Consider the following 55,294-nt stretch of genomic DNA (forward strand, 5'->3'; position numbering starts at 1 on the left):
CCGCTGCCCCAGGCCAGGCAGTGGCTGGACGCTTCATCCTTCCTCAGCCACGGCGAGCTGATGCAGAAGGCCTTCAACCTGGACCCCATCGATGGCGTCGAGCACATACCGTTGATCTATCAGGGGGCCGGCGACGACTTTCTTGGGCCGCGGGCCGACATTCCCTTGCCCAGCGAGGCCCACGGCATCGATTTCGAGGGCGAGTTCGCGGTGCTGGTCGACGACGTGCCCATGGGCTGCCCGCCGGACCGGGCCTTGCAGCATGTGCGTCTGGTGCTGCAACTCAACGACGTCAGCTTGCGTGCACTGGCGCCCAGGGAAATGAAGACCGGCTTCGGTTTTGTCCAGGCCAAGCCCGCCAGCAGCTTTGCTCCGGTGGCGGTTACCCCCGACGAACTCGGCGACGCCTGGCGCGACGGTCGTGTGCACCTGCCGCTGAACGTGGAGTGGAACGGCGAGTGGTTCGGCCACCCCCATGGCGGAGCCATGCATTTCGGGTTCCACCAACTGATCGCTCACGCGGCGCTGACCCGGCGCCTTAGCGCCGGCACCTTGATCGGCTCGGGTACCGTGTCCAACGCGGACCGTTCCGTAGGGTCGGCGTGCATCGCTGAGCGCCGTGCCATTGAAACCATCGCCCACGGTGCACCGCGCACGGCCTTCATGCGCTTCGGCGACCGCGTGCGGATGGAGGCACGGGATACCTCAGGCGAGGTGCTGTTCGGCGCCATCGAGCAGCGTGTGGTGCCGGGAGGTTGGCAATGCGCGTGATGGTCAGCGGGGCCAATGGCTTCGTCGGTCGCCAGCTGGTAGGGCGCCTGCTGGAGGCGGGGACGCTGCGCGGGCAGCGCATCCAGGCATTGCTGGTGCTGGACCAGCAACTGGACGGGTTGCCCGACGATGCGCGGCTACGGCGCCATTACGGCAGTGTGACCGACCCTGCCTTGTTGCGCCGGGCGCTGGCCGATGGTGTGGATGTGGTGTTCCACCTGGCCAGTCTGCCCGGGGGCGCCGCAGAGGCGCAGTACGAGCTGGGTTACCAGGTGAATCTGCAGGGCAGCCTGGAGCTGCTCGACCAGTTGCGCAATGCCCGGCAACCGCCAGTGCTGGTGTACGCCAGCAGCGTTGCGGTGTATGGCGGCGATCTGCCCCAGCGCATGGATGAAGACCAGCCGGCCTCGCCGCAACTGTCCTATGCGGCCCACAAACGCATGGTGGAAATCGCATTGCAGGACCTGGCGCGGCGCGGCGAGGTGGACGGCCGCGCGCTGCGCCTGCCCGGCATCGTCGCCCGCCCGCGCGAGCCGAACGGGCTGCGCTCGGCGTTCATGAGCGACTTGTTGCACGCCTATGCGGCCGGCGAACCCTATACCTGCCCGGTCTCGGCTCAAGCAAGCGCCTGGTGGATGTCGGCGCGCTGTTGCGTGGACAACCTGCTGCATGCCGCCGAACTGCAAGACCCGGGCTACGGGCGGATCTGGCAGTTGCCCGTGCTGCACTTGTCGATCGCCCAGGTGCTTGCCGGGCTGCAGGCCTGCCTTGGCGACGAGAACCATGCATGCATCAGCTTCGATCCCGAGCCACAGCTCGAAGCGCTGTTCGGTCGTTATCCACCCTTGCGCACAACCCAGGCCCGCAAGCTGGGCTTCTGCCATGACGGCTCAGTGCTTGGCTTGCTGCGCAACGCCCTTGATCTGCCACCGCGCCGCAGCATTGCGGCAACCCGTAAAGGAATGTGTGCATGAACGTGAACAAGCGTCGCTTGCTGGACCTTTCTGTAACCCTGGACAACAACCCCTACACCGACCCACCGCCTTTGCTGCCAAAGATCGACTACATGGACCACCAGCAGGGCTGGCCGGAAATGGCCGCGATGTTCCCTGGCCTGCGCAAGGAAGACCTGCCGGGCGATGAGTCGTGGGCAGCTGAACGGCTGCAGATCACCACCCACAGCGGTACGCACATGGATGCGCCCTGGCATTATGCGTCCACCACCAATGGCGGCGAGCGGGCGTTCGGCATCGATGAGCTGCCTTTGGAGTGGTGCCTGCAGCCGGGTGTGAAGCTGGATTTTCGCCACTTGCCGGACGGCCACGTGGTGACGGCGGCGCAGGTGGAGGCCGAACTGGCTCGCATCGGCCATCAACTGCAGCCGCTGGACATCGTGCTGGTCAATACCCGTGCAGGCAGCCTGTTTGGCCAGCCCGGCTACCTCGAAGCCGGGGTCGGCATGGGCCGTGAAGCGACGCTTTACCTGTTGGAGCGGGGCGTAAGGGTGGTCGGCACCGATGCCTGGAGCTGGGATGCACCGTTCAAGTACACCCGTGAACGTTTCAGCGCCACGGGCGATGCGTCGATCATCTGGGAAGGCCACAAGGCTGGCCGCGACATCGGGTATGGGCAGATGGAGAAACTGGCCAACCTGGAGCAGCTTCCGGCCTATGGCTTCATGGTCAGTTGCTTCCCCTACAAGATCCGCCAGGCATCCGCCGGGTTCGTTCGGGCAGTGGCCATCTTCGATTAGCAAGGCTGGCGGCCAGCCGCCGAGCTGGCCGCCCATCCCGGCACAACGATGGCGAGGTGAACTTTATCGGGCGTCCAGGCTTCCTCTGTTACAGCAGCCGTTGCCCCGGTGGGGCAGCCAGCGCTGCATCACGCCAAAGGTTGAGGAGGGGCAATGAAGACGCAAACCACGCTAGCGCCCGAAAAAGCAGGCCAGGCAAAAGGCCAAGGTGAAGTAGAACGGGACAACGATGCCCGTCGGCCAGACGGCTCAAGCGGTACGGCGCATGATTCCACCGCGCAACAAACCGCGCGAGGCAAGGGGCCGCACTCGTCCGAACACGCCGACACCGAGGATGACCTGGGCTTTGACCCGGACTCACCGGATCTGGACGACCCGCAGGTCGATCCCCAAGGGCCGGCCAAGCCGCCCAGGGATGTGGAGAAAAAGGCAACATGATCGAGGCCGTGAGCGCGGATGTGCTGGGTGATGCTCAGCGCACCCGCTCACGGCTTTGTACCGAAAGCTCCAGGGCTTTTTGCATGTCCAGCCGCGCAGAACGCCCCACGTCCCGGTCATGCAACTGAAAGTTGCGCTCGGAGGGCAGGATCGGTGCGGTGAGGTCTTCGGCGTCCTCTCGCTCGAAGTCGTGATTGCCGCCAATGGTCATGGCGCTGCGGCGCAGCAGCATGCGTAGCTGCTCGGGCTGCAGCTGCGGGTTGATCGACAGCATCGCGGCTACCAGGCCGGTGACCATCGGGGTGGCATAGGACGTGCCGCAATGCACCGCGCCGGGCTGGCCTGCCTGGCGGGTCGAGGCGTGGGCGCAGGCTGCGGCGGTGATGTCGACGCGCATGTCTACATTCGAGGTGCTGCGCTTGACGGCGTAGTTCGGTGACTCGACAGGGGCAGAAGCCTGCCCGCTACGTTGATGGCCGCCCACCACGAGCAATTGTTCGGTGATGAAGGAGGAGGGCAGGCGATACTCGTCGGTGCCCGAGAACGAGGCGCCGTTGCCGGCCGAGTTGACCACGACCACATCCGGATGGGCCTTGCGCAGCCAGAGAAAGAACTCCTCGAGCAGCTCTTCATAGCCGCCCATGGCAATCCCGGAGCGCAGCAGGGAATCCACCTCATCGCCTTGCACGTTGCGCGCACCGACGCGGTGAATGCCCCAGCTCCAGTTGAGTACGCGCACGCCGTCCTCGACCAGGTTCACCGATGCGGCGATGTTGGCGGTGATACCGGCATCGGAGTTGCGTTCGACAATCACCTCGAAACCACCTGCCGCCTTGTCCAGCCCCCGCAGGAAGCCGGTGTTGCCCCCGTCATCCCAGCCGGCGGCGAGAATGCCGGCGACGGTTGTGCCGTGGTTGTCCGGCTTGCTGGCATCCTGGGCATACACGCAAGTGCGGTGCCCCTCGCAGGCGCCCAGGTAGTCTGCGAAATCTGCGGTATCGAAGTCGACATTGCGTTCGATCACCCCGACCCGAACCGGAGTGGGCAGCACCGGCACCTGGCGGCCCGGGATGCGCCGCTGGTAGTAGTGCACCGCATCGAGGAAGCGGTTGGCAGCCCATTCGTCCGAGCCTTGCGCAGGCTTGCTGGCCCCCGGTGCCTCAGTGGGGGCGTGTTCTGCCTCTTCGGGCGCCGATTCCTCCACCACCACCGCGTCCACGCTGGTTTCACCGCCCAGCCGTAACACCAGCGCGTCACGCTGCACCAGGTCCTGGGCGGGCAGGCGCAACTGATACAGGTTCAGAGGAGCGATGCTGCCCACCACCTTGGCCCCGTATTTACGGGCCAAACGTTCGGCTTCCTGGCGGCCGTCGTGGTCCTCTTCTATCAGCACGCTGACGAGGTCGACATAGGTGGTCAGGCCATCCATGTTTCTGGCCACTTCCTTGGGCCCTGCGGCCAGCACATGGTTGTTGTGCAGGGTAAGCCAGGCGGCATTGCTGGCGCGCGGGCCGTCCTGCAACCACAGCGGCCCGCTTTGCACGGCCGTGCCGTCCAGTTGCAGGCGCAAGGTATCACCCTGGCGCTGGACACGCTCCGGGGCCACTGCTTTGCCGCTGAGCAGCAGTTGCGGTGTGGCCTGGCCAAGCCCCTGCACGCGCAGGCACCAGGTCTGCTGCTGGTTGTCCATCAAGTCGCCGCAGCGTTTGAGCTGTTGCAGGCGCAACGGCTGCTCGGCGAACGCAGCGGTACTGACAGCCAGCGCCAGGGCAAGGGCAATCCGTGAACGGCCCATGGCTTACTCCATGGCCTCGGCCACGCCCTGATCCTCACCCAGGAAGCCACCGCTCTGGTGCTGCCACAGCCTGGCATAGGTGCCGTTCCTGGCGAGCAGTTCGCTGTGGGTTCCCTGTTCTATGATGCGCCCCTCGTCCATGACGATAAGCCGGTCCATGGCGGCGATCGTCGACAGCCGGTGGGCGATGGCGATGACCGTCTTGCCCTCCATCATTTCATTGAGGCTTTCCTGGATGGCGACCTCGACTTCCGAATCCAGCGCGCTGGTGGCTTCATCGAGCAGCAGGATCGGGGCGTTCTTGAGCATGACCCGGGCGATGGCGATGCGTTGGCGCTGGCCGCCTGAAAGCTTGATGCCGCGTTCACCCACCAAGGTGTCATAGCCGCTGTGGCCTTGCCGGTCGCTGAGCTGCTCGATGAATCCGTCGGCCTGGGCGTTGGCTGCGGCGCGGCGGATCTGTTGCTCGGTCGCATCGGGGCGGCCGTAGGCGATGTTGTCGCGGATGGAACGGTGCAGCAGGGAGGTGTCCTGGGTGACCATGCCGATGGCGCTGCGCAGGCTGTCCTGGGTGACCTTGGCAATGTTCTGCCCATCGATGCGTATTTCGCCGCTGTCGACGTCGTAAAAACGCAGCAGCAGGTTGATCAGCGTGGACTTGCCCGCACCGGAACGGCCCACCAGGCCGACCTTTTCGCCTGGGCGAATGTGCAGCGTCAGGCCATCGAGCACCTGACGTTCGCCGTTGTAGTTGAAGCTGACATTGTCGAAGTCCACCGCACCGCCAGTGGTCTTGAGCACTCCGGCGTTCGGTGCATCCTGCACCTTCGGGCCGCGCGTGAGGGTTTCCATGCCATCCTGCACGGTGCCGATGTTCTCGAACAGCGAAGTCATCTGCCACATGATCCAGTGCGACATGCCGTTGACCCGCAGTGCCATGGCGGTAATCGCCGCAACGGCGCCCGTGCCCACTTCGCCCTGGTGCCAGAGCCACAGGGCATAGCCGCCAGCGCCAGCGATCAGGCCGACCACCAGCGCCTGGTTGACGATCTCGAACTGGCTGACCAGGCGCATCTGGCGAAAACCGGTGAGCTTGAAGTCTTCCATGGCCGCCCGCGCAAAGTGCGCTTCACGCTTGGAGTGCGAGAACAGCTTCACCGTAGTGATGTTGGTGTAGGCGTCCGACACTCGCCCGGTCATCGACGAACGCGCGTGGGCCTGCTCCTGCCCCACTTGCCCCAGGCGCGGCACGAAGTACAGCATGGCCAGCCCGAACAACGCGACCCAGGCAATGAAAGGCAGCATCAGCTTGAGGTCGAAGCCGCCGGCCAGGGCGATGATCGCGATGAAATACACGCCGATGCCCGGTGCGATCTCGATAATGGTGAACAACACCTCGCGCACCGCCAGGGCCGTCTGCATCACTTTGGTGGTGACCCGGCCGGAGAACTCGTCAGAGAAGAACGAAAGGCTCTGACGCAGCATCAGCCGGTGGAAGTCCCAACGCAGCCGCAGCGGCAGGTTGATCGCTAGTACCTGGTGCTGCACCATCGTGCGCAGCGCCACCAGGCCTATGCTGGTCAGCAATACGATGGCGATGCCCCACAACACCCGGGTTTCCTGCCCATCGGCAGCGCCGCCCGCCTGCCAGGCCGCCAGCAGGTCGACGACCTGCCCCAGGAAGGAAAACAGCCAGGCTTCATAGATCGACACCCCGGCACTGAGCAGCGCGAGCGCAAGCACATAGCCACGCGCGCCTCGCGTGCAGGCCCACAGGAAGCGCAGCAGGCCAACCGGGGGTGGTGGAGCCTCGTCGGGTGGGAAAGGGTCGAGCCGTCGTTCAAAGGCGCGCAGCATAAAGTCTCCGAATGGTTCAGGTATCGCTCACTTGCGACAGGGGCCTGGCCACGTGTTCAAGTGGCCGTTGTTCTGCCGCCACGCCCCACAGCGCCTGGGCCAGTGCCGCGATGATCATCAACGCTGCGCCGATCAGGTAGCCGTACAGGACATTCAGGCGCTCGCCGGTCTCGATCAGCGCGCCGAACAAGGTCGGGCCGATCAGGCCGCCAAGCCCTGTGCCGAATGCATAGAATACGGCAATGGCCAGCGCGCGGATTTCCAGCGGGAAGGTTTCTGCCACTGTGAGGTAGGCCGAACTGGCGGCTGCCGAGGCAAAAAAGAAAATCACCATCCAGGCAATGGTCTGCTCGGTCACATCGATCAGTTGCTGCTGAAACAGGTAACCGCTGATGGCCAGCAATACCCCGGAAAGCAGGTAGGTCGAGCTGATCATGATGCGCCGCCCGACCACGTCGAACAGCCGGCCTAGCAGCAACGGCCCGCAGAAATTGCCCAAGGCGAACGGCAGGATGTACCAGCCTACCTGGGCAGGCGGCACGTTGTAGAAGTCGGTCAGCACCAGTGCATAGGTGAAAAAGATCGCGTTGTAGAAAAAGGCCTGGGCGCTCAGCAGTGTCAGCCCGACCAGTGCCCGCCGCCGGTGCACCACGAAGAGGCTTTGGAACACCTCGCGCAGTGGCGTGTGATCGCGTGCGCGCAGGCGCAGGGCCGGGCTTTGCAGCGGGGGGATGGGGATGCCGCGCTGGTGGTAATGGCGCTCGATGGCGGCGACGATGCGCTCGGCCTCTTCCGGCTGATTGTGAATCATCAACCAGCGTGGGCTTTCCGGTATCCACAGGCGCATCAGCAGGATCAGCAAGCCGAGTGCCGCGCCAATGCCGAAACACAGCCGCCAGCCCAGTTCGCCGCCCAGCACCGCTGGGTCGAGCAAAACCACTGCGCCCACTGCACCCAACGCTGCACCGATCCAGAACGTACCGTTTATGGTCAGGTCGACCCAGCCGCGGTAGCGCGCCGGGGTGAATTCCTGGATGGTCGAATTGATGGCGGTGTACTCCCCGCCGATGCCGGCCCCGGTGAGCAAGCGAAACAGCAGAAAGCTCCACAGGTCCCAGGCGAACGCCGTGGCAGCCGTTGCGCCGATGTACAGCACCAGCGTGATGAAGAACAGCTTGCGCCGCCCCAGGCGGTCGGTTAGCCAGCCGAACAGCAATGCACCCAGTACGGCTCCGGCGATGTAGGCTGCGCCTGCCAGGCCGATCTGGATATTGGTCATTGCCAGCGTCGGGCTGGCCTTGAGGGCGCCCGACACCGAGCCGGCCAATGTCACCTCAAGGCCGTCGAGCAGCCAGGTGATGCCCAGCGCCATGACCAGCAAGGTGTGAAAACGCGTCCACGGCAGCCGGTCGAGGCGGGCCGGAATGTCGGTGCTGTAGAAGCGCTTCTGCGCAGAAGCGCCGGCTGGTTGCTGCAAGGCGTGGGTCGTCATGGCACGTCCTGTTGGCTGACGGGGCAGGGCTGTTGGGTCAGCGTCTTTCAGAAGAGCCCATAGGCGGATAAAAGTTTGATTCGTTTCGCTCGGGGCAGGCCATCAGCCCAGTTTGGCATGCCACGGTGAACATTCACGGCCCCACGCCCTCAAAATCACAGGGTCTCAAGGTTGTGCCTGCAGCCCGGAATTCCAACCACAGAGGAGTCAATGTCATGCCACGTGGAGACAAGGACAAATACACCGAAAAGCAAAAGCGCAAGGCTGAGCACATAGAAGAAAGCTATGAGCATAAGGGGGTCTCCAAGGATGAGGCCGAGGCTCGCGCATGGGCTACCGTCAACAAGCAGTCCGGAGGTGGCGAGAAAGCTGGGGGCTCAGGCAAGAAGACCACGCCCGGCGAAAAGAGCACCGCGCGTTCTGATTCCGCCAGGCGTGCGGCCAAAACCCGTCAGGGCCATGCCCGCGCATCAGGCTCGTCCCTGCAGACCCAGACCAAGGAAAGCCTGATGAAGGAGGCCCGCAGCAAGGACATCAAGGGCCGCTCCAGCATGACCAAGGCCCAATTGGTCGATGCCCTGCGCAGGCACGGTTGAAAACGGCCAGGGCCCAAGTGCCGCTCAGGCCTCCTTGAAGCCCCGCCCCTCGATGCCCTGGCCCAGGGCATCGGCCCCTTGCGGCAGCGCTGTGACCTTGATCGCCCGCACCGGTACCGCGAATTTTGCGCCGATTCTGGAGAACCGTTCGAGCAGGCGGAAGTTGATGGCCTGCTGGATGTCCATGTAGAGGTTGTAGCCTGGGTCCTTGACGATGTAGACGCATTCGAACTCCAGCGCCTCCTTGCCGAAACCGCGCAAGTGGGCGCGGTCGAAACGCGCCTGCTCTTGTGCCTTGATCGCTTCCTCGACAATGGCCGGGGCTTTTTTCACGGCCTCGGTCGGGGTGTCGTAAGACAGGCCGAACTCAAAGACGATGCGCCGCTCCTGCAGGCGCTTGTAGTTCTGGATGGTGCTGCTGATCATGCTGGCGTTGGCCATGACGATCTGCTCACCGCCCAAACTGCGGATGCGCGTGGTCTTCAGCCCGACCTGTTCGACGGTGCCGGCCAGTGCGCCGATGACGATGAAGTCGCCCACCTCGAACGGCTTGTCCACGGCAATCGCCAGCGAGGCGAACAGGTCGCCGAGGATGTTCTGCACGGCAAGCGCAACGGCAATGCCGCCCACGCCCAGGCTTGCGACGAAGGCGGTGATGTTCACGCCCAGGTTCGACAGCATGGCCAGCAGTACCACCGACCACAGCAGCACCCGTGCGCCCCACCCCGCCAGGGTGGCCAGGGCGCTGCCCTGATTCAGGCCCGCGGTGCTGTGCCGGGCGAAGTAACGGTTAAGGCCCAGGCCGATGGCGCGGTTGACCCACAAGCCGATCTGCAGCGCCGCCACCACGAACCAGAGGCTGCCCACCCGGCTCAGCCAGCGCTCGGGCAGGTCGAGCATGCTCAGGCCTACCAGAACAGAGGCAAGGAACAGCAGGAAGTTGCTGGTGCCGGACAGCACTTTGGCCATTACCTGGCTCAGTGCGCCGTCATGCTCGGACCAGCGTTGCACCCGCCTGAGCAAAAAACTGATGGCCGCCCGGGTGGCCAGGAAGGTCAGGGCGGCGACAGCCAGTGCCAGCAGCAGGTTGAGGATGGAAATACCGAACACGGTGGTGTCGGTGAAAAATTCGATGATGCGATCGTTCATGAGCGATTGGCCTCCTGGTTGCCCTTGAGTGAATTCGCACGTGCAGTTCATCGGACGCCGACAGGGCGTGAGAGGTCGATCGGATTTTGGGTTTTTCTCGGCCTTTGCATGCCTTGAGCGCTTCGACGCCCTTGAGAGCGAGCGCCGCGCGGGCGGCGCTCGCTCTCAAGGGCGTCTGCATATCACGACGAACCAGGCCTCACTGCGCCGCGTACATCACCGAATCCTGCTCCTGCTGCAACTGCCTGAAATTCCCTGCAATGGCCTCGATCAGCGCCGCGTCGCCAACCGGGTCCAACCCCGGGTAAGGCTTGCCGTTGTAATCGCCCTTGTGGGTAAGCACAGCCTCGACGCTTTCGCCATTGTCCTGGTAAAGCCGCTTGATGGTCTGCGCTTCCAGGTCCTTGCTGTCTTTGCAGCGCAACGCATAGTGAATGCCAAGTGCAGCCCCGAAAGCCAGGCCGGGGGTTTCGATGCCGTGCTTGTGGGCAAGGTCGATGCTGCTCAGGATGCGCTCGTTGCGCTGAAGCTTGCGCAGGGGGTCGCGCCCCACACGGGCACAAGGGTCTTTGAACGACGTTTTGCAGCGCTCCAGGAAGGTGCTGGCAAAATCGCGCACCGCCTCTGCCATGTCGGCATTCTCAGCCACCAGTGCTGGCGCGACTTCCTGGCCGATCAGGCGCTCGGCCAGTTCACTGACCCGGTCGTCGCCCATGGCCTGGCCAACCCAGTCATAGCCCAGCAGGCTTGCATACCAGGCAATGATGGCGTGAGGGCCGTTCCACAAGCGGTTCTTGATGACCTGGATCTGGGCGATGTCGGCGACCGTTTTCACCTGGCGCAGACGCTCCAGCAGGTCACTGCCGCGCTCCACATACAACGGCATGTCCGGCTCGCTGTTGAACAGGATCAGGTGCAGCTGGCTCATCGCGTTGCTGGACTGCGCGAAAGGCCGGAATCGACAGATCAGGCGCTCGTATTCAGGTACCGGCGCGGATGGTTTGCTGGCCGGTGCAGGCTCGTCGTCGAGGCTGTTCTGGAACATTTGCGACTTGATGCGCAACTGGCGGACCAACGCCTCGTTGCTGAGCTTGGACACGATGCGGCTGACCACCGTTTCAGCGAAATGGGTCTTTTGCAGGATCTGTTGAGTGATGTCCGGCGTGCACAGCAACTCCAGCTCCGCCTGCACGTGCAGGCGCACGAACGCGGCGCCACCGATCTTGTTCAGCACGATCAGGATGGTCAGGTCACGGCCCCGGCGCTCGAAGCGTCGCAGCAAGCCTTGGGCAATCACCTTGGCCTGTTTGCGGATGGCCTGCTCCGGCAGGCTCAGGCCGATGATTTCTGCCGCGTTGTACATGTCGATCACCGCCTCGGCATCGTCCATGTCGATCATGCGCACATTTTCGATGGTCTGGTCGAACGAGGTGGCGCCGTAACGCACGCTGTAACGGCCAAACGCAGAAACGGTCTCGCGCAGCATGCGCGAACGGGTGGCGGCGATGATTTCACATGGCCGGGTGTAGCCGTCCCAATGGGAAAACACCTGGGTCAGGTAACCGCCGCCGATGGCGCCGAACCCGTGAATGCCGACACGGAACTGGTTCAGTGACGCTGGAAAGGGCTCTTCAAGCTGCGGCATGCCCAGGTCAGGCACGCACTCGCTCAAGTCAGCCAGGAATTCATTCATGCTGCGGTAGGCTTTCAGCGCGCCCGCTTTGACTTCAGCGGCCGGCGGCTTGATGTCTTCGATCAGGATCGCCTGGCCTTCGGCGCGGATGGCCGAAAGCATGCCGTTTTCCGAGTCTTCGACCATGAAGCACTGGCTCGGCTCGCAATTGAGTGCGGTGGCGGCGCGCAGGAAGATTTCGGGGTGGGGTTTGCCTTGGCTGACTTCGTCGCCACACACGGTGATGTCGAAATACTTGAGCACATTGGCATTGATCAGGTACTCCTCGGCGATGGCGCGGCGGCTGGAGGTGGCGACCGCCATGGTCAGGCCAGACTTGCGTAGCCGCTCCAGCACTTCCAGCAAGCCGGCCTTGATCGGTACGCCGTGATTGCGCACGTACTCCAGCTCAAGCTCATCGGCGCGCTGGCGGATCTGGGCGTACGGGAAGCCGTCACCGTTGTGGGCCTTGGCGAGGGCCTCGGCCTTTTTCGCGCTCAGGCCCAGCGAGCCGATCAATGTTTGTTCGCTCAGCGCTTTGCCGGCAATTTCCAGCGACGCTTGTTTCAACGTCTTGAAGCGCAGGCGCTCGGTATCGAACATGGTGCCATCCATATCGAAGATGGCGCTGAAAATGCGTTTGCCCTGAAAAAAGATCATTCGGTATTGCCCCTTGGTGAATCGTGATTCATCTCGGCTTGCAGACGGGTACAAGCGAGCATTGCGAAAAAAACCGCTGCTTGAGCTGTCAGGTAGGGGGCATGCGATCGACAGGGCCGCGCACCGGCGCGACGTAGAAATAAGGGGGAACAGAGCGGGGAGTGCAGAGGATGTCTGCGAGCTTCGAGGCAGCTCGGGCGCCTTGTTTGACTTCACGCCCACTGGCTGCAGATCGGTTTGCAGACAGTGAGCGCAAATAGCGATGGATACGTGTGATTCCTGGCATGGGGTACTTCGCTTCCTTTGTTTGTAACTGGGATTCCTTTTTTACCCTTGCACGGATGCGCAGTGACATGCAACCGGCAAGGGCCCAGTAGGGAACCATGCACGGTTTGTTCTCTACCTGTTCAGCGCTGCTTGCTCCCTGAGCACCTGCATCTGCTGGCGATAATCCGCGGTGACCTGGCGCGCCTGTTCGGGGTTGTTCACGACCCTTGGCGTGATCAGCACGATCAACTCGGTACGGTCACGGCTTTTGGAGGTGCTGCCGAACAGCCAGCCCAGCCCGGGTATGCTCGACAGGCCCGGCACACGGGTATCGGATTGGCCGTTGTCCTGCTTGATCAGGCCCCCCAGCAGTACCGTCTGGCCGCTTTGCACTGCCACTTGGGTCGATACCGCACGGCTGGAAATGCGCGGGTTGGGCTGGGTGGTGGTGACGGCGCTGTCGTCGGCGTCGCTCACTTGCTGCTGGATGTCCATGTACACCAGGCCACCGGGGTTGATCCGTGGCACGACATCGAGAATGACACCTGTCTGCACGTATTCGACGCTGCTCAGGGTGGTGTCGGAGTCGCTGGTGTTGACGGTGGTCTGGCTGATCGGAATGTTGTCGCCGACCTGGATCTGCGCCTGCTGGTTGTTCAGCACCACCAGCGAGGGGGCCGAAAGCACCTGGGTCAGGCCGCGTGTTTCCAGCGCGCGCAGGGCCACCTGCAGGTTGCTGCTGACGAAGGAGTAGAACATCGAGGCGCTGCCCAGCGCGACGCCACCGGCACCGAGCGCACCCTGGCTGCCGCTTTCGTTGGCGACGGTGGTGCTGGACGAATTGCCGGCCAGGCGGCCCAGGTACCACTGCACGCCCAGGTCCAGATCGCCGGTGAGCTTGACTTCGAGGATGCGTGTTTCGATCTGCACCTGCAGCGGCGGGCTGTCCAGGCGCTTGATGGCCGATTCGATCTCTTTCCACTGGGCTGGCCGCGTGCGTACCAGCAGCTGGTTGCTGCTTTTCTGCGCGGTGATGCGCACCGACTCCTCAAGGCTCTTGGCCGAGCCGTCGCCCGGCTCGGCGCTGCTGGCCTGGGTTTGCTCAGTGTCCTCGTAGTCATCCTCCGATGGCGCCTGGCCGATACTGGCCCGGGTGCTCATGCCAGTGCCGCCCAGGCCTTGGGCCGACTGGCCGCCGGTGCCGTTGAGCGAGGTCAGGCTGGTGGTCTTGAGCCCTGGCGCGACGCTGGCCGCCTTGTCGTCGTTGATCTGCCCCGAGCCATAGATCTGGCGCAGATATCGGGCAAGGTCCGCCGCTTTCATGTTGCGCACGTCGTACACGAACAGCTGCGGTTCGTTGCCACCGCCTTCATCGATGGTGCGGATCCAGTCACCGACTTCCTGCAGATACTCCGGTTGCGCAGAGATGGCGACGATCGAGTTGGTGCGTTCGTTGGGCATGAACCTGACCATGTCCGACAGTGGCATGCCGCTGTCGGGCCCGAACAGCTTCTGCAGCTGCGGCATGAGCTCGGCCACCGAGGCGCGTTGCAGGCCGTAAACGCCAATCGACATGCCCTTGAGCCAGTCGACGTCGAAGGTGTCGATGGTGTCCTGGTAGTTGGCCAGTTCATCGGGGGTGCCTGCCAGGCTGATCACGTTGCGGGCCGGGTCGACCAACAGGAAGGCATTCTCACGTACGAAAGGCTTGAGCAGCTTCTGCATTTCGCTGGCGCCGATGTAGCGCAGCGGGTAGAGCCGGGCGGCGAGGCCCGTGGCAGGCTGGGCGACCGGCACCTGTGGCACCAGTTTGCCGGCGACGGCCTTGTCGGCCGGCAGGATCACATAGCGCTCGCCCTGGCGGATCATGGCGTTATCGGTCCACGACAGCAGCGTTTCCAGAATCGACAGTGCCTGCTGCTTGGTGACCGGCTTGGAGGTGGAGAAACTGACGCTGCCTTTGACACCTTGGCTGATGCTGTAGTTTTCATGCAGCAGGTCGCCCATGACGCTGTTGATCACCGCCTCGATGGGCTGGTCGGTGAAGTTGAACACGATATCGCCTTGCTCATCCTTCGCGGCGGGGGGCGTTGCCGAGGCCTTGCGGATGAAACGCTGGTTGCCGGTGATGATCTGCCGGCCAGGCGCGGTGCGCGGGGCCGTAGCAGCGGGCGGGGCAGCGGGCTCGAGGCTGGTGACCACAGGTGCTGGGGCGTCGGCGCCGTTGAAGGCTTGCTGCAGCAGCGCCGGGTCGGTGTGCAGGTCACGTTGCGTGGTGGCGCAACCGGCCAGGGCGACGGCGACACTCAGGCCGAGCAATGGCGCACGCAGAGTAGGGAATGGGTGGCGTGAAGGAGCTTGCATGGTCATGGGGTTTCAATACGCGGAAGAGTGATGGCGGAGGCCTTGGACGGCGGCGGCAGGCGCAGCAGTGGCATGCTCAGGGTGTGCTGTTGCCCGGCACGGGTGAAGGTTGCGCTCAGCGCGGTCAGCCGGGTGAGGGTCCAGCCGCTTGCCAGCGTGCTGCCCAGCGCAACCTTGCTGGCTGGTTTGCGGCCTTCGCGCAGGTAAGCCCAGCGCGACTGCCCGTCGAGCACCACGCCGGTCAGCGTCAGGTTGGCCAATGCAGGGCTGTGCTGGCCTTGCTGCTGTGGGTCGGGCTGACGGTCAACGCTGAAGATCGGGTGCGCCCAGGTGGCGGCACGCACTGGCTGGGCGAGCTCGGCCAGTGGCGCCGGTGGCTGGTGGGCGGGCGTTGCTGACGGCTTTTGCGCCGGCAGCCACTGCGGTGGGTTTGGCGCGACAAGCATCCAGGCGACCACGGCGAGGGCACTGACATTGGCAGCCAGCAGCACCAGATGAGCGGCACGCATCATGAGTCGCTTCCTTCTGCTGGCTGCGCGTGCAGGTAACCGCGTATCAGCAGGTGGACTTCCAGGCGCCCGGCAGGCCCCTTGGCTGGCGCCGCAGCACTGCGGCGTATGCTCAGCTGGTCGATGAACAGGCTGGGCTGGCCGTACTCCAGTGCATGCAGCAGGGCCGCCAGTGGTTCGATGGCGCAGGCCAGCGTCAGGCTGACCTTGACCGGGCGATAAGGCTCGGCCTGGCCCTGCTCGGCGGGGGCGATGGGCATGCGCTGGGTGATATCGCAGCCGGGGCCGACGTGCGCCTGCGCCTTCACCTGATCGACGGCACGCTGCATCAGGTCGGCGGCTACGGCGTTGGGGTCTTCGCCCGGCAGCAGGCTGTTGCGTTGGGCGGGGTCGTTGCGGCTGCGCTGCAACTGGGCCTGCAGTTCAGGTTGCTGAAGCATTAGGCTGGCATAGCGCCGTTGCTGCTCGCGCAACGTCTGGGCTTGCGCGTCCAGGCTGCGCAGGGGGGCGAGCAGCAGGCATTCGAACACCAGGTACCAGGCCAGCCAAAGCAACAGCGCGAGCACGCCCAAGGCGCAGAGCTTGCGTTCTCTGCTAGTGAGTGGGCGCATGCGGCACCTCCTGGCTGAGCTGGGCGGTGATGGAAAAGCGCTCGCGGCCCGTGGTTTTGTCGGCCTGGATGATGCCTTTGAACTGCGCGTGCTCAAGCGTGGTGCAGGTCTTTACCTGCGCCAGCAAGGCACTGGTGCGTTCGCTTTGGCCGGTGAACGTCACTTGCGTGCCATCGCTCACTTCCAGCTGCTCTATCCAGGTGTCGTCGCCCACGCAGGCGGTGAGGTCGGCCAGCAGCGCAGTGACGGTGGGGCGTTGTGCCTTGAGGCTGGCCAGGTAGGTCGAGGCGCCCAGCGTGGTGTCCAGGGCCTGGCGCAAGTGCTGCACCTGCTGGGCGGCCTCGCGTTGTGCCGCCACTTCGCGCTGCATGGCCAGAACCTCGCCCTGGCGGCGCTCCAGCCAGGCTGCGCCAAGCATTACGCAACAGGCTGCGCAGCCAAGCCACAGCCAGCGGCCCAGCTGGCCTGGGCGTGACCGCGTGCGGGCGCTTTCGGCCGGCAGCAAGTCGATCATCAGGCGTTCGCCCCGGGCGTCCAGTGCATCGATGCCGACCAGGTGCACACCCTGTTCGCCACAGGCAACCAGCAGGGTGTCGAGGGTACTGCGTGCGATGGCCACCAGTTCAACCTGGGCCTGTGGTGCGCGGCGCTGCGCCACGCGGGCGACAAAGTGGACCTGGTCGGCGGTATACGGCGTGTATCGATCGATTTCGTAGGCCAGCACCTGCATCAGGTTGCGCGTGGCGGCGACGGGCAGCTCGATGTGCTGCGTCAGCACGTGCGAGGCAGGCAGCAGCAGAACGGCAGGCTGGCCGTGCTCGCAATCGGCAGGCAAAGGCCATGGCAGCACCTGCGGCGTATTACCGTTGCCAAGGCGCGCGGCGATCGCCTGCGGGAGCATGCCCAGCAGCTCGGCCCGCCATGCGCTGAGCCAGTGCCGGGCACGGCTGGCCCGCCAGCGTGCCTGGTAAAGCTGCTGTTGGCTGCCCCAGCGTGCCGCACAGTGTTTTGCCAGGCGGATCAATCCTGCCACCTCAATACCCGGTAAGGCTTGCCACCGGCGTAGGCCGGCAGCAGCACGAAGGTTGCCTTCAGGCGTGACTGAAAGCCGCCGGGCAAGGTGGCCTGGCTGGTGACGGTGAGGATCGGCCCGCCATCCGGCGCGGGCCCGTGATAGTGGGGCAGGCCCAGCACACTGGCCAGTGTGGGTGATGCCAGGCTGGGGTCGGGCTGGGCATTGCCCGACCAGACGGTGATGAAGGGCAGGGCACGGTCATAGACGGCGTAGCTCATGCCGGGCAGTTCGCGAAATTCTTCGAGCATTCGCAGGGGTACCTGGTTGCGCCTCGTCCTTAAAGCCTGAGTGATGATTTTCGAGCGTTCGGCGGTGGCGCCACTGGCACGCAGCAGTTTTGCCAGGCTCGTTGAAGGTGTTGCGTTGAGGTCCAGCTTGCCCCGTTCGCTGACCACACTGATGTGCAGCGTGCTGCCTGCAAAGTGGGCCACGTGGACTTGACCATCGGCGAGCCAGCGCGCCTGGCCGTCGCGCAGCAGGTTGGCCACGGCCAGGTTGAAGCCTGCCTGGGCGGCGAGCCCGGCCTGGGTCTGGTTGCCTTGCCAGCGGGCCTGGCGCTGCTGCAGTTGGACCGATACCGCCAAACCGCCGAGCAGCACGCTCAGCAAACCGACGACCCAGAGCACCAGCAACAGGGCCGCACCGCGCTGGCGGCTCATGGCCGGCCACCGTCGCCGGACAGGTCAAGCAGCAGGTTGACCTGCAGCAGCGGCCAGGCCTGAGTGCCTTGCAGTTGCACCGCCACGCGTACTGCCTGGGGCAGCCGCTCGGGCCACGGCCACTGGGGCATCCAGCCGGTGGCCTTGCCCAGCGGGGAGTAGCCGCGGTAATTCAGGTGCAGCCCTTTGACCCCCTCCAGCAAACGCTGGGGCTCGCCCCAGGCCTGCAGGCGTTGGCCTTGCAGCCTGGCCAACTGGATCTGCAGACGCCCTTGACGCAGTTGCAGGCGCTGGCGGTAGATCCCCCCGCCTACAGAGCTTGGCAGCGGGGCGAAAAACACCACTGTGTCGTTTTGCCCTTCGAATGTTGCGGTGTGGGCGCCCTGGCCGGTCGCTGCGGTCAATGGCAACACCTGGCCCAGCGCCTGGCGCAGGAACCGCTGGGTTGCACGCAGTTCATCGAGCCGGGCGCTGTAGCGCTCGGCCTTTGCCACTGAGCGGTTGGCCGCCACCAGGGCGCTACCGACCAGCCCCAGCAGCAACCCCAGCAGGCTGATGACCACCAGGATCTCCAGCAGGGTAAAGCCTGCCTGGCGCTTCATGTTCCACTGCCTGGCGCGCGTGCGCGCAGGGTGCTGTAGCGCCAGGTGTGCCCGCTCTCGCTCAGGGTAAGGTCCAGCCGGTACAGGTCAAGGCGTGTGGGCACTGCCTGCTCCAGGGTGACGTCCAGCACCCAGTCGATGCCCTGCCAGCTCCCCCGTTGCTGGCCCACGGCAAGCGGGCCCAGGTCGAAGTCGTCCAGCAGCGAACGCGCCGCCGCGTTGTGGCGGTCACTGCGCTCTACCTGCGCCAGTGAGCGGCTGCTCTGGGCGAATGCGCCCAGCAGGATGCTCGAGGCCACCACCAGCAGGGCAATCGCTGCCAGCATCTCCAGCAGGGTGAAACCGCGCTGACGGTTCATGGCAACTCCCGCACTTGCACACTGCCGGTGAGCCAGCTGACGTCGATGCGCCAACGCGCCTGGCCGCGGCTGATCAGGATGTTGCCGCCGCTGGCCGCGCCATCGGGGTAGAACTCAAAGCCCGCCCCCAGGCCGCGGGCCGTCTGCAGGCGCACGGTGAAGTCTTCGGGCCAGCCCTGGGGCGTGCGCCCGGGTGCCTGCACCTGCCTGCGCTGCAGGTCGAAGCTCGCGCGCACCGGTTGCCCGCTGGCGATGGCCTGCACGCGGGCGCTACGCAGCGCCGACACCATGTTTGCCAATGCACTGCGCTCATGGGCCACCAGCATGCCCCGGCCAATGCCAACGGCCAGGATCGACGTGGCAACGCCGACCAGGACGATGACGATCAGCAGTTCGAACAGGGTAAAACCGCGTTCGCGGGGCGGGCGGGCTGCCATGGTTATTCCCAGTTGCCCACGTCGGCCTTGTAGCCTTCGCCACCGACCGCGCCATCCTGGCCGAGGAAGATCAGGTCGAAGCTGGCGTGGCTACCGGGGAAGTGGTAAGCGAAACCATGGCCAAAGGGGTCGACCAGGTCCGAGGGCTTGGCATACGGCCCGGCCCAGCGGCTGGCGTTGGCCGGCTTTTTTAGCAGTTGTTCAAGGGTTGCCGGCGGCGCCCCGACATCCAGGGCATAGCTTTCGACCTTCATGCTCAGGCTGGCCAACTGCGCCTTGCCGGCACCGTACTTGCCCTTGTCGACGTTACCGCCGACCTGGCGCACCACGATGGTCGCGACAATGCCCAGCAGCACGATCACGGCAAGCATTTCGAGCAGGGTGAAGCCCGCTTGGCGGGCGTTGAAGCGTTGCTTGGAGGGCATGGGCGGTTTCCTAGATATTGCTGGTAAGGCTCATCAGCGGCAGCATGATGGCGAGCATGATTGCCGCCACCATCACCGCCATGACGATGGTCAGGGTGGGCACCAGCGCCGCGAGCAGGCGGTCGATGGTGCGTTTGGCTTCAAGGTCATAGACATCAGCGACTTTGAGCAGCATCGCGCCGAGGGTGCCCGACTGCTCACCGACTTCGATCATCTGCAAGGCAAGCTCCGGCAGCAGGGCCTCTGCCGATAGCGCAAGGCTCAGGCTGCTGCCTTGCCTGACCTGGTCGGTGGTGCGCTCCACATGCTCGCGCAGGGCATGGTTGGCACTGACTTCGCGGCCGATCGCCAGTGAACCGAGCAGGGTGACGCTGTTGCTCAACAAGGTGCCCAAGGTGCGCGCCAGGCGTGCGGTTTCCAGGCGCTGCAGCAGCGGGCCGAACAGGCGGTTGCGCCACAGGCGCAGGTCCTGGGCGATGCGCCTGCGCGGGTCACGCCGCGCGGCCAGGCCAAGCCAGCTGGCGCCGAGCAGCGTCAGCAGGCAGGCCAGCCCCCAGGCATTGACGAACTCGCCCATGGCCAGCACGGCGCGGGTCACCAGCGGGATGGGCACGCCCAGGTCCTGGAAGATCGGTACGAATTGCGGCACCACATAGGCCAGCAGCAGCGCCAGCGAGCCGACCACACCGATCACCAGGAAAGCCGGGTAGATCAGCGCGTTGATCACTTCGCCACGCAGTTTGTGGCTTTGTTCCAGGTAGCCGGCAAGCTGGGCCAGGGTCACTTCGAGTACACCGCCGGCCTCGCCGGCCCGCACCAGGCTGGTGTAGAACGGTGAGAAACTGCCGGGGTGTTCTTCAAGCGCCTGGGACAGCGGCAAGCCGGCTTTGACCTGCTCGCGCACCCGCTCCAGCACGGCCTGGGCGGCGGGCCTGCGCACGTTCTTCAGTACGGTGCGCAGCGCCCGGTCCAGGGGTTGCCCGGCGCTGAGCAGGGTAGTGAGCTGCTGGGTGATGGTGATCAGTTCCACCGGCTGGAATACGCTGCGCGCCTTGCCCGAACGCAGCAGGCGGCTGCCCTGCCTGAGCTGCAGGATCAGCAGGCCGCGCCGTTGCAACTGGCGAGCGGCGTGGTCACGGTCACTGGCGTCCAGTTCGCCTTGCTGCTTGCGGCCTTCGCTGTCGAGCGCGGTATAGGAAAAGGTCGGCACCTCAATCACCACCCGTGACACGCAGCACTTCTTCAAGCGAGGTGACGCCGGCCAGGGCCTGGCGCAGGCCGTCCTCATAGAGGGTCACCAGCCCGTTGCGACGGGCGTGGGCCTCCAGTGTGGCGGCATCGGTCTGGCGCATGAGCATGCCGCGCAGGTCTTCGTCCATGACCAGCAGTTCGGTGATCGCGCTGCGCCCATGGTAACCGCCGCCCGGCGCCTGCTCGTCTGGGCGGTACAGCATGATCGGACGCTGTTGCGTATAGCGGGCCAGTTGGTGGCGTTCGACCAGTTCGGCCGGTGCCTGGAAGGCGATACGGGTGGCCGGGTCGAGGCGGCGCACCAGGCGCTGGGCAAGGATGCCCTGCAGGGTGGAGGCGAGCAGGTAACCTTCGACGCCCATGTCCAGCAGGCGGGTGATGCTGGCGGCGGCGCTGTTGGTGTGCAGGGTCGACAGTACCAGGTGCCCGGTCAGCGATGACTGGATGGCGATGCGGCAGGTTTCCAGGTCGCGCATTTCACCGATCATGATCACGTCCGGGTCCTGACGCACGATCGAGCGCAATGCCGTGGCAAACCCCAGGCCGATGGCAGGCTTGACCTGGATCTGGTTGATGCCGGTGAGCTGGTATTCGACCGGGTCTTCCACGGTGATGATCTTGCGTTCGGCGGTGTTCAGGCCCGACAACGCGGTGTAAAGGGTGGTGGTCTTGCCCGAGCCGGTGGGCCCTGTGACCAGGAAGATGCCATGGGGGCGCGCCAGCAGATGCTCGATGCTGTGCAGGGTGGGGCCACGGATGCCCAGGCTGGCGAAGTCGAAACTCACGGTTTGCCGGTCCAGCAGGCGCATCACCACCGACTCGCCGAAACTGGTCGGCACGGTCGAGACCCGCAAGTCCAGCTCGCGGCCCTGAATGCGCAGCATGATCCGCCCATCCTGCGGCAGGCGGCGCTCGGCGATGTCCAGCCGGGCCATGATCTTCAGCCGCGAGATGACCGCCGCGGCGTAGCCTGCCGGTGGTGCTTCGCCTTCGACCAGCACACCGTCGACCCGGTAGCGCACTTTCAGCTGGGTTTCGAAAGGTTCTACGTGGATATCCGAAGCGCGACGGTCGACGGCGTGTTGCAGCATCAGGTTGACCAGGCGGATCACTGGCGCCTCGGAGGCCATGTCCTTGAGCTGTTCGATGTCGCCTTCGTCGATGCTGTCGTCGTCCAGGGTCTGGATCAGCGCGCCCATGGCCGAGCGGCCTTCACCGTAGGCCTGTTCGATCAGGGCGGTGATCTCGTCGCTGGTCCCTACCACCAGCTCTACCTGTTTTGCCGCCTGGTAACCGAGTGCGTTCAGCGCGTAGGCCGAAAGCGGCACGGCGGCGGCGACCTGCAAGTGGCTGCTGCTTTCACTGAGGGTGACCACGCCGTAGTGGCGGGCAAAGCGTTCAGTGGCCACAGGCGGGGTGTCGACACGCTGCCCGTCAAGCCTGGGCACGCCCAGCAACTCGGCGTAGGCCGCGGCCATTTGCTGCTCTCTTACAGCGCCCAGGCGCAGCAAGGTGCGCAGTTTTTCATGTTCGCCCATTGCCTGCGCCACGCCCAGGCGTGCAGCACGATTCATATCAGCCGGTTGCAATGCGCCAGCATTGAGCAGCCACTCACATATATCGTCAGCAGAAGGAATAGTTGATTTCATCATGATGGCTTAATGCAAGTACTGGCTATATAGCGGCACTTTACTACTTGTCAGGCCTGAAGTGGCCCGGAGAATACTTTGGAATTTTAATCGTTGCAACAGCCTATATTTTTGGTTTTTTCAGTGTGAATTAGCTGGCTGTTTTCAGCGGTCTCGAAAGCATATCACCCCGCTAAACCTAATTGCAACTAGGTTTAGCTTGAGGTGAATGTTTGCCGTAAATGCTCAAAAAAAGCATGAAAAAACTAGGCTAACAATAAATATTGAAATCTACCAATACATTTATGCTCTTAGCATGTGTTTAATGTAATTCTATTCTTTATATTTCGATGTTATTTGGCGTGGTTTTTTTGGTTTTTTGATGCGTTGCCCGCTGTGCACTTCATGAGCGCTTGAACTTTTCAGTTAACTGCCCAGACTTACGCGCCGGCCGGGCCCTGTTTGCGGCCCGCTAATTCCTGCATTCTTTTTTCGAGAACTATTCGATGAATAGACTACTGCTGCCGTTCGCCTGTTCGGCACTGCTGGCCGCTGTGCCAAGTGCCTTCGCAGATACAAACGGCGCCACTTCGGACTCAACGGCTTATGAAGCCCGTGAACAACTGGACAGCCAGCGCGAACAACTGTCCGGCGTCAGCGATGTTGCAAAGGGCGCCACTGATGCCAATGCCTTTGTCGACGTGCCGGTAGACACCGCCGATGCGCCGGCGCTGGTCAGCCAGCCGTAAGGCCGCAGGTTTGCCTGCTCCCATTCCGTTCTTGAGGATTCAACCCGTGAAACATTTCAAACAGGCCGTGAGCCTGATGGCGCTCGGCGTCATGCAGGCCTCGGGCGCTTTGGCGGCCGGGCCGGCCACCGGCAACGAGGTGGAGGCCCGGGTCAGCTCCATCCTGGATAACATGAACCAGGCCGAGAAGATCAACTTCACCCGGGTCAATGACGGCCACATGATCCCGTCGCTGCTCAAGTGGGGTATTCAGGGCACGGTGGCCTACGACTCGTCCATGGGCGTGCACGTCAATAACGCCACCTTTGGCGCACAGTACCCTTCGCAGTCGGCCCTGGCCGCCACCTGGAGCATCAACCGGGCCAAAGAGTTCGGCCTGGCCATTGCCTATGAAACGCGTATTTCCGGCGGCCAGCAGATGCTCTCGCCCGGGGTGAACCTGTACCGCACGCCCTACAACGGGCGTTCGGCCGAATACGTCAGTGGCGAGGACCCGTTCCTTGGCGCGGTGCTGGCGCCGGCCATCGTCAACGGCATCCAGGCCCAGGGGATCCAGGCCAGTGGCAAGCACTACCTGGCCAACGAGCAGGAGGCCAATCGCCAGGCGGTCAATGTCGTGGCCGATGAGCGCACGCTGCGTGAGCTGTACTTGCCCGGCTTCGAGTCGATGGTCAAGAACGCCAACGTGGCGTCGATCATGTGCGGGTTCAACAAGGTCAACGGCGACTACGCCTGCGAAAACCACCACCTGATCACCGAGGTGCTCAAAGGCGAGTGGGGCTATCAGGGCACCGTGATCAGTGACTTCAATGCCATTCACGACCCGTTCAAGGGCGCATGGGCCGGCACCGACCTGGACATGCCTTCGGGCCTGCAGTTCACCGAGGCCAACCTGCTGCCGTACCTGTGGAGCGGCCAGCTGACCCAGAACGTCATCGACGACAAGGTCAAGCGCAACCTACGTGCGGTGGTCAGCTACGACTTCCAGGAAAACCTCAACACGGCAAAGACGCTGGAGCACACCGAGTATGGCCAGCGCGCCTCGCTGAACGCTGCACGTGAAGGCATCGTGCTGCTGCGCAACGCCGATACCGCTGCTGGCAAGCCGCTGCTGCCCCTGGCGCGCACCGCCAGAATCGCAGTGATCGGCGACTGGGCCAACCAGGCGCCTGCCTCGCCGTTCGGTACCGCCAACTCGCCACCCAACAGCTACGTGACCGAACTCAGCGGGCTGCAGCAACTGGCGTCGAACAGCGCCAATGTCACTTACCTGTCGGCGTTGAGCCTGAACCCCAAGGCGGCAGTCTGGTACCAGCCGACCTCGTCCGGCAGCGGCGTCAGCAATGCCGGGGTGAAGGCCGAGTACTTCAGCAACACCAGCCTAAGCGGCGACCCGGTACTGACCCGCATCGAGCCGGGCGTGAACCTCAACTGGACCACCAGCACCAATGAAACCAGCACCGGCACCACTGCAGTGTCCGGCTTCAGCCCGACAGCGGGGGCGTTCTCCGCACGCTTCAGTGCGACGATCAAGCCGACCGTCTCGGGTGCGCATGTGTTCAAGGTGCGCGCCGACGGCCCTTACAAGCTTTGGGTCGATGGCAAGCTGGTGGTGCAGAGCGACGGCGTGCCGTACTCCTCTGATGTGGTCAACGCGCTGACCACCTCGGGCAAGAGCGCTGCCCTGGTGGCGGGCAAGTCCTACAACGTCAAGCTTGAGTACCGCCGTGTGCAAGGCAATTTCACGCCGGCACTGGGCGGCCTGGCAGGCGTTCAGATGAGCTGGGCGTCCCTGCGACCGCCGAAGGATATCGCCAGCTACGACGCCGTGGTGATCGCCGCAGGCACCAACTACGAGAACGAGGGTGAAGGCTCCGACCACGACTACGCGCTGCCGGACCAGCAGGCCGAGTTGATCAAATTCGTCACCAAGGCCAACCCGAACACCATCGTCGTCACCCATGGCGGCGGCGTGGCCGACATGCAGCCGTGGGCCAAGAAGGTTGGCGCAGCGTTGCATGCCTGGTTCCCGGGGCAACAGGGCGGCCAGGCACTGGCTGAAATCCTGTATGGCAAGGTGAACCCGTCGGGCAAGCTGCCAGTGACCATCGACAAGAAGATCGAAGACAACCCAAGTTACGCGTCCTACCCGGACCCGGCCGCCTACCGTGGCGACAACCCGCTGACCGAGATCGACTACAGCGAGGGGCTTTACATGGGGTACCGCGGCTATGACAAGAAGCACGCCAAACCGCTTTACCCGTTCGGCTTCGGCTTGTCGTACACCACGTTCGGCTATTCGGACTTGAAGCTCTCGACCAATGTGATGACCCCAGGCAACACCGTGAACGCCACGTTCACCCTGACCAACACGGGTGACAAGGCGGGCTTTGAGGTCGCGCAGCTGTACATTCAGCCGATCGACCCGCAAGTCGACCGCCCGAAGAAGGAGCTCAAGGGCTTTACCAAGGTGTACCTGGAGCCGGGCCAGAGCAAGACCGTGAGTTTGCCGATCGACTCGCGCTCGCTGGCGTACTTCGTGCAGAACACCGACAGTTGGGACGTCGATGCCGGCAAGTTCAAGGTGTGGGTCGGCCCGGACTCGGAAAACCTCACACTGCAGCGCACGCTGGTCACGCTCATGCCGCAACACTTGACCACGCGTGACAGCAACCCACTACCGGCACCGCTGCAAGCGGCGGTGCAGGTCAGCGACAGCCAGGCTTACTGACCGTCGCACTAGGCCTTGATGCAAGAGGCAAGGCGTAGCAGGTAGGCGTCGAAGACCGCTTCGACGTCGACCTGGTCCGGGGCGCGCAGCCACTGGATCTGCAGGCCATCCATCACGGCGAAGATCTCGGTCGCCAACGCCTTCGCATCAATGTCCTTGCGCACCTCGCCATGCTCGACCAGCGCCGCCAGGTGCGCCTGGGCGTGGGCGTGGGTCAGCGCGAATTTCTCCTTGTACCAGGGCCAGGCCGGGTGCTGCTCGGACAGGCTTTCGACGCTGATCATCATCGAAGCTTGGCACTCAAGCAGGTTCTGCACGCTGAAATTCATACTCATGCGCACGAAGGCCAGGAAGTTCGCAAGCGTCGGCGCCATCTCCAGCTCGGCAAACTTCTCCGTCACTCGCCGATCGCGCCGATCGAGCAAGGCCTGCAGCAACGACACCTTGTTGGGGAAGTGATGCAACAGCCCGACCGTGGTGATGCCGGCGATTTCGGCCACATCGCGCATGGAGGCTGCCGCATAACCGTCTTTGGCGAACACGGCGGTGGCCGCATCCAGCAGGGCGGCGCGGCGCATCTCGCCCTTGGGGGCACGGCGGCGTTTGGTGACCGGTGCGCTGGACGCTTCGGTTTCGTGATCCTGACCTGACATAAACCAACTTCAAGCTGTAGTGGGTGGTGTGCCGGTTCCGCTGAAGCGGCGAGGGCGATTATGGCAAAAGTTCTAGGGTTCGTGCGCCCGGTATGCGCCTGGGCGGTTGATCAGGATGGCCGTTGCGACGCTGGCCAGTGCGACCAGGGCATTGCCGACCCACAGCCCGAGCATGATGCCGCTGGCACCCTGCAGCGCTGCGCCTGCGGTGACGAAGGGCAGGGTACCCAAGGTGGCACGAAGCCAGGCGTAGAAGGCCACCCAGCCTGCCTGGCCACGGCAGATGAACAGCGAAATGGCGATGAAGTCCAGGCCCATGATGACCCACAGCCCCGGCCCGTACCGGCACAGGTCCTCGATCAGCGCCTGCCCCGGGCCTGACAGCGTGAAGGCAGGGCCAAGCCACGGCGCGGCGCTTGCCAGTACTGCCCAGGCGACCAGGCCGTACACCACCACCAGCCTGGCGGCGCTGTGCAAGGCTGCCTGTGAACGCGCATGGCAGTGCGCCCCCAGGTTCTGTGCCAGGATCGGCACCAGCGCGCCCGGCAAGGCGAAGTACAGGCAGTAGGTAATCTGCAGCACCCTGTCCATCACCGCCATGCCGGCCATGACCGACACCCCGAACAGCGCCAGTTGCGCCATGGTGTAGGTCAGGGCAACGGGCATCGCCAGATTAGCGAGGGTATAGGGCAAGGCAATGCGCATGATGCGTGCGCCATACAGCCGCAGCAGGCGTAGGCGTATGCGCGTGGCAAGGCCTACATGGGCCCTGACCAGGTACAAACCCGTCAGGCTGCCTGCTGTGGCTGCCACCAGGCAGGACAGGCCGGCGCCCAACAGTTTCAGGTCCAGACCAAAGATCAGTATCGGGTCGACGATGGCCAGGCAGGCGGCACTGGCCAGCACCACTGCCAGCGCGCGCCCGCTCAAACCTTGTGCCCGGAGCACCTGGGCCGTGGCTTGAGTGAGCGCCATCAGCACCGACGCCACCAGCGTCATGGCAATGAATTGCCGGGCAAGCGGTGAGGCGGGCGCATCGGCCCCCACCAGGCCGGCGAAGAAGTCCAGGTTGTACCACTGCAGTGCAGACACACTGGCCGAGACCAGCGCGGCGAGGATCAGCATGTGGCTGGTCAGCACAGGCACCGAGGCGCTCGAACCCTGGCCGACCCTGCGGGAGATCATGGTGCCTGCAGCGACGACAATGCCCGCCACCAGGCTTGAATTGAAAAAGGCCAGGGTCTTGGCGATGCCTACCGCAGCAATGAGTACTTCGTCATGCAGCAGGGCGACATACGTGAGCGTGAGAATGTCGGTCAGGAAAATCGCCAGCAGGCTCAGCGCACTGGTAAACGCCATTACCCGTACGTGGTGGGTCAATGAACCTTGGGTGAATGTGGCGGGGTGCTTCATCTTGGGGGGGGACCGCTAGGGTGGGGGCAACAGTGCGGTACCAAGACAACGTGGGCTGCGAAGAGTTTAATGGAAAAGCCGCGTGAGTGTTCTTCAGCCGACACGCTGCAACTGCCAAGTGGTAGCTGGCCGGCCGGGCTCAATTCAGCCGTAGCAACCGGTCCAGTGACAGAGCGCCGGCACCGCGGGCTATCAGCAACAGCAGCAGGCCAGCCCACGACAGGTGAGTAGGCCAGGCGTCCGGGTAGACGAATATCTGGATGACCGCTGTCATGCCGAGCAGGGCAAGCGCTGAAAGCCGGGTGAACAGGCCCAGTACCAATAGCAGTGGGAACAGGTGCTCGGCGTAGGTTGCCAGGTGGGCTGCGAGCCAGGGCGAAAGCAGCGGCAAGGCATACTCGCTCTGGAACAGCTCGTAGGTACTGGGCGTGATGCTCAGCAGACCCTCGACCTTGGTGCGGCCTGACAGGAAGAATATCGAGGCGATGCCCAGCCGCGCGACCAGGCACAACGCACTGTCGTTGAGCAGCCGTTGCAGGCAGTCGGCAAGGCCGTTCCAGCGTTGGCGCAGGCCAATGGGTGGAGCTGGGGGGCGCAGGGTGTCCATGGCCGTTCCTTCAATCGAATGAAAGCGGGAGAAAGACCCGGGCCTGCATCAGGCGACCGAGCAGGCTGGTGAAGTCGAGGTCAGGCTGGCGTTGCAGGGCAAGTTGCGAGGCGCTTTCCAGTGTGTGACCGGCTGCGCAGGCATCCAGGAACGTGCAGCCACCGGCCTCGAGTGGCTGATGGTTCACGCCGTCCTGGTCGGCGCTCAACAGTGCGCCTTCTGCCACCCAGGGTTGCGACTGTGGCCATGGCAGGCCCTCGCGGCTGCGGCGCCACAGGCTAAGTGCCGGGTGAGCGTCGCACCACTGCCAGCGCACGTTCTGGCGCGGCCGCAGGTGGCTGCGACTCAGGTCGCTGGCCGTCATGCCTGCCAGGTCGGCCAGGGCCAGGCAAGGTTGCTCGATGGCGCTGAACACTTCGCACCAATGCCAGTCCAGGCGTGCGACATCGGCCAGGTAGGGCAGCCCGTGGCTGGCCTGGCTGTCTTGCAGAAACGCCGCGAACGTCGCACCGTAGCGGATCAGCCGTGCGTCGTCAGGTGGGGTGTGTTGTGCGTAGGCGGCAGCGGCTTGCTGCATCCAGTCGGCGCCGACCAGAGTTTCGACACTGGGGAAGTTGGCGCGCAGTGCGTCCACGCAGCCGGCGATCACGGTATTGCGGTAGACCGCGAACGCCGGTTGGCGTGTCAGGTTGTGCAGCAGCGGAGCAGGGCGCAGGTAGAGTGCGTCGATGAAGGCATCCTGGAACTGGCCAAGTGGCAGGTTCATGGCAAGGCTCCTGCGTGGTCGAGGGTCGACTGGGCAATCGCCCGTTCGGCAAGCAGTTCATCGAAGGCGGGGAGGTTGCCGTCGCGTTCGATCAGTGTCGGGCGCGCGCCGATGCGCGCGATCAGCCGGCGGTACAAGGCCCAGACCGGTTCGGCAATGGCTGTATCGTGCGAGTCGATCAGCAGTGCGCCTTGGTCGTCGTGGCTGTGGCCGGCCAGGTGCACTTCGCTGACGGCATGGGCCGGGAAGCGGTCGAGGTAGTCCTGGGCGTTGAAACCCAGGTTGTGGGCGCTGACATGAACGTTGTTGATATCCAGCAACAGCGTGCAACCGGTGCGGCGCACCAGTTCGCCGAGGAACCCGATTTCGTCCAGGTCATGCCCTTGCAGTTGCAGGTAGTGGCTGGGGTTTTCGATGGCGATACAGCGCCCCAAGGCATCCTGGGTGCGCAGGATATTGTCGCTGATGCGTGCCAATGCCTCGTGGCTGCGGGGGAACGGCAGCAGGTCGGGGTGATACTGGTCACGCCAGGCGGACCAGGCCAGGTGCTCCGACACCAGCACCGGGTTTACCTGGTCGATCAGCACGCGCAGCCGGCGCAGGTGGGTGATGTCCGGTTCGGCGTCCGCTGCCAGTGACAGGGCAACGCCGTGCAGCGACAGCGCATGGCGTTCGGCCATGCGCTGCAGCCACGCCAGGCGCGGCCCGCCGACCATGTAGTTCTCTGGATGCACCTCATACCACAGGCCTTCTGCATCGCAGGCCAAGGCCTGGGCAAAGTGTTCAGCCTTGAGCCCGAGCCCGGCGCCCAGAGGGGCAGTTCGGTTCATGGTCGGCGGCCTCTGCTCAAGACTTGATCGGGGTCAGTGAACCCATGCCATTGGGCGTCTTGATCGAGGTGCAGGTGCCGGCCGGGACGTTTTTCCAGGCCATGCCGTCGTAGTCTTTTTTGGAGCTGCCTGCGCAACTGGTGCCGGCACCGGCTTTGCAGTCGTTCTTGCCGGCCATGGCGACGCCGTAGCATTTTTCCATGGCTGCACCGTTGCTGGTGGTATCGGCGGCGGTGGCGACGCTGGCCATGGAAGCAAGGGCCAGGGCGGCAGTGGTAAGGGCGAGGGTATTCATGGGGGTGTCTCCAGAGAATGGGGCCGTGGTGATGTACCGAAGGCTCATGGACTAGTTCGCGGTGGCCGCTGCTGCGGTTACAGGCACGCAAAAATATTTTTTGCTTGGTGCATTTGCCCTGACCCATGCGCTGAAAAGCGCAGCAGCGGCTAAGGTTCGATAAAAGAAAAAACTACAGACGGTGTAACCTTGGCCCCCCATGCAACGAACTAACTCTCAGGACCACCTCGGCGCACGCGAGGCGCAGTTGCAGGCCTTGCTGCTGCGCGGGCTGGCGGGCGATGCACGGGCCTACCGCGAATTCCTTGCGGCGCTGGCGCTGCATGTGCGTGGGTTTCTGCGGCGGCGGCTGCAGCAGCGCCCGGCCGAAATCGAAGACTTGCTGCAGGAAGTGTTGCTGGCCGTGCATAACGCACGTCATACCTACCAGCCGCAACAGCCGCTGACGGCGTGGGTACAGGCGATTGCCCGTTACAAGCTGGCAGATTACCTGCGCCGCTATGCGCATCACGACGCGTTGCACGAGGTGCTGGAAGACGACAGTGACCTGTTCGCCACCAGTGATGAAGCGCCTGCCCAGGCCAATCGCGACCTGGGCAAGCTGCTGGGGCGGTTGCCGGCGCGCCAGCGCTTGCCCATCGTCCACGTCAAGCTCGAAGGGCTGTCGGTGGAGGAGACTGCGCGTATCACCGGGCTTTCCTGTTCGGCGGTCAAGGTGGGGATACACCGGGGGCTCAAGGCGCTGGCCAAGCTGATTCGAGGCAGTGAAGAGCATGAAGACTGATGAACTGATTACCCTGCTGGCTGCTGGTGAAGCGCCGGTGGGCCGTCATGCGCTGGCACGGCGCCTGGCGCTGGCGTTGCTAGCAGGCACACTGGCTGCAGTGCTGATGACGGTGGCCGTCTATGGCGTGCGCAGTGACCTTGCCGAAGTGGCGCGTACGCCGCTGTTCTGGGCCAAGCTGGCCTTGCCCGCCAGCCTGGCGCTGCTCGGGCTGTCGTTGACGCAGCGCCTGGCCAGGCCCGGCGTGCGCGGCGGGGTGGTGTGGCAACTGCTCGGGCTACCGTTGCTGCTGGTCTGGTTGGGAGCAGCGATCAGCCTGTTCGGGGCTCCGGTCGAAGCCCGTGCCGATTTGATCTTTGGGCGTACCTGGCGCACCTGTGCGTTGAACATCACGCTGCTGTGCGTGCCGGTGTTCATCACCCTGTTCTGGGCATTGCGTGGCCTGGCACCGACGCGGCTGCGCCAGGCTGGCGCAGCGGCGGGCCTGCTCGCCGGTGCGACCGCAACCTTGGTTTACTGCCTGCACTGCCCGGAAATGCAGGTGCCGTTCTGGGGGACCTGGTACGTGCTGGGGATGTCGGTGCCCACGTTGATGGGAGCAGTGCTTGGCCCGCGTTTGTTGAGGTGGTGAAGATGTAGAGCCTGGCTGATCGAGCGGTACGGTGGGCTAGCGCAATGTTCGCTCAATTCCCCCAACCAGCAGGCTTTCCATCAACCCCAACCCTTGTTCCTCAGGCAAAGCCTTCAGCATCCCGGGCAACTGGTTGAGCAACGTCGCCACCACCTGCGCCGTCGCCGCCAATGCTGCGTCGGGCAGTTTCGCCTGTGGTGCGATCAACCGCAGCAACCCTGTCTCGTAACGTTTGCGCAACAACGCCAGGCGCGTTTGCTGCGCTTCGCTCAGGCAGCAGAAATCCCGGGCGGCCAGGCGAAACTGCAGGGGCCGTTCGGCATGCAGTTGCCAGTGCGCTGCAATCAGGCAAGCCAACGCCGAACCCCCGCGCGCCATAGCGCGGCGGCCAGGCTCCAGGGTTGCCTGCAGCTCCTCGTACAACTCTTCGATCAGGTCGTACAGCAAGTCCTGCTTACTCGGGAAGTGGTGATACAGCGAACCTGCGGTCACGCCCAGATGTGCCGCCAGTTCGCGCATGCTCACCTGGCCGAAGCCCTTCTCGGCGAACAGCGCCATGGCCCGGTCACGTCGCTCTTCAAAATTGGCACAGCGCATCGCGGCATTGACCGGGGGCATGCTGTTAGCTCCTCAGTAGGTGAAGAAGCCGCGGCCGCTCTTGCGCCCCAGCCAGCCGGCCGCGACCATTTCCCTTAGCAGTGGGGCAGGGCGGTACTTGCTGTCGTTGAAGCCCTCATGGAAGGCTTCCATGATCGCCAGCAAGGTGTCCAGGCCAATCAGGTCGGCCAGCGCCAGCGGGCCGATCGGCTGGTTGCAACCCAGGCGCATGCCAGTGTCGATGTCCTCGGCACTGGCCAGGCCCTCCTGGCGCACGAAGATCGCTTCGTTGATCATCGGCACCAGGATGCGGTTGACCACGAAGCCCGGGCGGTTACCGGCAGTGATCGGCGTCTTGCCGAGCTTCTCGGTAACCAGCAGGGCCTGGGCATAGGTGCTGTCGCTGGTTTGCAGGCCACGGATGATCTCGACCAGGGCCATCATCGGCACCGGGTTGAAGAAGTGCACGCCGATGAACCGCTCAGGGTGCTCGATACTGGCCGCCAGCTGGGTCACCGACAGTGACGAGGTGTTGGTGGCAATCAGGCAATCGGGCGCCACGTTGGCAGCCACTTGCTGAAGGATGCGCTGCTTGAGCTGCAGGTTTTCGGTCGCCGCCTCGATCACCAGTTGCGCAGTGCTCAAGCGGGCATAATCGGTGCTGGTGCTGATGCGCGCTTTGGCTGCGCTGGCGCGCTCAGCATCGAGGGTACCCTTGTTGACCTGGCGTTCCAGGTTTTTGTTCAGGGTGGCTACGCCGCGCTCTAGTGCGGCCTCGGCGACATCCACCAGCAGCACCTGATAGCCGGCCACCGCGCAGACTTGCGCGATGCCGTTGCCCATGGTGCCGGCGCCGATCACGGCGATCTGTTCAATGCTCATGTTGCAAGGTCCCTCAGACGCGCTCGAAGACGACGGCGATGCCCTGGCCGCCGCCAATGCACATGGTGGCCAACGCGTAGCGGCCCTGAATGCGCTGCAGTTCATGGATGGCCTTGGTGGCAATGATCGCCCCGGTGGCACCCACCGGGTGGCCCAGGGAAATGCCGGACCCGTTCGGGTTGACCTTCTGCGGGTCGAAGTCCAGCGCGCGGGCCACGGCACAGGCTTGGGCGGCGAAGGCTTCATTGGACTCGATCACGTCCAGGTCGCTGATGTTCAGGCCGGCCTTTTCCAGCGCTTTGCGTGTTGCCGGAATCGGCCCCAGGCCCATCAGCTCGGGCTCGACGCCGGCATGGGCGTAGGCCACCAGGCGCGCCAGCGGCTTGAGGCCCAGGCGGCGTACGGCGTCACCGGTCGCCAGCACCAGGCCGGCAGCGCCGTCGTTGATGCCGCTGGCGTTGCCGGCGGTAACGGTGCCGTCTTTCTTGAAGACGGTCTTCATGCCGGCCAGCTGTTCGGCGGTCACATCGCCGCGTACGTGTTCGTCAACGGCGAACTCGACGGTGCCTTTGCGGGTTTTCAGTTCCAGCGGCACGATCTGGCTGGCGAAGCGCCCTTCAGCGATGGCACGGGCGGCGCGGCGCTGGCTGGTCAGGGCCAGTTCATCCTGCATCTGGCGGGTGATGCCGTGCTTGGCGGCGACATTTTCCGCCGTGATGCCCATGTGGAAGTGTTCGAACGGGTCCTGCAGAACGCCGACGGTGTAGTCGATGCCTTGCAGGTCGCCCATGCGTGCACCCCAGCGGGCCTGTGGCAGCAAGTAAGGGCCACGGCTCATGGACTCGGCACCGGCGGCCAGGGCCACATCGGCATCACCCAGCAGCAGGCACTGGGTAGCGGAAACGATGGCCTGAAGGCCCGAACCGCACAGGCGGTTGACGTTGAACGCCGGGGTTTCCTTAGGGATACCAGCGTTCATCGCGGCGACCCGCGACAGGTAGGCGTCGCGTGGTTCGGTGGGGATGACATTACCCATGACCACATGGCCGACCTGCTCAGGGGCTACGCCCGAGCGCTCGAGGGCGGCGCGGCTGATGGCGGTGGCGAGGTCTGCCAGCGGCAGGTCCTTGAGCGAGCCACCAAAACCACCGATGGCGGAACGGACGGCACTGACGACGTAGATTTCTGCGCTGCTCATAGAGGCTCCGATTGCGAAGGCATGGCGGGAGCGGGCCAGGCTCTGCGAGAATGGCCGGCGCTCCCTCGTTGAGTCCGAGTCTAGGCAAAGGCCCTGTTCCAGCCTATGCCGGATCTGTTCAGTCAACCTGGCACTTTTTGCCACTCAGCATAGACAGCGAATAACGCCATGCGCGATAGCGATTCGGTCGCCGTGTACTTTCTCAATGCCATGTTTCATGCCCTGCGCGACCAGCCCTTGGTGCGTGACGCCCATCTGCGTGCGGTGGGCATCGACCCGGCGCTGCTCGATCAGCCACAGGCCCGCGTACCGGCCAAGGCGTTCGCCCAATTATGGCTGACGCAGATCCAGCTGCTGGACGATGAGTTCTTTCGCCTCGACAGCCATGGCATGCCGCTGGGCAGCTTTGCCCTGATCTGTCGCGGCCTTATCCAGGAGCCGAACCTGGACAAGGCACTGCGCCAATGCTTGGGCAATTTCAGCCTGTTCCTGCATGACCTGCGCGGCAGCCTGACGGTGCGCGCCGGGCGCGCGGTGATCAGCGTGCACTCGGACATTGCCGACCCGTTGACCCGGGTTTATGCCGAAGAGACCTATCTGGTGCTGGTGGTTGGCCTGCTGTGCTGGCTGGCCGGGCGCCGTCTGGCCATTGACCGCACCGAGTTTGCAGTGGCGCGCCCGGCCCAGGACGACGACCTGCTGCTGTGGGGGCCGGACTTGCGCCTGGGTAGCGGGCGCACCGAGGTTGAGTTCGACAGCGCCTACCTGCGTCTGCCGGTGGTCCAGGACCTGGCCGGTCTGAAAACTTTCCTGCGTAGTGCGCCACAGGGGCTGGTCATCCGGTTTCGCAATCAGAATGGGTTGGTGGCTCAGGTGTACCGGCATCTGCGCGCCCGGCGCTATGGGCAATGGCCGACGCTGGCGGCCATGGCGCAGTGGCAGGGTATCAGTGCCAGCACTTTTCGTCGGCAGTTGGAGCGCGAAGGGCGTTCGTATCAGCAGATCAAGGATGAGGTGCGTCGCGCCATGGCGTTCGAGCGTTTGCGTGAGGGGGTGATGAGCATTGCTGAAATCGCCGAGCAGGCGGGGTTCCAGGAGCCCAGTGCGTTTCATCGGGCGTTCAAGAAGTGGACGGGGCAAAGTCCGGGGAGATATCGGGCTAGGTTGGTTGGGCAGTAGCGTTGGCCCAGCCTGGCCGGCCTCAGCGCCTGCACGGCCCAGCCATAGGCCGAAGCGCTTGACGGGCATCCATGCCCGTCACCTCCCTGCGCAAGACCTGCGCTCGGCCTCCTGAAGTCGCAATCTGTGGTGGCTGAGCTACCGCGCGCTTAGAAGCAGAAGCAGAGGCAGAGCTTGCAAAAAATGGAGCGGCAACGTTGCGGCGGTGTCGCATTTGCCTCTTGGCTTCAGAATCGTGCGGTACTCACCGTGATATAGCCCTTGTCCAGCAGCGCAATGCGGATCACCGTCTCATCGGCTGGCGCCTTGCGCTTTTGCTTGATGCAAACGCCCTCGACACCAATGGCACGGATGCGGTGCGCGATGAGGCGGCCACATGCGTCGAAAAACAACTCGCTGGCCAGCAACTCGATGCGTTCGATCAGCCCCCGCGTGCGCTCGTCGGTGGCACAAAAGAACAGTACTCCCGACCAGTGCGGGTCGTCGTCAGGGTTGCTGACATCATGGGCCAGCAGCTCGCGCAGGGCGCTGCGCAACTCGGCAGTGGTGCGGGTGTGTGGATGCATGCGCAGCTTCCTCTGGGACACAAGTGCCGATCATGTTTCCCATGGTGGTGCGCGGCAAGTAGGACGCTTCCGAGAGGTTGGGTAGGAATTTTCTGAACGTGTAGAGAGGTGCTGGGTGGCTTGCAAGCGGTCGACCTGCAAAAGCCAACCGCGGCCCGGCTCTTCTGTTGGCGGTGAGCTGTCAAGGCGCGGATTACGTGATGGCCGCCGCTCCGGCCTTGGCCACTTGGGCATCCTGTTCAGGCTTGACCCCGGATACACCGATGGCGCCGACCACCTGGCCATCCACCCGCAATGGCACGCCGCCCTCCAGGCTGGTCAGCAGCGGCGCGGTGACGAACGCGGTGCGCCCGCCGTTGACCATCTGTTCGTAATCGCGCGTTTCCTTGCGGCCCAAGGCCGAGCTGCGAGCCTTTTCAACGGCGATGTAGGCGCTGGCTGCCGCGCAGCCGTCCATGCGCTCCAGGCCAAGCGGATGGCCGCCGTCGTCGACCACCGCGATGGTGACCTTCCACTGGTGCGCCAGGGCCTCCTGGCGGGCGGCTGCAAGCAGGCGGGCAACTTCGACCTGGCCGATCACGGACTTGCTATGCATGGCTGTTCTCCTGGTTCAGGGCTGCTTCGACGATTTCGATCCAGTGCCGTACCGGTGTGCGTCCGGCACCGTCGAGGTGGGTCTGGCAACCGATGTTGGCGGTGGCGATGAGTTGCGGCTTGCCGCTTTCCAGCGCGTTGAGTCGGTTGTCGCGCAGTTGCCGCGACAGTTCGGGCTGGGTCAGCGAGTAGGTCCCGGCAGAGCCGCAGCACAAATGGCCGTCGGGCACTGCGGTGAGGGTGAAGCCAAGCCGGGCCAGCAGGCTCTCCACCTGGCCGCCGAGCTTGAGGGCGTGCTGCAGGGTGCACGGGCAATGAAAGGCCAGGCGTTGGTCGGCGCACACGCCCAGTTGCTCGACCGGCTCGTCGCGCAGCACTTCCACCAGGTCGCGCGATAGCGCACTGACCCGCGCTGCCTTGGCCGCGTAAAGCGGATCCTTCTCCAGCAGGTGGCCGTAGTCACGCACGAAGGCGCCGCAGCCGCTGGCGGTCTGCACGATGGCTTCGGCGCCCGCTTCGATGGCGGGCCACCAGGCATCGATGTTGCGCCGGGCACGCTGCAGGCCTTGCTCTTGGGCATTGAGGTGGTAATCAACCGCGCCGCAGCAGCCAGCTTCGAATGCAGGTTCCACGCTGATGCCCAGGCGGTCCAGCAACCGCGCGGTGGCGGCGTTGGTGTTGGGCGACAGGGCCGGCTGTACGCAGCCTTCAAGCAGCAGCACGCGGCGCGCATGGCGCACCGCCGGGCGTTTGCCAGGGGAGGCCACCTGGGCGGGCAACTTGCGCTTGAGTGTGCCCGGCAGGACTGGGCGCAGGGCTTGGCCTGCGCGGGTCAGCGCCTTGAACAGCGCCGGGCGCGGCACCACTGCGCGTAAACCTTGGCGCAGCAGGCGCTGGCCGACCGGGCGGGGCACTTGCTGCTCGACCACGGCGCGGCCGATGTCCAGCAGGTCATGGTATTTGACCCCTGACGGGCAGGTGGTCTCACAGTTGCGGCAGGTCAGGCAGCGGTCCAGGTGCAGTTGGGTACTGGCGGTGACCGGCGCACCTTCGAGCACTTGCTTGATCAGGTAGATGCGCCCGCGCGGTCCGTCCAGTTCATCGCCGAGCAACTGGTAGGTGGGGCAGGTGGCCGTGCAGAAGCCACAGTGCACGCATGCGCGCAGGATGCTCTCGGCCTCTTCGGCGCGGGCCAGGCGCTTGGCGGTGTCGCTCAGGTTGGTTTGCATGGCGTGGCCTCACAGGTCCGGGTGCAGGCGGCCAGGGTTGAACAAGCCCTGGGGGTCGAGTTGGCGCTTGAGGGCGTGGTGATAACGCATCAGCGCGGCCGGCAGTGGTGCACTGCTGTGCTCGCCTTGGGCATAGCCGGTGGCGTGGCCGCCGGCCTTGGTCACCTGCTCGCGGATCGCCGCTGCGGGGGCGTTGGACTTCAGCCAGCGCTGCGCGCCGCCCCAGTCGATCAGCTGGCGCCCCGGCAGGTCCAGTTCGGCGGTGGCAATGGGCACCGATAGGCGCCACAGCGGTTCGGGGCCCTCGAAGAAGGCCAGGCGCTGCTCGCGCAGGTCACTCCAGAACGGGCTGTCGAGCACGTCGCCGCCCAGGCGCTGGCGGGCCGATTGCACCGAGCCTTCACCGCCTTCCAGGCGCAGGTACAGTGCTTCGCCGTCGTGGCAGGCTGCGCTGATCGGCAACGGCTGCTGACCCCATTCGGCCAGTTCGGCCAGGGCCTGATGGCGGTCCATCGGCAGGCGCAGGCTCAGGCATTGCCGCGGCCGTGGCAGCACCTTCAGCGACACTTCGGTCAGCAGGCCCAGGCAGCCGAAGCTGCCGGCCATCAGCCGCGAGACGTCGTAACCGGCGACGTTTTTCATCACCTCACCGCCAAAGCGCAGCAGCTTGCCGTGGCCGGTAATGACCCGCGTGCCGAGCACATAGTCGCGTACCGACCCGGCCCAGGGCCGACGGGGCCCGGACAGCCCCGCTGCTACCATGCCGCCCAGGGTCGCCCCGGCGCCGAGGTGGGGCGGTTCGCATGGCAGCATCTGCCCGGCCTCGAACAGCGCCGCCTCGATCTCTTGCAGTGGCGTACCGGCGCGAGCGGTGAGCACCAGCTCGGTCGGGTCGTAACTGACGATGCCGCGGTGGCCGCGGGTATCGACGAGCTCCCCGACCACCGGGCGCCCCAGCATGGCTTTGCTGTTGCTGCCCTGAATGCGCAGCGGGGTGTTCAGGTTCAAGGCCTGGTTGACCTGTTCGAGCAGGTCCTGGCTCATATCGCGGTCCAGGCTCATCAGAAGCGCTCCAGGTCAGGGAAGGGCAGTTGGCCGTGATGCACATGCATGGCACCGAACTCGGCGCAGCGGTGCAGGGTGGGGATGTTCTTGCCCGGGTTGAGCAGCCCTTTGGGATCGAACGCTGCCTTCACGGCATGGAACAGGGTGATTTCGTCGCTGTTGAACTGCGCGCACATCTGGTTGATTTTCTCGCGGCCCACGCCATGCTCGCCGGTGATGCTGCCGCCCACTGCCACGCACAGTTCAAGGATGCGCCCGCCGATGGCTTCGGCGCGTTCCAGTTCGCCGGGCAGGTTGGCATCGAACAGGATCAGTGGGTGCATGTTGCCGTCGCCGGCGTGGAACACGTTGGCAACGCGCAGGCCGTACTGCGCGGACAGTTCGCTGATGCCCTTGAGCACGCGCGGCAGTTCGCGGCGCGGGATGGTCCCGTCCATGCAGTAGTAGTCCGGCGAGATGCGCCCCACCGCAGGGAATGCGTTCTTGCGGCCTGCCCAGAAGCGCACGCGCTCGGCCTCGTCGCAGGCCAGGCGCACCTCGCGGGCGCCGGCCTGCTGTAGTACTGCTGCCACACGCTCGCAGTCGTCCTGCACGTCGGCCTCGACACCATCGAGTTCGCACAAAAGGATCGCCGCAGCCTCTACCGGGTAGCCGGCGTGGATGAAGTCTTCGGCGGCGCGGATCGCCAGGTTGTCCATCATTTCCAGGCCACCGGGGATGATCCCGGCAGCGATGATTTCGGCCACGGCCCGGCCGGCGTCTTCCACGCTGTCGAAACTGGCCAGCAGGACCCGGGCGACCTGGGGCTTGGGCAGCAGTTTGACGGTCACTTCGGTGACGATCCCGAGCATGCCTTCGGAACCGGTGAACAGTGCCAGCAAGTCGAAGCCTGGGCTGTCGAGGGCATCGCTGCCCAAGGTCAGGCGTTCGCCTTCGACGGTGAGGATCTCCACCTTGAGCAGGTTGTGTACGGTCAAACCGTACTTCAGGCAGTGCACGCCTCCGGCGTTTTCAGCGACATTGCCGCCGATGGAGCAGGCGATTTGCGAAGAGGGGTCTGGCGCGTAGTAAAGGCCATAGGGCGCCGCTGCGTGGGAAATGGCCAGGTTGCGCACCCCCGGCTGAACCCGGGCGAAACGGCCTTGCGGGTTGACTTCAAGAATGCGGTTGAAGCGTGCCATGACCAGCAGGATGCCCTTGGCCAGTGGCAATGCGCCGCCTGACAAGCCCGTGCCGGCGCCACGCGCCACGACGGGTACGCCGCGTAGGTGGCAGAGCCGGAGTAACGTCTGCACCTGCTCCAGACGCTCGGGCAGCACCACCATCAGGGGCACGGTGCGGTAAGCAGAGAGGCCGTCGCATTCGTAAGGTGTGAGGTCTTCGCCCCGATGCAGGATCTCAAGGTCGGGCAGCGCTTCACGCAAGGCCTGCAGCAGGGCCGGCTGGTCCACGGCAGGCAGCGCGCCATCGACCCGTTCGTCGTAGAGAATGTTCATCAGGCTCACTCAACGGCAGTTTTTGTTGTTGTGGGTAAACCGTTCACCCCCGCAGCCTGCGCGCCCCGTTGCCTCAGGTCGAGCCTGCAGCGCACTGGTCCTACCAGTTTTTTCGGCAGGTGCTGGTTATTTACCGGTTGGGATGCGTAGATTGGCGCAAGCTATGGAAGTGGTCCTACCAGTTGAGGGGGTGCACATGGTTGCTGAAGGCAAGGCCAAGGTCGCCGACCAGGTTGCCGAGCGGGTCGAACGGTTGATCGTCGAGGGTGTGCTCAAGGTGGGGCAGGCCTTGCCTTCGGAGCGACGCCTGGTGGAAAAGCTCGGCTGTTCGCGCTCGGCACTGCGTGAAGGCCTGCGCATCCTGCGCGGGCGCGGCATCATCGACACCGAGCAGGGGCGCGGTTCGTTCGTCGCCGACCTGACCGGGCAGCAGGTGGGCGTCACCCCGCTGATGCACCTGTTCAGCTCGCAACCGCGCACTTTGTTCGACCTGTTGGAAGTGCGCGCGCTGCTCGAGGCCGAGTCCGCACGCCTGGCAGCGTTGCGTGCCACCGATGTGGACCGCCTGCTGATCCGCCGTCGCTACGAAGACATGCTCGCCGCCCACGCAGCGCCCGAAGGGCTGGATGCGCGTGAGCACGCCCACCGCGACCATGCATTCCACCGGGCAATCAGCGAGGCCTCGCACAACCCGGTGCTGGTGCACACCCTGCAGTCGCTCAGCGACCTGACCTTGAGCACGGTGTTCGCATCGGTCAACAACCTGTATTGCCGCCCCGCGCAGAAGCGCCAGATCGACCGCCAGCACGCGCGGTTGTATCACGCAGTGATGGAGCAATTGCCGGAGCAGGCGCAGCGGGCGGCGCGAGAGCACATCAACGGGATTCGCGACAGTTTGCGCGAGATCGAGCAGGAGGAGCAGCGGCTGGTGCGGGCGACCATGCGCATGGACGGGTGGGGGTGAAGTGACCCTGAGGGCGCCGGTTTGCCGGCGCCCTCAGGGTCGTGACAGAAATACCTTTATTGCGCCAGATGCCGGATCATCGCGACCGTCAAGTACAAGCGCGGCGCCACACTGTTCAGCTCGATGTACTCATCGTCCCCATGCAGCCCCGCGCCGACCACGCCCAGGGTTTCCAGCACCGCAGGCTTGTCGCTGCCCGGTACGTAGGCATAGCCGGCATCGGTGCCGAAGCGCATGGCAATCGGCTCAATCTTGTGGCCGACTTTGGCGTACAGCTGCTGGGCAGTCTGGGCCAGCTTCGCCGATGCGTCATTGCGTGCCAGGGGTGGGCGGCCTTTTTCGACGGTGACGGTCGCTTGGGTATCGGCGACCAGCAGTTTTTTCACGATGCGCTGAGCGTCGCTCTGCACCCGGTCGGTCTCGCTCAGGTCCGAGTAGCGCATGTCCGCTTCGGCAGTGGCCAATGCCGGGATGATGTTGGCCTTTTCGCCGGCTTTGGCCAGGGTCCAGTTCACCGTGGTGCCTTTGCTGGCATCACCCAGGTCATTGAGCTGGAGCAACTGATGGGCCAGTTCGGTCAACGCGTTGCGCCCCTCCTCGGGGGCCGAGCCTGCGTGCGAGGCACGGCCCTTGACCTCGAGCCTGAGGCGGTTGATGCCATTGGTGGCGACCGTCACGGCGTCCTTGTCCGGTGGCTCGTAAGAGAACACGTAGTCATGCTTGCGCGCCAGTTCGGCGATGATCTGCTTCGACCCGGCCGAACCCATTTCCTCATCCGGGTTGAACAGCACGGTGAGCGTGCGGTAACCCTTGAACTCTTGCTGTTGCAGCAGTTTGAGTGCATGCAGGATCATCGCCACGCCACCCTTGGCGTCGGCAACGCCCGGGCCGTAGGCGCGTGGGCCATCCACGCGGAACGGGCGCTTGGCCACGGTGCCAGGGACGAAGACGGTGTCGTAGTGGACCATGAGCAGGAAATCTTTGCTGCCGGTACCTTTGAAGGTGCCGACGATGTTGTCGCCCACTGACGGTTTGGCGGAGTGGGTTTGCACCTGGGCACCCAATGCCTCGAGGCGCTTGACCAGCGCGGCGCTGACTTGTTCAAGGCCGGGCTCGGTGCCGGTACCGGTGTCGACCGAAACCAGGCTCTTGAGGGTTTCAAGGTAGGCTGCCTGTTCGCCTTGGGCTTGCTTGAGCAGGTCCTGGGGAGAAGGTTGGGCAGCGGTTGCCTGGGTACAGGCGATCAAAAGCGCCAGGGCGATGGCGTGGGGAGGGCGGGGCAAAGGCATCGGTTCTTCCTTGTCGTGGTGGACCGTTGAGCCTAGCCCCTCAAGCGTGTACCTGCCCGGGCAAATGCAGCCTTTTCGCGGGCACGCCCCGGGGGGCGGCCCGCGAGAAAGTCATACAGGCCTCAGTGGTGAGCCATTGGGTCATCTTGGGACAATATGGCTCGGGCCAGCTCTTCATCGCTGGCCTGCAAGCCAGGATTGTCCTTGCGTGCCTGTTCCAGCGCCGACTCCACATAGGCGCCACGAATCGCACCACCGCTGGCGACGAATGCAGACAGCTCGTCACGGGCGGGGATGATCCGTTTGTCATCCTTGAAAGTCGAATACAGCGAGGCGGATACACCGGCCGAGGTAGCGACGTCGCCCGCATCGACGCGGGCCATGGCAGCACCGGCAGGCAGCAGGAGCAGCAATGCAGGTGCGAGGAATAGGTGGCGCATAGCGTGTTCTCCAATAGCGTGAAGCCCAAGGGAAATACCACTCAGTGAGTAAGATGGCGCAACTGGGGTGGTAGTTCCCTTGGTGGAACATTACCGTCGAGCGCGGATTGACAAAGCTTCCAGCCCTTATGCTGGTGAGCGTCGATACAGCGGGCGTGGCATGCTCGGATCGAGTTCGGTGAGCCTGGAGCCGGCTATGACGAAACCGGCGCGCTCTGCCAGGCGCTGGCTGGCCTGGTTGTCGATATCGGTGGTCAGCCACACCGGCGTTGCGATGGCATCGAGCAGGCCGGTCAATGCTTCGCGCATCAGCCCCTTGCCACTGAACGCCTGGCTGGCCCAGTAACCTACCTCGTACTCAGCGTTGCCCGGGCGCAGGCCGATGCAGCCGATGACTGCGTCACTGTCCGCGTGCAGCACGAAGTACCGCTTTTCGGCTGCGGGGTCGAGAAATTCGCGGGCACTCAGTTGCAGGCTCTCGCACACTTCCTGCAGCGTCCAGTCAGGTTTGGCCCAGGCCAGGAAGGGTTGGTGCAGGGTGTAGCTTTCGAGCAGGGCCTGGCGCAGTTGCGCTGCAAGGGCCGGGTCGGGGCGCACCAGGCGGGTGCGCGGGGTGCTCAGGGAGCAAGGGAGTGTGGGGTAGGGCATACGGGCCATCCTGGCATGAGGGGGTATCACTCTACTTTGCGCGTATTGCATTGACCGTGTCGAGCGGGCGTGGTCTGCTCGGCTTGACGACCCATTTGCGATCCCCACCAACAGCGCCATCGACCCTGGGAAAATGAAGGACCACCATGCCCGACTACAAACTGCACTGCTTCGCCGAATCCGGTAATGCTTATAAAGCTGCCCTCATGCTCGAACTCACCGGCCAGGCCTGGCAGCCGGTGTTCGTCGATTTCTTCAACGGCCAGACTCGTGAGCAAAGCTGGCGTGATGAGGTCAACGAGCAGGGCGAGGTGCCGGTGCTGGAGCATGCGGGCCAGAAGATCACCCAGTCGGCGCTGATCCTTGAATACCTCGCCGAACGCACCGGCCAGTTCGGCCCGCGCGATGACAACGAAAAGCGCGAAATCTGGCGCTGGATGCTGTTCGACAACCACAAGTTCACTGCCTATTACGCGGCGCTGCGGTTCATTTTCTGCCTGAAGAACGCTGGCGAAACACCGGTAACCCAGTTTCTTCGCGAGCGCGCCACGGCTGCTTACCGGGTGGTCGATGCGCACCTGGCGAAAACGCCCTATATGGTCGATGGGCGCCTGACCATCGCCGACCTGTCGCTGGCGGGCTATGTGTTCATGCCGGAAGATACCGGCATCCCGTTGGCACAGTTCACCCATATTGAAGCGTGGAAAGCGCGTATCCAGGCGCTGCCGGGCTGGAAGCATCCCTATGAACTGATGCCACGCACAGCGCCGGTCTGATCGGCCGCGTCGTACTTGAGGGCGGCCGGGTGAAAACTACCCAGCCGCGTCCTGCTTTGGTGCGCCTCGGCCTCAAATTGAGTCAACAGGCACATAAAAAACCATCAAGAACGGACCATTCTGTGCAACCTGCACACTATTTGTCATGCCGTGCGCCTGCTATTTCGCCGTACATCGGCCAGCAAAAAGCGGCCCGTATATTGCTCTGGCTGCTCCAACCTAAACCCGGAGCACCTGACAATGAGTTCCCCCTCCGAATTCCCGCTTTGCGAGGCGCCGCAGCACGCCCGCAAGGGCCTTCTCCCAATCGCCATGGTCCTGTTCAGTTTCACCTTCTTCACCGGCACGATGTTCGCCGGGGGCAAGCTGGGCATGGCCTTCGGGTTCATCGACATGCTCTGGATCGCCACCCTCGGCAACACGCTGCTGGCCCTTTACGCCGCCGCGCTGGCGTTCATCGCTTCGCGCAGCGGGCTCAACACTGTACTGATGGGGCGCTTCTGCTTCGGCGAGGCCGGCAGCCGGCTGTCGGACTTCCTGCTCGGCTTCGCCGAACTGGGCTGGTATGCGTGGGGCACGGCCACTGTGGCGATCGTGCTGGTCAAACTGCTTGGGCTTGCCGAGGGCTTCACCGTGCCGTTGATGGTGCTGTTCGGGTTGGGCTTCAGCATCACGGCAATGGTCGGTTTCAAGGGGCTGGACCTGCTGTCGCGGGTATCGGTACCGCTGATGTTCGTCCTGTTGATCGTTTCCATGGTAATCGCCACCCGTGACGTGGGTGGCCTGCAGCAACTGGCGGCACTGGTACCGCATGAAACCATGACTTTTTCGGCGGCGGTGACCATGGTCTTCGGCACTTTTGCCAGCGGCGCCACCCAAGCCACCAACTGGACGCGCCTGTCGCGCAGCGGGCGGGTGGCGGTGACGGCCAGTGTGGTGGCATTTCTGCTCGGCAACGGGCTGATGGTCGTGGCCGGCGCCTGGTGCGCGATGGTCTATCAGCAGGCCGACATCGTCGAAGTGATGATGCTGCAAGGGCTTTCGTTCGCAGCGGTGGTCATGCTCTGCCTCAACCTGTGGACCATCCAGGGGCCAACCATCTACAACGTTGCCGCCGCAGCGTGTCACCTGGTGCGCAGCGAACGCCGGCGCACGGCAACGCTGGTGGCGGCAGGGGTAGGCATCGTGTTGGCGATCGGTGGCATGTACGAGTTGCTGATTCCCTTCCTGGTATTGCTGGGTTCGATCATCCCGCCGGTGGGTGGGGTGATCATGGCCGACTTCTGGTACCGCCACCGTGGCAAGTATCCGGCCCTGGCCACGGTCAGCCTGCCGCGCTACAACCTGCTGGGGCTGTTCGCCTATGGGGTCGGTGCGCTGGCGGCCTATGCCTCGCCCTGGGTGGCGCCATTGGTGGGCATCGGTGCCTCGGCGCTGTGCTACATCGTGCTGCTTGAGCTCGGCGGCCGACGCCGGGCACTGGGCCAGGCGCGGGTCGAGCCGTGAGCCTGGCCCTGGAAGAGATCCTGCAGCTGCCCGGCCTGCACGAGATGAGCGTGCGGGCTGGTGCACGCAACCTGCAGCGGCGGGTGCGCTGGCCCTACGTGGCGGAGAACGAGGGCATCGCCGAATGGGTGATGGGCGGTGAGCTGGTGTTCGTCACCGGCATCAACCACCCTCGTGGCGAGGGCAACCTGCTGAGCCTGGTCGAAGACGGCGATGCGGTGGGTATCGCCGGCATGGTGATCCTCACGGGCGGTACCTTCATCCAGTGTATTCCGGCCGCGGTAATCGAGCGCGCCGAGCAGTTGGGGCTGCCACTGATCGAGCAGCCCTATGCCCTGAAGATGGTGGTGGTCACCCACCTGATCGGTACCGCACTGGTACAGATGGCCCAGGTGCGCCGCTCGCGCAACGACATCCTCGGGCAACTGCTGACCGGTGACTATCCAAGCCTGGCCATCGCCCGCCAGCGGGCCGCGCACCTGCAGCTCGACCTGGACGGGCCGCGGCGTTTGGTGGCGTTGCGCTTGTCGGCGGTCGACGGGCTGTTCGAGCGGCATGGCCTGGCCACAGGCGAACGCCTGTGGCAGGACACCCGCCAAACCCTGGAAGACCAGCTTGAAGCCTGGTGCCGGGCCCGGGCCGGCGCGGTCACCGCGCAACTGGCCGGTGACCTGTTCGTGTTGCTGCTGCCCGATACCCCGGACTTGCGTGCAGCCTTGGCCGGCCTGCACCGGCAGTTGGCCGCGCAGGCAGGTGAGATGGGGCTGTTCATGGGCCTGTCGAGCCTCGCCGAGGACTGTGGCCATTACCGCCAAGCCCTCAACCAGGCGCGTCAGGCCCTGGAGGTGGCGCAAAACCTGCGCCCGGCCACCGGCTTGTGCGACTTCAGCGAGCTCGGTGTATTGCGCCTGCTGCAGGGCATCGTCGACCGTTCGCTGATCGATGACTTCGTCGCCCAGACCCTCGGCCCGCTGCGCGCCCCCGGGCGTAAACAGCCCAACGCACTGCTGCACACCCTCGACGCGCTGCTCAAGGAAAACGGCAACGGTCTCAAGGCCGGGCAGCGCCTGGGTTTGCACCGCAACACCATCAACCAACGGATGCAACGCATCGAACAACTGAGCGGGCAGTCCCTGGACGACCCGCTTTTCCGTATGAACGCTGCGGTCGCTATGCTGATATGGCGCATGACCGAAGCCCAAGGCAAGGAGTAACTCCATGAACATCATCAACGCACGACTGCGCGGTAAGCCCGGCCTGATGCGCATCGAACTGGACGGCGAGCGTATCGCCGCCATTGTGCCCCAGGCCAATGCCGTCATGCCCGCCAGCCCCGACGACCTGGACGCCCAACAGAACCTGGTGTTGCCCCCCTTCGTCGAGCCGCACATTCACCTCGATGCCACTTTGACCGCCGGTGAGCCGAACTGGAACATGAGCGGCACGCTGTTCGAGGGGATCGAGCGCTGGGCCGAGCGCAAGGCAATCACCACCCACGACGACATCAAGACCCGCGCCAAGAAGACCATCGGCATGCTCGTGGACCATGGCATCCAGCATGTGCGTACCCATGTGGATGTGACCGACCCCAAGCTCACGGCGCTCAAGGCGATGGTCGAGGTGCGTGAGGAGGTGCGCGAGCTGATCGACCTGCAGATCGTCGCGTTCCCGCAGGAAGGCATCGAGTCGTACGCCAACGGCCGTGCGTTGATGACCGAGGCGGTGGCGATGGGCGCCGACGTGGTCGGCGGCATTCCCCATTTCGAGAACACCCGCGACCAGGGCGTGTCGTCAGTGAAATTCCTCATGGAGCTGGCCGAGCGTACGGGCTGCCTGGTGGACGTGCATTGCGACGAGACCGACGACCCGCAGTCGCGCTTCCTCGAGGTGCTGGCCGAAGAAGCGCGGGTGCGCGGGATGGGGGCACGGGTGACCGCAAGCCACACCACGGCCATGGGTTCCTATGACAATGCCTACTGCTCCAAACTGTTCCGCCTGTTGAAAATGTCGGGCATCAATTTCGTTTCGTGCCCGACCGAGAGCATCCACTTGCAGGGGCGCTTCGACAGCTACCCCAAACGCCGCGGGCTGACGCGTGTGGCCGAGATCGACCGGGCAGGCATGAACGTGTGCTTCGGCCAGGATTCGATCGTCGACCCCTGGTACCCGCTGGGCAACGGCAACATCCTGCGCATACTCGAGGCAGGGCTGCACATCTGCCACATGCTGGGCTACGAAGACCTGCAACGTTGCCTGGACCTGATCACCGACAACAGTGCGCGCACGCTCAACCTTGGCGAGCGCTACGGCATCGAGGTGGGGCGCCCGGCGAACCTTTTGTTGCTGTCGGCGCCGGACGACTATGAGATGGTGCGCAGCCAGGGCCATGCGCTGGTGTCGGTGCGCCACGGCAAGGTGCTGATGCGCCGTACACAGGCGCAGGTCGAACGGTTCGCCTGAAGCGGGAAGGGGCCACTGAGTGCTTGCCTGGCGACGCTGAACTTGGCACCCTTTGTGGCCGCCGAACCGTCCATGCCGTGACAGAAGGAAACCTACCGTTGAGTTGGGACAAAATCGGGAAACTGCTCGTAGCCCTGTTGCTTGGCCTGATGGTCTGGCTGGTGGCCTACGTGGTGCTCAAGGACAACGCCCGCCTCGAAGCTTCCCTGACCTATTCCTACCTCACCTACCCAAGCCAGTTCAGCGAGCGCATCAGCAAGACCAACGAACAGCTCAAGTACGAGCGGCTGCAGCCTCGCATCGCCGGCATTGGCCAGGGGGCGCTGAGCCAGGATCAGGTCGACAGGCTGATCGACCTGGCCCAGGCACCCTACGCCCAACTGTTCGCCAAACCGTTCGAGGCCGGGTTGGTGGACCACCGTACCGGCTTGCTCATAGAGCTGCGCAACACCGGTCACACCGAGGTGCGCGAGGTCAAGGTGCGCCTGCCGGCCAAGGGTTTGGTGCAAGTGCGCGACGGTTCAGGCAACGACACCCTCTACGAGGCCTCCACGCCCATGGTCGAGATCCCGGTCATCGAGCAAGGCCGGGCGTGCAAGGTGTGGGTGTATTTCGATGCCGACTACTCGCAGATCCGCCAGGGGGGTATCAGCATCAGCCATGCCGACGGTGTGGCGGATGTGCAGGTGTATCGAGAATTCATCGGTTTCCCGGCGTTGGTGGCGCGCTACAGCCGGGAGCTGATGGTGCTGCTTGGTGTGCTGGGGCTCAGTGTGCTGGGCCTGGGCTACGCCTGCCTCGCGCGGTCACGCAAGCCTATATTGCCCTCCTGATGGCGTCACCTGGCGCTTAGTGGCCGCCGTCGTGCAGGGCCAGGCTTTGGCGCAACTGCTCGATCACGGCTGTGCGCAATGCCTCTGGCGCCTGTACACGTATGGAGCCCGCCTGGGACAGCAGCCAGCCCATCAACGCGCGGCTGTCGTCGACAGTGGCATCCAGGGTCGCCCCGCCGTTGCCGTGCGGGGCCAGGCGCATGTCATCTGACAAGGGCTGGTCTTCCAGGCGCCGCGCGAGGGCGTCATCCACCCAGGCGCGCAATTCGATCTGCCGGGCAGGGCAGAGCGCATCCGGCTGCAGCAGTTGAGCCTCACCCAGGTTGCGGCCTGGCTGCCAGTACCAGCCGTAGGGCATGCCCTTGTTGTTGCAGCGTAAATGGAACAGCGACGCAAGCTCATTGAGGTCACGTTCCACCGTGCGTTTGCTGGTCTTGTAGCCGACCTTGGCCAACGCGGCCTGCAACTGTGTGGAGCTCATGCCCGGATGGCGGTCGGGCAGCAATTTGAGCAGTTGCCACTGGCGGGCGATCGTGTGGCGGGTAGAGTTGCTGGGCAAAGGGCTCGTCCTTGAAGTTCAGGCGTGGTGCATGCCTGAATGATGGCAATTGGCTATTGCCGCGAGCATACCCGTTCAGTGAATAGGATCCAAGTTCAGCAGGATGAGTGGCCTGTGCACTTGTTTCACGATTCGGCGCCACCCCATGCTCAGGCAGGCAGGCAGGCAGGCAGGCAGGCAGGCAGGCAGCCGCTGCCAAAGCCGGCGATCACCATGCAGCGCACTAGTCAGCTTGAGGTTGTGCTGGATGCGGGGAAGGACTTTGGCGCCAAGGTGCTGGTGTTGTCGCGCTCTAATTTGGCAGCCGGCGCCGTGTTGTGACGTCAAGCTGCCCAGTTCAACTTGTTAGAGTTGCTATTTTTAATTAGAGGGCAGTCGCATTCATCGACCTCGTGCTCAAGGCTGAGTGAATTTGTATTTTTTCTCTAGGAAAAATTGGGGAGGGGTCCATTTGGGGCCTTTCGAGTACCCGCCGCCTTTTTGTACTATTAATCCATCGGAGTGCATCTTTTTTATTAGATCGATCAGGCCGAGGCAGTTGCCAAGAGAAACCCAGTTGTTACGCTCGTATAATCTGTCTATTTGCGGGTGGGAAATGCTGTTTCCTCGAGTGAGGAATAAAATGACGTCCCTAGGTGCTTCGTTTTGTACTATGTCGTCTATGGTGTTCATTAGTAATCTCTTTGAAGTTGTTTTCGGTCTGCTTCCAAAGCCTCTGGTGTATATAGTAGTTCGGCTTCTGAGCTAAGTTGGTAGTCTTCTAGAGTGGCGGCGTGAGTGTTGTTCCACGCCTCTCCATGATCGTTTGGCAGAATTCTATCAGCGATACCGAGGGCGCGGAAGCGCTCAAGCTCCCTCAGTTCATGGGTGACAAATCGCTTGTCTGTGTCAGTAGGTGCTATCTTGCCGTGTAAGATTTTTTCAAGCCTATCTATCATGACGACATTAGCTTCAGATGGATCGAAGCGACTTATGTGTAATTTTACAAGGTCGACTCCCGCTTGGGTGAAGGTGGCTTCTCGCCAGTCCAGGCGTTCGATAGGCCCGCCTGCTTTGTCTGGATTGTAGGCCCTGCCGCTGTATGTGCCTATAGTTGTAGCGCCGGGATACGGCGAATTGAATACGATATATAACGGCGGCAGGCCAGACTCTACCGGGAAGCAGTAAATGCAATCTCTGGGATTTTGGGGTTCATTTGCGGGGAAGGGCGTCGCCGCGCTGCTGGCCGTTTCGAGATTTACACCCTTATAGGGGTTGGGCTTGACGGGTATGCCTGGAGATGTGGTCGAAGAGCCACCAGCGACATGAATGGGGAATGTAAGTCGTATCGGGAAGTCCCTTGATGGGACCGAGACGTAACTGTTACTCGCTTCATCGAATATGAGGGCGCGCACGGGTATCTGGTGCGCTGCATCTGCTGTACTCAGATGCCTCGTAAGGATGTAGGTGTCGAGGTCAGTGTGGATTCGAAGCGGGGACTCAAGGAGACCTTCGGTTGTAGCAAGCTCATTAAGGTTCTCGGGTAGGTCAGGGATCAGCAGCTCTGCCGGGATGCTCAAGGCCGAATCATGGTACAGGTCAGAGTTCCCTAGTTCAGGGGAGTAAAGGACACCGCCGATACCCAGTCTGAAAATTCGCAATGCTGCAGCTTCGGCCATGTTAATCAGTCTACGTCCTGCATACTTCAGTCCGAATTCAATGTATCGACTTATTGCTATGGGGCCTTGGGTTGTGCCTAATTGAATTGTTGGGTTCGTCGTCAGGATGATGGTGTTGCTGTGAGGGCGCTCCTGGTTTCTGTTTTGTAGAACTGATGTTGCTGTATGGTGAGTTTTTTCCAGCTCTCTCAAAACCTTCTTCAGGCAACGCTTCAGCACAATTTCGATTTGGGCGGCAGTGAGGCTGATTGCGAGTTTGTACAATGCCTCTTCAATTATGAAGAATTCGCTTTCTTCTTCGATGTATACGTATGCCGTGACCTCGAAAAACTGGGCCAAGGTCTGGTCGTTTGGGGCGTAAACATGAATGCCGTTGTAGAGGTCTGTGTGCTGGCCTGCCTGACGACGAATTTCGCTGTAAAGAAGCAGGAGCAGTGCCTTTTTTGCAAAGAGCTTGCCGGCGGTTTCGCTGTGAGTCTGGTCAATGTCTAGATACTGCTTTTCCAAGTAGGTTGCAAGACCGGGTTCCCCCGCAGGAAGACGTTTCAATGCTGTTGATCACATTCTGCGCAATACTTTCAGCGCTCTCCAAAAGCGCATTGTCAGTAAGCGCTGTTATGTCTGGCGGCGTTATTGGTATTGTGAAAGGCTGTTTCCATGAGAGCAAGGTTTCGAAGTCATAATCAAAAGGCGCGGAGGAGTATATTTCGTCAAGTTCAGGGTTTGTTATGGTTCTGCGGGCAGTCATTTCTCTTTCCTGTGATGCAGGTTTGGAGAGAAATATGATGTGACTGTTGCCTCCCAAGACTAAGATGGAATTGGTTCTTAGGCCACTTTCATGGCCCTGACTTTATTCGCCCAGGCATTGGGAGTGGCGCCGCAGCGACTTAGGGTGCGTTCGAAGACTGGGCAGCGAGGCATGAGCAGGGCTGTGGTTATCGGCCCCGGTGTTTACCTACGCAGAGGTATTGTGTGAACACACGATGTGCCTGCTCATAGCACCCTGCGGATAGAGCGCCGCGCGCGGCGCTTGATGTCGCAGACGCTGGAAATGCCGCGGCGAGCAGCCCCACAGCACAATCCCTGAGCCCTAAATCCCCGCCCGGCGCACGTGCTTCACCAACACCTTCTCCAACAACTCCCACATCGCAGGGTCGGTACTGAACGCCACGTTGAACCGCATCCACCCGGTCGGCTTGGCATCGACCATGAACAACTGCCCGGGCCCGAGCATGATGCCTTTCTCCAGCGCATCATCCAGTAGCGCTGCGCTGTCCGGGATGGCCGGGTGGCGGGTCCAGATATACATGCCTTCATCCGACTCGATGAACAGCTCGAAACCCAGCCGGTGCAGGTGCCGGCCAACTTCCTGGTGGGCCTCGGCCAGGCGCTGGCGCAGGCGCTTGAGGTGCTTGCGCCAGCGGCCGTCGATGATCGCGGCATACACCACACGCTCCATCACCTGCGAGGTGGTCAGGCCCGAGCGCATCTTCAGGTGCAGCAGCTTCTGCGCCAGTTCCGGGTTGGCCAACAGGTAGCCGACCCGCACGTTGGGCGAAATGCTCTTGGAGTAGCTGCCCACGTACACCACCTGCTGCAGGTGGTCGAGGCTGGCCAGGCACGGCTGCGGCTCGGCGACCATGTCGGCGTACAGGTTGTTTTCCACCAGGCGAAAGCCGTGCTGGCTGGCCAGTTGCAGCAAGCGGTGCAGCTGCGCCAGCGGGGTGCGCGAGCAGGTCGGGCTGTGCAGGTGCGGCTGAGTGAAGAAAGCCGTCGGGCGGTGGTGCGCCAACAGCTGCTCGAGGTGGTTGAGGTCGTAGCCGTTGGGGGTGCGCGGCACGCCGATCAAGGTGGCGCCCTGGGTGCGCAGGATGCTCATCAGGTTGGGGTAGCCGGGGTCGTCCACCAGCACCACGTCACCGGGGCGCACAAGCGTGCGCACGGCCAGGTCCAGAGCCTGGCTGGCACCGTGGGTGAGCATCAGCTGGGCGGTGTTGGCGACGATCGACAGTTCCTGCTGCAGGTTCTGCGCGGTCAGCGCGCGCAATTCCGGCAGGCCCATCGGGTCGCCATAGCCGGACAGCTCCAGCGGGCTGCCGGCAACCTGGCGCAGGCCGCGGCGCAGGCCTTCTTCGTACATCCAGTCGTTGGGCAGCCAGCCGCAGCCCGGTTTGAATGGCAACTGACGGGTCTCGAAGATCTGCTGCAGGTACCATTCGGAGTTGAACGATGGTCGACTGGCGTCGGCCTCGGCGCTGTGGTTGTCCAGCAATTCGGCCGCCGCGCGGTTGACGAAGAACCCGGCATTGCCCTTGCTCACCAGCAGCCCCTGGGCGACCAGGCGGTCGTAAGCCTCGACCACGGTGAAGGTGCTCACCGAATAGGTCGCGGCAAACGCGCGGATCGACGGGACCTTGGCACCTGGCTTGAGGGTCTGGTTGTCGATCAGCTCACGCAGCCCGTCGATGATCTGGTTGACCAACGGCGTCGAGGAGTCTGGGTGTAATTCAAGCATTCGGGGGCCTTGAGGGTGCGTAACGGCAGGCGCCTGCAGGGTGTATTGCATCGGCGACCTGTACAGTGCAGTGCGACTTTCATGCCACTGTGCATGGCTCTATGTGTCGGACATTTTTACATTAGGTGTCAGATAGCGCCACATAAAGCATGTTCAGTTCGCTCCAGGGGCAAACCCAGGGGCGCGTCAGCAGGCCGCCATGGAAGGCCTGCGTGTGTAACAGCACACCTCCTGCCCGCATTAGCACTGATGTACAGGTAAGGCCGATGACCATCGCGGTCTTACAGTTTTCCTTGGATAAAAAGAAGCACGGGGTACACAACTGATGGACGCAACATCCACAACCACCACCGCGAACAGCGGGCACGAGAGCAAACTCAGTGCCTCGCTCAAGTCGCGCCACCTGACGATGATGTCGATCGCCGGGGTTATCGGCGGCGCCTTGTTCGTCGGCTCCGGCAGCGTGATCCACAGCGCCGGCCCGGCTGCTGTCCTGGCCTACCTGGCAGGCGGCATCCTGGTGGTACTGATCATGCGCATGCTGGGTGAAATGGCGACTTCGTCGCCCGACACCGGTTCGTTTTCCACCTACGCCGACCGCGCCATTGGCCGTTGGGCCGGTTTCACCATCGGCTGGCTGTACTGGTGGTACTGGGTCATCCTCATGGCCTGGGAAGCTTATGTGGCAGGCAAGATCCTGCATGGTTTCTTCCCTGATGTAAGCGTCAACGTGTTCGTGCTGGCCACGACCCTGGTGCTGATCACCGTCAACTTCTTCAACGTCAAGCACTACGGCGAGTTCGAGTTCTGGTTCGCGTTGATCAAGGTGATCGCGATCGTCTGCTTCCTGATCGTGTGTACCGCAGCGGTGATGAACATCTGGCAGTTCGGTGAAGTGCGCGGCATCACCCACCTGACCGCCGAAGGCTTCATGCCCAATGGCATCACCACGGTGATCGGTGCGTTGCTTGGCGTGATGTTCGCCTTCCTCGGTGCCGAAATCGTCACCAT

52 protein-coding genes and 1 pseudogene (2 of these 53 running past the window's edge) are annotated in these 55,294 nt (G+C 63.7%); 17 read left to right on the forward strand and 36 right to left on the reverse strand.

The genetic code is table 11. The annotated features are described in order from the left end of the window. The 4 genes and pseudogenes from NGJ21_RS15815 to NGJ21_RS15830 all read left to right on the forward strand — a co-directional run. Window positions 1–771: the 3' portion of a fumarylacetoacetate hydrolase family protein gene (locus NGJ21_RS15815; RefSeq protein WP_046785540.1), read on the forward strand. 222 nt of this gene lie to the left of the window's left edge; the window shows 771 of its 993 coding nt (coding positions 223–993); its start codon lies off the left edge, out of view; the stop codon is at window positions 769–771. Then, window positions 762–1,745 (forward strand): NAD-dependent epimerase/dehydratase family protein, encoded by a 984-nt coding sequence (locus NGJ21_RS15820; protein ID WP_125922897.1) that lies wholly within the window; start codon window positions 762–764, stop codon window positions 1,743–1,745. Before NGJ21_RS15815 ends, NGJ21_RS15820 begins: the two co-directional genes overlap by 10 nt. Further along, a complete protein-coding gene (locus NGJ21_RS15825; RefSeq protein WP_115275122.1) occupies window positions 1,742–2,524 on the forward strand; it encodes a cyclase family protein in 783 nt (260 codons plus the stop codon). The genes NGJ21_RS15820 and NGJ21_RS15825 overlap by 4 nt, the downstream gene beginning before the upstream one ends. 297 nt (window positions 2,525–2,821) lie before the next feature. Continuing rightward, window positions 2,822–2,962: pseudogene (locus tag NGJ21_RS15830) on the forward strand (DUF6021 family protein); the annotation flags it as partial. Window positions 2,963–2,996: 34 nt separating this feature from the next. Here NGJ21_RS15830 and NGJ21_RS15835 read toward each other — a convergent pair. The 3 genes from NGJ21_RS15835 to NGJ21_RS15845 are packed head-to-tail and all read right to left on the reverse strand — an operon-like array spanning window position 2,997 to window position 8,106. Then, window positions 2,997–4,757, reverse strand: a complete 1,761-nt coding sequence (locus tag NGJ21_RS15835) for a S8/S53 family peptidase (protein ID WP_251962366.1) — start codon at window positions 4,755–4,757, stop codon at window positions 2,997–2,999. Between the two features lie 3 nt (window positions 4,758–4,760). Continuing rightward, complete coding sequence (locus NGJ21_RS15840; RefSeq protein WP_251962367.1) at window positions 4,761–6,614, reverse strand: ABC transporter ATP-binding protein; 1,854 nt, start codon at window positions 6,612–6,614, stop codon at window positions 4,761–4,763. Between the two features lie 16 nt (window positions 6,615–6,630). Continuing rightward, window positions 6,631–8,106, reverse strand: a complete 1,476-nt coding sequence (locus tag NGJ21_RS15845; RefSeq protein ID WP_251962368.1) for an MFS transporter — start codon at window positions 8,104–8,106, stop codon at window positions 6,631–6,633. 215 nt (window positions 8,107–8,321) lie between these two features. Between NGJ21_RS15845 and NGJ21_RS15850 the strand changes: the two genes are divergently transcribed. Further along, a complete protein-coding gene (locus NGJ21_RS15850; RefSeq protein WP_115275117.1) occupies window positions 8,322–8,702 on the forward strand; it encodes a termination factor Rho in 381 nt (126 codons plus the stop codon). A 24-nt stretch (window positions 8,703–8,726) separates the two neighbouring features. On the opposite strand, the gene NGJ21_RS15855 is transcribed toward NGJ21_RS15850, so the two are convergent. The 13 genes from NGJ21_RS15855 to gspE form a co-directional block, all read right to left on the reverse strand. Next, on the reverse strand, window positions 8,727–9,851 hold the full coding sequence (locus tag NGJ21_RS15855) for a mechanosensitive ion channel family protein (RefSeq protein WP_046785533.1): 1,125 nt from the start codon (window positions 9,849–9,851) through the stop codon (window positions 8,727–8,729). 199 nt (window positions 9,852–10,050) lie between these two features. Beyond that, window positions 10,051–12,183, reverse strand: a complete 2,133-nt coding sequence (mtlD, locus tag NGJ21_RS15860; RefSeq protein ID WP_119688787.1) for a bifunctional mannitol-1-phosphate dehydrogenase/phosphatase — start codon at window positions 12,181–12,183, stop codon at window positions 10,051–10,053. A gap of 399 nt (window positions 12,184–12,582) precedes the next feature. Next, entirely contained in the window at window positions 12,583–14,820 is a 2,238-nt protein-coding gene (gspD, locus tag NGJ21_RS15865; RefSeq protein WP_251962369.1) for a type II secretion system secretin GspD, read from the reverse strand. Continuing rightward, entirely contained in the window at window positions 14,817–15,326 is a 510-nt protein-coding gene (locus NGJ21_RS15870; RefSeq protein ID WP_125922902.1) for a type II secretion system protein N, read from the reverse strand. Before NGJ21_RS15870 ends, gspD begins: the two co-directional genes overlap by 4 nt. After that, complete coding sequence (gspM, locus tag NGJ21_RS15875) at window positions 15,323–15,934, reverse strand: type II secretion system protein GspM (protein WP_115275113.1); 612 nt, start codon at window positions 15,932–15,934, stop codon at window positions 15,323–15,325. Before gspM ends, NGJ21_RS15870 begins: the two co-directional genes overlap by 4 nt. Continuing rightward, a complete protein-coding gene (locus NGJ21_RS15880) occupies window positions 15,918–16,967 on the reverse strand; it encodes a type II secretion system protein GspL (protein ID WP_251962370.1) in 1,050 nt (349 codons plus the stop codon). Before NGJ21_RS15880 ends, gspM begins: the two co-directional genes overlap by 17 nt. Then, on the reverse strand, window positions 16,955–17,668 hold the full coding sequence (locus NGJ21_RS15885) for a type II secretion system protein GspK (protein WP_115275111.1): 714 nt from the start codon (window positions 17,666–17,668) through the stop codon (window positions 16,955–16,957). The genes NGJ21_RS15880 and NGJ21_RS15885 overlap by 13 nt, the downstream gene beginning before the upstream one ends. Then, a complete protein-coding gene (locus NGJ21_RS15890; RefSeq protein ID WP_119688793.1) occupies window positions 17,665–18,270 on the reverse strand; it encodes a type II secretion system protein GspJ in 606 nt (201 codons plus the stop codon). Before NGJ21_RS15890 ends, NGJ21_RS15885 begins: the two co-directional genes overlap by 4 nt. Further along, window positions 18,267–18,629, reverse strand: a complete 363-nt coding sequence (locus tag NGJ21_RS15895; protein WP_251962371.1) for a type II secretion system protein — start codon at window positions 18,627–18,629, stop codon at window positions 18,267–18,269. Before NGJ21_RS15895 ends, NGJ21_RS15890 begins: the two co-directional genes overlap by 4 nt. Then, entirely contained in the window at window positions 18,626–19,066 is a 441-nt protein-coding gene (locus tag NGJ21_RS15900) for a GspH/FimT family pseudopilin (protein ID WP_046785526.1), read from the reverse strand. Before NGJ21_RS15900 ends, NGJ21_RS15895 begins: the two co-directional genes overlap by 4 nt. 2 nt (window positions 19,067–19,068) lie before the next feature. Then, window positions 19,069–19,491, reverse strand: a complete 423-nt coding sequence (gspG, locus tag NGJ21_RS15905; RefSeq protein WP_046785525.1) for a type II secretion system major pseudopilin GspG — start codon at window positions 19,489–19,491, stop codon at window positions 19,069–19,071. 10 nt (window positions 19,492–19,501) lie between these two features. Beyond that, a complete protein-coding gene (locus NGJ21_RS15910; protein ID WP_251962372.1) occupies window positions 19,502–20,701 on the reverse strand; it encodes a type II secretion system F family protein in 1,200 nt (399 codons plus the stop codon). A 1-nt stretch (window position 20,702) separates the two neighbouring features. Next, window positions 20,703–22,394, reverse strand: a complete 1,692-nt coding sequence (gene gspE / locus NGJ21_RS15915) for a type II secretion system ATPase GspE (protein WP_039604478.1) — start codon at window positions 22,392–22,394, stop codon at window positions 20,703–20,705. Window positions 22,395–22,876: 482 nt separating this feature from the next. Here gspE and NGJ21_RS15920 point away from each other — a divergent pair, with 482 nt between their 5' ends. Together NGJ21_RS15920 and NGJ21_RS15925 are read left to right on the forward strand one after the other, a co-directional pair. Next, a complete protein-coding gene (locus NGJ21_RS15920) occupies window positions 22,877–23,119 on the forward strand; it encodes a hypothetical protein (protein ID WP_251962373.1) in 243 nt (80 codons plus the stop codon). A 76-nt stretch (window positions 23,120–23,195) separates the two neighbouring features. Beyond that, window positions 23,196–25,850, forward strand: coding sequence for a beta-glucosidase (locus NGJ21_RS15925; RefSeq protein ID WP_251962406.1), 2,655 nt, complete (start codon window positions 23,196–23,198; stop codon window positions 25,848–25,850). Between the two features lie 8 nt (window positions 25,851–25,858). Here the strand turns inward: NGJ21_RS15925 and NGJ21_RS15930 are convergent, their stop codons facing one another. The 6 genes from NGJ21_RS15930 to NGJ21_RS15955 all read right to left on the reverse strand — a co-directional run bounded on the left by NGJ21_RS15930 (window position 25,859) and on the right by NGJ21_RS15955 (window position 30,414). Beyond that, window positions 25,859–26,503: a TetR/AcrR family transcriptional regulator gene (locus NGJ21_RS15930; RefSeq protein WP_204917748.1), complete on the reverse strand. Its 645-nt coding sequence runs from the start codon at window positions 26,501–26,503 to the stop codon at window positions 25,859–25,861. A 72-nt stretch (window positions 26,504–26,575) separates the two neighbouring features. Next, entirely contained in the window at window positions 26,576–27,916 is a 1,341-nt protein-coding gene (locus tag NGJ21_RS15935) for an MATE family efflux transporter (protein ID WP_251962374.1), read from the reverse strand. Window positions 27,917–28,055: 139 nt separating this feature from the next. Beyond that, entirely contained in the window at window positions 28,056–28,523 is a 468-nt protein-coding gene (locus NGJ21_RS15940; protein ID WP_251962375.1) for a DoxX family protein, read from the reverse strand. A 10-nt stretch (window positions 28,524–28,533) separates the two neighbouring features. After that, window positions 28,534–29,289, reverse strand: a complete 756-nt coding sequence (locus NGJ21_RS15945; RefSeq protein ID WP_251962376.1) for an HvfC/BufC N-terminal domain-containing protein — start codon at window positions 29,287–29,289, stop codon at window positions 28,534–28,536. After that, entirely contained in the window at window positions 29,286–30,119 is an 834-nt protein-coding gene (gene bufB, locus NGJ21_RS15950) for an MNIO family bufferin maturase (RefSeq protein WP_251962377.1), read from the reverse strand. The genes NGJ21_RS15945 and bufB overlap by 4 nt, the downstream gene beginning before the upstream one ends. A gap of 16 nt (window positions 30,120–30,135) precedes the next feature. Beyond that, window positions 30,136–30,414 (reverse strand): BufA1 family periplasmic bufferin-type metallophore, encoded by a 279-nt coding sequence (locus NGJ21_RS15955; RefSeq protein ID WP_039602319.1) that lies wholly within the window; start codon window positions 30,412–30,414, stop codon window positions 30,136–30,138. A 199-nt stretch (window positions 30,415–30,613) separates the two neighbouring features. Between NGJ21_RS15955 and NGJ21_RS15960 the strand changes: the two genes are divergently transcribed. Both NGJ21_RS15960 and NGJ21_RS15965 read left to right on the forward strand, forming a co-directional pair. After that, the gene (locus NGJ21_RS15960) at window positions 30,614–31,198 is read left to right on the forward strand and encodes a sigma-70 family RNA polymerase sigma factor (protein WP_119688800.1); all 585 of its coding nucleotides are present in this window, start codon (window positions 30,614–30,616) and stop codon (window positions 31,196–31,198) included. Further along, window positions 31,188–31,829, forward strand: coding sequence for a DUF1109 domain-containing protein (locus NGJ21_RS15965; RefSeq protein WP_251962378.1), 642 nt, complete (start codon window positions 31,188–31,190; stop codon window positions 31,827–31,829). The genes NGJ21_RS15960 and NGJ21_RS15965 overlap by 11 nt, the downstream gene beginning before the upstream one ends. A 36-nt stretch (window positions 31,830–31,865) precedes the next feature. On the opposite strand, the gene NGJ21_RS15970 is transcribed toward NGJ21_RS15965, so the two are convergent. Genes NGJ21_RS15970 through NGJ21_RS15980 form a run of 3 tightly spaced genes read right to left on the reverse strand, consistent with a single transcriptional unit; the run spans window position 31,866 to window position 34,506 of the window. Then, window positions 31,866–32,447 (reverse strand): TetR/AcrR family transcriptional regulator, encoded by a 582-nt coding sequence (locus NGJ21_RS15970; RefSeq protein WP_012314083.1) that lies wholly within the window; start codon window positions 32,445–32,447, stop codon window positions 31,866–31,868. A gap of 12 nt (window positions 32,448–32,459) precedes the next feature. Then, on the reverse strand, window positions 32,460–33,308 hold the full coding sequence (locus tag NGJ21_RS15975; protein ID WP_251962379.1) for a 3-hydroxybutyryl-CoA dehydrogenase: 849 nt from the start codon (window positions 33,306–33,308) through the stop codon (window positions 32,460–32,462). A gap of 13 nt (window positions 33,309–33,321) precedes the next feature. Continuing rightward, on the reverse strand, window positions 33,322–34,506 hold the full coding sequence (locus NGJ21_RS15980) for an acetyl-CoA C-acyltransferase family protein (protein WP_046785516.1): 1,185 nt from the start codon (window positions 34,504–34,506) through the stop codon (window positions 33,322–33,324). A 168-nt stretch (window positions 34,507–34,674) separates the two neighbouring features. Here NGJ21_RS15980 and NGJ21_RS15985 point away from each other — a divergent pair, with 168 nt between their 5' ends. Next, on the forward strand, window positions 34,675–35,685 hold the full coding sequence (locus NGJ21_RS15985; RefSeq protein WP_251962380.1) for an AraC family transcriptional regulator: 1,011 nt from the start codon (window positions 34,675–34,677) through the stop codon (window positions 35,683–35,685). 227 nt (window positions 35,686–35,912) lie between these two features. On the opposite strand, the gene NGJ21_RS15990 is transcribed toward NGJ21_RS15985, so the two are convergent. The 5 genes from NGJ21_RS15990 to glcD all read right to left on the reverse strand — a co-directional run bounded on the left by NGJ21_RS15990 (window position 35,913) and on the right by glcD (window position 40,635). Further along, window positions 35,913–36,251 carry a hypothetical protein gene (locus NGJ21_RS15990; RefSeq protein ID WP_115275095.1) on the reverse strand — a complete coding sequence of 113 codons (339 nt, stop codon included), beginning with the start codon at window positions 36,249–36,251 and terminating at the stop codon, window positions 35,913–35,915. 193 nt (window positions 36,252–36,444) lie between these two features. Next, window positions 36,445–36,846: a heme-binding protein gene (locus tag NGJ21_RS15995; RefSeq protein ID WP_046785513.1), complete on the reverse strand. Its 402-nt coding sequence runs from the start codon at window positions 36,844–36,846 to the stop codon at window positions 36,445–36,447. Further along, window positions 36,839–38,074: a glycolate oxidase subunit GlcF gene (glcF, locus tag NGJ21_RS16000; RefSeq protein ID WP_115275094.1), complete on the reverse strand. Its 1,236-nt coding sequence runs from the start codon at window positions 38,072–38,074 to the stop codon at window positions 36,839–36,841. The genes NGJ21_RS15995 and glcF overlap by 8 nt, the downstream gene beginning before the upstream one ends. 9 nt (window positions 38,075–38,083) lie before the next feature. Further along, window positions 38,084–39,136 carry a glycolate oxidase subunit GlcE gene (gene glcE, locus NGJ21_RS16005; RefSeq protein WP_115275093.1) on the reverse strand — a complete coding sequence of 351 codons (1,053 nt, stop codon included), beginning with the start codon at window positions 39,134–39,136 and terminating at the stop codon, window positions 38,084–38,086. Continuing rightward, complete coding sequence (gene glcD / locus NGJ21_RS16010; protein WP_174141451.1) at window positions 39,136–40,635, reverse strand: glycolate oxidase subunit GlcD; 1,500 nt, start codon at window positions 40,633–40,635, stop codon at window positions 39,136–39,138. The genes glcE and glcD overlap by 1 nt, the downstream gene beginning before the upstream one ends. A gap of 196 nt (window positions 40,636–40,831) precedes the next feature. Here glcD and glcC point away from each other — a divergent pair, with 196 nt between their 5' ends. After that, complete coding sequence (glcC, locus tag NGJ21_RS16015) at window positions 40,832–41,599, forward strand: transcriptional regulator GlcC (RefSeq protein WP_115275091.1); 768 nt, start codon at window positions 40,832–40,834, stop codon at window positions 41,597–41,599. A gap of 56 nt (window positions 41,600–41,655) precedes the next feature. Here glcC and NGJ21_RS16020 read toward each other — a convergent pair whose 3' ends face one another. The 3 genes from NGJ21_RS16020 to NGJ21_RS16030 form a co-directional block, all read right to left on the reverse strand. Next, on the reverse strand, window positions 41,656–42,888 hold the full coding sequence (locus tag NGJ21_RS16020; protein ID WP_251962381.1) for a M20/M25/M40 family metallo-hydrolase: 1,233 nt from the start codon (window positions 42,886–42,888) through the stop codon (window positions 41,656–41,658). 122 nt (window positions 42,889–43,010) lie between these two features. Further along, window positions 43,011–43,328: a DUF2388 domain-containing protein gene (locus NGJ21_RS16025; protein WP_012314094.1), complete on the reverse strand. Its 318-nt coding sequence runs from the start codon at window positions 43,326–43,328 to the stop codon at window positions 43,011–43,013. Between the two features lie 126 nt (window positions 43,329–43,454). Further along, window positions 43,455–43,976, reverse strand: a complete 522-nt coding sequence (locus NGJ21_RS16030; RefSeq protein ID WP_119688808.1) for a GNAT family N-acetyltransferase — start codon at window positions 43,974–43,976, stop codon at window positions 43,455–43,457. 146 nt (window positions 43,977–44,122) lie between these two features. On the opposite strand from NGJ21_RS16030, the gene NGJ21_RS16035 reads away from it, so the two are divergent. The 5 genes from NGJ21_RS16035 (at window position 44,123) to NGJ21_RS16055 (ending at window position 49,551) form a co-directional block, all read left to right on the forward strand. Further along, window positions 44,123–44,752 (forward strand): glutathione S-transferase family protein, encoded by a 630-nt coding sequence (locus NGJ21_RS16035; protein WP_174141455.1) that lies wholly within the window; start codon window positions 44,123–44,125, stop codon window positions 44,750–44,752. A gap of 240 nt (window positions 44,753–44,992) precedes the next feature. After that, the gene (codB, locus tag NGJ21_RS16040; RefSeq protein ID WP_012314097.1) at window positions 44,993–46,258 is read left to right on the forward strand and encodes a cytosine permease; all 1,266 of its coding nucleotides are present in this window, start codon (window positions 44,993–44,995) and stop codon (window positions 46,256–46,258) included. Further along, window positions 46,255–47,472 carry a PucR family transcriptional regulator gene (locus NGJ21_RS16045; protein ID WP_251962382.1) on the forward strand — a complete coding sequence of 406 codons (1,218 nt, stop codon included), beginning with the start codon at window positions 46,255–46,257 and terminating at the stop codon, window positions 47,470–47,472. The genes codB and NGJ21_RS16045 overlap by 4 nt, the downstream gene beginning before the upstream one ends. Before the next feature lie 4 nt (window positions 47,473–47,476). Beyond that, a complete protein-coding gene (gene codA, locus NGJ21_RS16050; RefSeq protein WP_251962383.1) occupies window positions 47,477–48,718 on the forward strand; it encodes a cytosine deaminase in 1,242 nt (413 codons plus the stop codon). Between the two features lie 98 nt (window positions 48,719–48,816). Beyond that, on the forward strand, window positions 48,817–49,551 hold the full coding sequence (locus tag NGJ21_RS16055) for a hypothetical protein (RefSeq protein WP_119688812.1): 735 nt from the start codon (window positions 48,817–48,819) through the stop codon (window positions 49,549–49,551). 16 nt (window positions 49,552–49,567) lie between these two features. Here the strand turns inward: NGJ21_RS16055 and NGJ21_RS16060 are convergent, their stop codons facing one another. The 3 genes from NGJ21_RS16060 to NGJ21_RS16070 form a co-directional block, all read right to left on the reverse strand. Beyond that, a complete protein-coding gene (locus NGJ21_RS16060) occupies window positions 49,568–50,110 on the reverse strand; it encodes a WYL domain-containing protein (RefSeq protein WP_251962384.1) in 543 nt (180 codons plus the stop codon). A 671-nt stretch (window positions 50,111–50,781) separates the two neighbouring features. Then, window positions 50,782–52,317, reverse strand: coding sequence for an S-type pyocin domain-containing protein (locus tag NGJ21_RS16065; RefSeq protein ID WP_251962385.1), 1,536 nt, complete (start codon window positions 52,315–52,317; stop codon window positions 50,782–50,784). A gap of 541 nt (window positions 52,318–52,858) precedes the next feature. Next, the gene (locus tag NGJ21_RS16070; RefSeq protein ID WP_039601970.1) at window positions 52,859–54,283 is read right to left on the reverse strand and encodes an aminotransferase-like domain-containing protein; all 1,425 of its coding nucleotides are present in this window, start codon (window positions 54,281–54,283) and stop codon (window positions 52,859–52,861) included. A 325-nt stretch (window positions 54,284–54,608) separates the two neighbouring features. Between NGJ21_RS16070 and NGJ21_RS16075 the strand changes: the two genes are divergently transcribed. Beyond that, on the forward strand, window positions 54,609–55,294 hold the start of the coding sequence (locus tag NGJ21_RS16075; protein ID WP_046785499.1) for an amino acid permease. It continues 724 nt past the right edge of the window; only the first 686 of its 1,410 coding nucleotides appear in the window; the start codon lies at window positions 54,609–54,611; its stop codon lies beyond the right edge, outside the window.

This window comes from Pseudomonas sp. Marseille-Q5299 (assembly GCF_943737035.1).
Lineage (GTDB): Bacteria > Pseudomonadota > Gammaproteobacteria > Pseudomonadales > Pseudomonadaceae > Aquipseudomonas > Aquipseudomonas putida_E.

Excerpts from the sequence above, each read along its gene's own strand:
- NGJ21_RS15820 (WP_125922897.1), top strand. The coding sequence starts at position 762 with ATGCGCGTGATGGTCAGCGGGGCCAATGGCTTCGTCGGTCGCCAGCTG.
- NGJ21_RS15825 (WP_115275122.1), top strand. The coding sequence starts at position 1,742 with ATGAACGTGAACAAGCGTCGCTTGCTGGACCTTTCTGTAACCCTGGAC.
- NGJ21_RS15835 (WP_251962366.1), bottom strand. The coding sequence starts at position 4,757 with ATGGGCCGTTCACGGATTGCCCTTGCCCTGGCGCTGGCTGTCAGTACC.
- NGJ21_RS15840 (WP_251962367.1), bottom strand. The coding sequence starts at position 6,614 with ATGCTGCGCGCCTTTGAACGACGGCTCGACCCTTTCCCACCCGACGAG.
- NGJ21_RS15845 (WP_251962368.1), bottom strand. The coding sequence starts at position 8,106 with ATGACGACCCACGCCTTGCAGCAACCAGCCGGCGCTTCTGCGCAGAAG.
- NGJ21_RS15850 (WP_115275117.1), top strand. The coding sequence starts at position 8,322 with ATGCCACGTGGAGACAAGGACAAATACACCGAAAAGCAAAAGCGCAAG.
- NGJ21_RS15855 (WP_046785533.1), bottom strand. The coding sequence starts at position 9,851 with ATGAACGATCGCATCATCGAATTTTTCACCGACACCACCGTGTTCGGT.
- mtlD (WP_119688787.1), bottom strand. The coding sequence starts at position 12,183 with ATGATCTTTTTTCAGGGCAAACGCATTTTCAGCGCCATCTTCGATATG.
- gspD (WP_251962369.1), bottom strand. The coding sequence starts at position 14,820 with ATGACCATGCAAGCTCCTTCACGCCACCCATTCCCTACTCTGCGTGCG.
- NGJ21_RS15870 (WP_125922902.1), bottom strand. The coding sequence starts at position 15,326 with ATGATGCGTGCCGCTCATCTGGTGCTGCTGGCTGCCAATGTCAGTGCC.
- gspM (WP_115275113.1), bottom strand. The coding sequence starts at position 15,934 with ATGCGCCCACTCACTAGCAGAGAACGCAAGCTCTGCGCCTTGGGCGTG.
- NGJ21_RS15885 (WP_115275111.1), bottom strand. The coding sequence starts at position 17,668 with ATGAGCCGCCAGCGCGGTGCGGCCCTGTTGCTGGTGCTCTGGGTCGTC.
- NGJ21_RS15890 (WP_119688793.1), bottom strand. The coding sequence starts at position 18,270 with ATGAAGCGCCAGGCAGGCTTTACCCTGCTGGAGATCCTGGTGGTCATC.
- NGJ21_RS15895 (WP_251962371.1), bottom strand. The coding sequence starts at position 18,629 with ATGAACCGTCAGCGCGGTTTCACCCTGCTGGAGATGCTGGCAGCGATT.
- NGJ21_RS15900 (WP_046785526.1), bottom strand. The coding sequence starts at position 19,066 with ATGGCAGCCCGCCCGCCCCGCGAACGCGGTTTTACCCTGTTCGAACTG.
- gspG (WP_046785525.1), bottom strand. The coding sequence starts at position 19,491 with ATGCCCTCCAAGCAACGCTTCAACGCCCGCCAAGCGGGCTTCACCCTG.
- gspE (WP_039604478.1), bottom strand. The coding sequence starts at position 22,394 with ATGATGAAATCAACTATTCCTTCTGCTGACGATATATGTGAGTGGCTG.
- NGJ21_RS15920 (WP_251962373.1), top strand. The coding sequence starts at position 22,877 with ATGAATAGACTACTGCTGCCGTTCGCCTGTTCGGCACTGCTGGCCGCT.
- NGJ21_RS15925 (WP_251962406.1), top strand. The coding sequence starts at position 23,196 with ATGGCGCTCGGCGTCATGCAGGCCTCGGGCGCTTTGGCGGCCGGGCCG.
- NGJ21_RS15930 (WP_204917748.1), bottom strand. The coding sequence starts at position 26,503 with ATGTCAGGTCAGGATCACGAAACCGAAGCGTCCAGCGCACCGGTCACC.
- NGJ21_RS15935 (WP_251962374.1), bottom strand. The coding sequence starts at position 27,916 with ATGAAGCACCCCGCCACATTCACCCAAGGTTCATTGACCCACCACGTA.
- NGJ21_RS15940 (WP_251962375.1), bottom strand. The coding sequence starts at position 28,523 with ATGGACACCCTGCGCCCCCCAGCTCCACCCATTGGCCTGCGCCAACGC.
- NGJ21_RS15945 (WP_251962376.1), bottom strand. The coding sequence starts at position 29,289 with ATGAACCTGCCACTTGGCCAGTTCCAGGATGCCTTCATCGACGCACTC.
- bufB (WP_251962377.1), bottom strand. The coding sequence starts at position 30,119 with ATGAACCGAACTGCCCCTCTGGGCGCCGGGCTCGGGCTCAAGGCTGAA.
- NGJ21_RS15955 (WP_039602319.1), bottom strand. The coding sequence starts at position 30,414 with ATGAATACCCTCGCCCTTACCACTGCCGCCCTGGCCCTTGCTTCCATG.
- NGJ21_RS15960 (WP_119688800.1), top strand. The coding sequence starts at position 30,614 with ATGCAACGAACTAACTCTCAGGACCACCTCGGCGCACGCGAGGCGCAG.
- NGJ21_RS15965 (WP_251962378.1), top strand. The coding sequence starts at position 31,188 with ATGAAGACTGATGAACTGATTACCCTGCTGGCTGCTGGTGAAGCGCCG.
- NGJ21_RS15970 (WP_012314083.1), bottom strand. The coding sequence starts at position 32,447 with ATGCCCCCGGTCAATGCCGCGATGCGCTGTGCCAATTTTGAAGAGCGA.
- NGJ21_RS15975 (WP_251962379.1), bottom strand. The coding sequence starts at position 33,308 with ATGAGCATTGAACAGATCGCCGTGATCGGCGCCGGCACCATGGGCAAC.
- NGJ21_RS15980 (WP_046785516.1), bottom strand. The coding sequence starts at position 34,506 with ATGAGCAGCGCAGAAATCTACGTCGTCAGTGCCGTCCGTTCCGCCATC.
- NGJ21_RS15985 (WP_251962380.1), top strand. The coding sequence starts at position 34,675 with ATGCGCGATAGCGATTCGGTCGCCGTGTACTTTCTCAATGCCATGTTT.
- NGJ21_RS15990 (WP_115275095.1), bottom strand. The coding sequence starts at position 36,251 with ATGCATCCACACACCCGCACCACTGCCGAGTTGCGCAGCGCCCTGCGC.
- NGJ21_RS15995 (WP_046785513.1), bottom strand. The coding sequence starts at position 36,846 with ATGCATAGCAAGTCCGTGATCGGCCAGGTCGAAGTTGCCCGCCTGCTT.
- glcF (WP_115275094.1), bottom strand. The coding sequence starts at position 38,074 with ATGCAAACCAACCTGAGCGACACCGCCAAGCGCCTGGCCCGCGCCGAA.
- glcE (WP_115275093.1), bottom strand. The coding sequence starts at position 39,136 with ATGAGCCTGGACCGCGATATGAGCCAGGACCTGCTCGAACAGGTCAAC.
- glcD (WP_174141451.1), bottom strand. The coding sequence starts at position 40,635 with ATGAACATTCTCTACGACGAACGGGTCGATGGCGCGCTGCCTGCCGTG.
- glcC (WP_115275091.1), top strand. The coding sequence starts at position 40,832 with ATGGTTGCTGAAGGCAAGGCCAAGGTCGCCGACCAGGTTGCCGAGCGG.
- NGJ21_RS16020 (WP_251962381.1), bottom strand. The coding sequence starts at position 42,888 with ATGCCTTTGCCCCGCCCTCCCCACGCCATCGCCCTGGCGCTTTTGATC.
- NGJ21_RS16025 (WP_012314094.1), bottom strand. The coding sequence starts at position 43,328 with ATGCGCCACCTATTCCTCGCACCTGCATTGCTGCTCCTGCTGCCTGCC.
- NGJ21_RS16030 (WP_119688808.1), bottom strand. The coding sequence starts at position 43,976 with ATGCCCTACCCCACACTCCCTTGCTCCCTGAGCACCCCGCGCACCCGC.
- NGJ21_RS16035 (WP_174141455.1), top strand. The coding sequence starts at position 44,123 with ATGCCCGACTACAAACTGCACTGCTTCGCCGAATCCGGTAATGCTTAT.
- codB (WP_012314097.1), top strand. The coding sequence starts at position 44,993 with ATGAGTTCCCCCTCCGAATTCCCGCTTTGCGAGGCGCCGCAGCACGCC.
- codA (WP_251962383.1), top strand. The coding sequence starts at position 47,477 with ATGAACATCATCAACGCACGACTGCGCGGTAAGCCCGGCCTGATGCGC.
- NGJ21_RS16070 (WP_039601970.1), bottom strand. The coding sequence starts at position 54,283 with ATGCTTGAATTACACCCAGACTCCTCGACGCCGTTGGTCAACCAGATC.